A 57139-nucleotide genomic window follows, 5' to 3' on the forward strand; every position below is an offset into this window, starting at 1 on the left:
TCAAGATCCTCGGAATGATCGAGGGTAAGGGCGTCGACGCGGAATCGCTGTATCTGCGTATGGACGACTTCCCGGCGCGTCTTGTCATCGTTCCGAACGACACGGACCGTCTGCTCGTCTCGGGTTGGGAAACCGCGAATGCCGCTGAGCTGCAGGATATCCGTGACAGGTTGTCGGCAGCCGGTGTTCCGTTCAAGGAAGGCACGGCGGAGCAGCTCAAGGACCGTCGTGTCGTCGAGATGATCGCGTTCGAGGACACCTCGGGCAACTCCCTCGAGGTGTTCCACGGAGCTGCTCTCGAACACCGCCGGATCGTGAGCCCGTACGGGCACAGGTTCGTGACGGGCGAGCAGGGCCTCGGCCACGTCGTGCTCACCACCGATGACGACGATGCTTCGCTGCGGTTCTACCGCGACGTACTCGGATTCAAGCTTCGCGACTCGATGCGTCTGCCTCCGCAGATGGTCGGTCGGCCCGCGGACGGCGACCCGGCGTGGCTGAGGTTCCTCGGCTGCAACCCGCGTCACCACAGCTTGGCGTTCCTGCCGTTGCCCAACCCGACGGGCATCGTGCACCTGATGCTCGAGGTGGAGAACTCCGACGACGTCGGACTGTGCCTCGACCGGGCACTGCGCAAGAAGGTCAAGATGTCGGCGACTCTCGGTCGCCACGTCAACGACGAGATGCTCTCGTTCTACATGAAGACTCCAGGCGGGTTCGACATCGAATTCGGTTGTGAGGGGCTAGAGGTCGAGGACGAAAACTGGATCGCGAGGGAAAGCACGGCCGTGAGCCTGTGGGGTCACGACTTCACGGTGGGAATGAAGCCGTGAGTTCGCCCGACGCGTCGGTGAGTGCGGAGCAGGCGATCGATCCACGCCAGTTCCGCACGGTTCTCGGGCAATTCTGCACGGGTATCACCATCATCACGACAGTCGACGACGGTGAGCCGGTCGGGTTCGCGTGTCAGTCTTTCGCTGCCCTGTCACTCGACCCGCCTTTGGTGTTGTTCTGCCCCACCAAGGGTTCTCGGTCGTGGGCGGCAATCGAGCGGACCGGGAAGTTCGCCGTCAACGTGTTGGCGGAGGAACAGCAGGCGGTGTGTGCTCGTTTCGGGTCGCGTGAGCCGGACAAGTTCGCGGGTATCGATTGGACGCCATCACCGTTGGGGTCACCGATCATCGACAAGTCGCTTGCCCACATCGACTGTACGGTGGAAACCGTCCACGACGGCGGTGATCACTACGTCGTCTTCGGCCGTGTGTCGTCGATGAGTGAGATCAAGACCGAACGCCCGCTGCTCTTCTACCGCGGGCAGTACACGGGCATCGAGCCGGACAAGACTGTTCCGGCTACCTGGCGTGACGATCTGGAAGCGTTCCTGACGACCACGACAGAAGATACCTGGCTGTAGGGGCACCCCCGTGAGTGGTTAAGGAGTCCAGGGGCTCCTTAACCACTCACGGGGCCGGAGGCCCTACAGAGAAAAACAGGTATGACAGAAGTCGTCACCGAACGGCGTCAGCAGGATGCTACGACGCACTATCTTGTTGGATCGTCCGGCGCGCTTGACCGCCTCGATCACCGACGGCTGTACCTCGACCACCTGGTACCGGTCGGCCTCGACGGGCTCGCGTGAGAACGCCACCAAACCGAGCCGATGCAGGTTGTTCAGGTACGCGCTGATGCGGTCCAGATGACGACATCCCGCCAGTTCTCCGATCATCGACAGCCCCTCGTCGATCATCTCCGAGCCGACGCCGAACGGCCGCGCCGTACGTACGTCCACGCTCGGTTGCGCACCTGAAGTGGCCAGCAACCGAAGAATTCGAGCTTCGTCCGGCGCGATCTCGTCAAGGATCCGGTCGTAGGCCGGGTGCAGATCGTCGCGATCGGTCACGTCCGCGGAACGGTCCAGCAACCTGTCGCCGCGTGCCCGCAGCGCCGCGAGAGTGGCTTCGACACTCTGTTTGCGATTGGTTCGAGTTGCCATTGCTGCCCGTAGGTTTTCGGTCCGCGAGCCGTCTCCGTTGGAGTTCTCGGCCCGACGTTCGGATTGAACATTGGCCGATTCAGCGGCCTCTGCCGCGGCTTCGGCGGCAGCCTGAACGATCTGCCGCGTCGCCTCCTTCGCCGTCCCGAAAGCCCAACCCGTCAGCTTGATCGACGTGAGCGTCGTCGTGGCAGTCAGCCCGACAAGGCTGCGGATCAGACGCTTTTCGACGGATTCGACCGGCGCGATGTCCGCAGCCCAGTCGTACGATTCCGCTTCGACGATCAGGCGATGGTCGTGCTCACTCATACTCATACTCCGACTCATACTCCGAATATTGCGAGGTGCAGGAAACCGGCAAACGAGCCCAGCACGGCCCCGTGTACGAACAACAGCCACTCGTCCTGTTTGACGGCTGAGCGTAGTAGTTCACTGAAATCTTCCGGTGAAAGGATGCTCATGCGTTCGGTGACGAAGACACGAATCTTCTCCGACTGGCTCTCGGCGAACTCCGCGTCCTCGAAGACCCTTGGGTACAGATCGAGCACTTCGGTGGTGGCCAGGCCGGGCAGACGCTTGTAGCTCTGCGAACCGACGGTCATCTTGACCACCGACTTTGCCCAGCCGGCGGCGTCGTCGACGGATTCGCGCAGTACCTGATCGAGCATCCGCCGCGTTCGGTCCGAGCGGGGACCTTCGAGGAGTTCGGTGCCGATGTTCTCGAGCGTCACGACGTGATCGGCCAGGGTTTTTGCGTACCCGGCGATGATCTCGGTGCGGCGTTTGAGGAAAAGTCCCTGCCGCCACGGCACCCAACGGCTGGGGGTGATCGGTTCGAAGATCATCGTGATTCCGAGGTAGTTCACGATGTACCCGATGATCACGCCCCCGATGGGAAGCACCCACCACTGCGGAACCAGATGGAGGATTCCGACGAGCACGAAGCCCATCGGGAACCCGAAGTAGAAGCCGAAGTTCTGCATGAACCTGAGCTCTTTGTTGCCCATCGTGCGGAAGATGTCGTTGAGCAGTTTGGGGTGCGAGGAGAGGTAGCGGATCACCATCAGCTTCGCGTCGATGAACTCGTCGATGTCCTCTTCGATGCGGTCGGTGATCATGCGCACGCTGGCAGGCAGATCGTCCTCCACCTTGCGGAAGACGGCCTCCTTCACCGACGTCGGAAGGTTGTGCCAGAGCTGAGGATTCTCGGCCGTCATGATTCTGGTGACCACGCCGCGCACTTCACTGCGGGAGATGTTCACCAAGTGCTCGGCGATGCTGTCCGGGTCCAGGACGCGATAGAAATCGGCGATGCTGCCGACTTTCGCGAGGGATTTGTCGACGGCGATCGACGCCATCTTCTCCGCCCGCGAGGGGACGATGCCTTGCCAACCGAATCTGCCGTCGCTGGTGATCGCGGGGATCACCTGGACGCGTCGGGGGAGGAACGGGAAGAGCAGTTTGAGGCCGGGCACTTTGATCCCGTGGAAGTTGATCGGCGCAAACAGCATCAGGACGCCCGACCAATTGGTGATGTACCCGATGATTCCGGTGAACAAAGGAATGGTGATCAACTGTTCGAGCAAGTGGTCCGGCACCGTCGCACATCCTCCTCATATCCGAGAACCTCACGTTCGGACATGATTGCCGAAACTTCGCTCTTCGTGGGTGTTTCGTTGGCTACTGCTGCGCCTTCCCAGTTGCGTCAGCATAGAGGCCCGACAATTCGGACTGTAGGTGGGTAGGAAGTTGATGTAACCTCACGTACATGGTCAGTATTGCGCACAACACGACGACGCCGGTTCTCTTCCGGCGCATCGTTTAGCAACTGCTGACCGAACCCTTTCAGCCCCGGGAGTTATCGCCCCGGGGCTTTCCTGTTTCGTCGCTCCGTGTGCGTCTCCCCTTGAACGATTTGGAGAGCTCTCATGAGCGTTGACCACCGCGAACTCGGGCGCGACCTGGAGTTTTTCGCCACCACCCCCATAGTCGGAGCCGGCCTTCCGCTCTGGTTACCGGACGGCGCCGTCATCAGGAACGAACTCGAAAAGTTCGCCGCCGAACAAGCAGCGCGCTCCGGTTGTCAGGGTGTCTATACCCCGGTTATGGCGAAGAAAGAGTTGTACGAGAGATCTGGTCATTGGTCCAAGTTCTCGGAAGACATGTTCCCCGAAATGAAGATAGGCGGAGAGTCATTTCTCCTTCGTCCGGCTAACTGTCCTCATCACGCTCAGGTATTCGCCGCTCGCGGTCGTAGTTATCGCGAGCTACCTTTCCGCGTTCGTGAACTCGGCTCGATGTTCCGTAGCGAACTCTCCGGAGTTCTCAGCGGATTGAGTCGAGTCCGACAGATCAATCTCGACGACGCACATGTCTTCTGTAGTCGTGAACAAGTGCAAGCGGAAGTGATCGTCGCGCTCGTCGCGATCGAGCGCTGCTACTCGACTCTGGGGATTGCCGAACGGGAGTACCGCCTCTCGATCAGAGGGGGAGAGGGGCAGTACCTCGGCACCGACGAGCAGTGGGCGGACGCCGAGGATCACCTTCGCGAGGCGCTGAATGCACGCTCGATCGAGTACGTGGAAGCGAAGGGGGAGGCAGCGTTCTACGGTCCCAAGATCGACGTCCAGGTGCGAGACGCGCACGGCCGCGAGGAAACACTCTCGACCGTGCAACTCGACTTCAATCAACCGGAGCGGTTCGACCTCGAGTACACCGCTGAGGACGGATCCAAGGCTCGCCCCGTCATGATCCATCGGGGCTTGCTCGGGTCGATGGAACGCATGACTGCGCTTTTGATCGAAAGGTTCGAAGGGCGGATGCCGCCGTGGCTGGCACCCAACCAAGTCTCGATTCTGCCCGTCGGCGACCGGCACCAGGTTGAGGCCGAGCGTTTGCGGGCCGATCTCGAGGCTCGCGATGTTCGAGTGGCGATCGCGCCTGACGGATCGTTGGGACGTCGCATCCGCGAGGCACGCACTCACCGTGACCCGTACATCGCGGTGATCGGGGACAACGAGGTGCACGGCGGCACCGTCGACGTTCTGGTCCCTGCGCGTGGTGGGCGGGCGGTCGTCGATGCGAGTGTGTTTGTCGCTCAGGTGGTCTCGGGAATCGAGGAGCGTGCCCTGCTTCCGGCAGACTTCTAGCCGACGGGTAGTTCGTGGAGCGCGCGCACCAGTGGCGCGAGTTCGGGCGTTTTGCACGCCTCGTCGAGTGCGGCCTCGAGGGTGGCGTCGTGCGTCGGCCGTGCGCTTTCGAGAAGCTCGCGGCCGGCCGGCGTCAGTTCGGTGTAGATGCCTCGACGGTCGTCGGCGCACAGGATGCGCGTCAGTAGTCCTCGATCTTCGAGTCGATTGACCAAGCGCGTCGTGGCGCTGCTGCTCAGTGCGGCAGCGCGAGCCAGCTGGGCCATCCGCATGTGCCAGCCGTCCTGGCGGCTCAGTGCGTCGAGCACGGTGTATTCGACGACGGACAGTTTGTGCTCACGCTGGAGCGCGCGTTCCAGTTCGGTGTCGAGGGCGCCGTGCAGTGCTGCGAGCGTGCGCCACCCTTGCGAACGGATTTCGACGGCGTCGTCGGCGATCCCCATGTGATTCTCCTTGTCCGTTTCCTGCGACTCCAGGTTACCAGCTTGCGCATGTAGCGCGCGCGTGCAACTATTTATAGCGCGCCTGCAACTACTGCACACGCCCGCTAACGGCTTACGCGTAAATCTGTGAAAGGAACATCGAGATGCCATTGGGTCTCATTGCCCTCGCTATGGGCGGGTTCGGGATCGGCCTCACCGAATTTGTCATCATGGGCCTCCTGCCCGAGGTCTCGGCTGATTTCGAGGTCACCGAGTCCGTCGCGGGCTACCTGATCTCGGGCTACGCACTGTCGGTGGCGATCGGCGCGATCCTCCTGACCGCTGCCGTCACCCGCTTCGAGCGCAAGAAGGTCCTTCTCTCGCTCATGGTGCTGTTCATCATCGGCAACCTGATGTCCGCGCTCGCGCCCTCCTACGAGGTCATGATGGGCGGACGCATCGTTGCGGCACTGTGCCACGGTGCGTTCTTCGGGATCGGTTCGGTGGTTGCCGCCGACATGGTGGCGCCCAACAAGCGCGCCGGCGCCATCGCGATGATGTTCGCGGGCCTGACCATCGCCAACGTTCTCGGCGTTCCGTTCGGCACTCTGCTGGGCCAGCAACTCGGATGGCGCTCGACCTTCTGGGCCATCACCGTCATCGGCGTCATCGCCCTGATCGGAATTGCAGCACTCGTCCCGACGACGCCCGCCAGCACGACCGGTGGCGGATTGCGCGGAGAGTTGGGGGCATTCCGCAACAAGCAGGTATGGCTCTCGATCGCCATCACCATCCTCGGCTACGGCGGAATGTTCGGAGCCTTCACCTACATCGCCTTCACCCTCACCGAGGTCACCGGCTTCGCGACGTCCAGCGTTCCGTGGCTGCTCATCCTCTTCGGCTCGGGCCTGTTCGTCGGTAACTTCCTGGGCGCCAAGGCGGCCGACCGCTCGCTGACGAAGGCGCTGGTCTGGATTCTCGCGATCCTGACCGTCGTTCTGATCGTGTTCGCCGCCACCGCCGAGAGCAAGGTCATGACCGTGATCTCGCTGTTCTTCATGGGCGCCTTCGGTTTTGCGACGGTTCCAGGTCTGCAGATGCGGATCATGAACTACGCGTCGGCCGCACCGACCATGGCGTCGGGGGCAAATATTGCCGCCTTCAACGTCGGCAACGCGCTCGGTGCATGGCTGGGCGGAATCACCATCGCCGCGGGACTCGGCTTCACCTCCCCGATCTGGATGGGGGCGGCGGTCACCGTCGCCGGTCTGCTGGTCCTGATCGTCGCGGCGAAGATCGACCGCCCGGCAGCGTCAGAGCAGTCGACGTCGAGCACCTCGCTGCACCCGACCGCCGCCTGAACCTGGCAACTGCGCTCTGATCCCATCGCGTGAACGTATCGCTCCCCTTGTCCAACAAGGGGAGCGATACGTTCACGCGGGTCAGGTGAGGCGGAATTCGGCGGTCACCCCGGAGAAAGGCGTGATCGCGCCGCTACCCCGAGCCTTCGACGCACCGAAGTGTTGGACTCGATACGTACCCGCCGGAGTATCGGCCGGAACATCCCACGTGATGCGTACGACGGAACCGTTGCTCCCGACCCGGCGCCAGTGCAGTTTGGTGGACCAGTCGTTGTCGTCGGCGACCCGTGTCCAGGATCCGCCGGTATTGCGCTGGATCTCGTAGAAGGTCCCGTTTCGGTGAGTGTCGTTCTTGGGGTGGCCGGTGACGAACTCGACGGCAACCTGCCCACCCGGTGAGGTGTCGCCGGGTTGGACGGTTGCGTCGCCGAATTGTGTTCCCGGCAAGGGCTCGTCGAAGTCGACGCCAGGTCCGAAGCTGGGTTGGAACCCGGACAGGTCGGCCGGAGCGGGGCCGCGAGGAGGTTCGGTGCCGTCGCGCATCGCGGCTGCAAGGGCGGCATACCCCTGCTGATAGGCCGGCAGTGTGTAACGGCCGAACATCGTCGAGCCGCCCTCGTACTGCTGCGAATCGTATTCCTGTGGCGTGGTGCAGTAGCTCGAGTACGAGTTCGCGTAGCCCTGGAAGATGACGTTCTCGAGGGGAACTCCAAGCTCCTCGGCGACGGTTCGACGCACTCGTAATCCGGAGACGATGGTGAATTCCGCAGGGCCACCGACGATGTAGAACTGGCCGATCCGCAGGATCTGGATCTTCAGTACGTTCGGCACCCATCCGCCCGGTGGCAACAGGCCGACCGGAACGACTACGAGCTTGGGGGCCTGTGCATCCTGAAGCCATTGAGGCACAGGAGCATCCATGCCGCCCAAGGCGTCGATCATGGGGTTTCGGGTGCCCTCGGGGAAGATCGGAATTGCAGGCCCGTCCTCGACGCTTCCGGCGCTCATTGCCGCACCGATCGCTGCCGGTGCAGTGCGGTGCTCGCGCCCGTCCGGGGTGAATCTTCCGCTCACCACCTGATTTGCCATGTCCAGGTACATGATCCGACTGTCGACACCACCAGTGACGGTTTCGGAGGCCGAGCCGAAGGCAGTTTGAGCCGCCGCAACCTGGCGCAGCCCGATGATGCGTGCATTCTCGAATTCGTCCTCGGTCGGTCCGCGTCCGGGCTCGAGGAAGAGGTTCGGTGACATGTCGCCGCTGTTGGTCTGCGGAAAAGCGGCAATGAAGCTGGTGTCGCCGTCGAGGTAACGCACACCCCGGTCGTCGTGCTCCCAGAAGTACGCCGCGGCGCCCTTGTTGTCCCCGGAGATGAGATGGTTCTCGTTCGTGAGCGAGGCGCAGTGGGTAGCGAACCAGTTGATCGCCCCGATGTCCTTGCTGCCCCGACTGATCCGCATGACACGCATGTGGTGATCGTTGCCACCGGGGTAATAGGCCTTGTCCTCTTCGGGATTGAGGTCGAACGCCACTCGCGATCGGTTGACGCTGGCATCGGTGAGATCGGACCGCCCGAAACGGACGGAGCCCGGCGCCAGGTTCTCGTGGGCAGCGCTGATCGCCTCGACCATGCCGTTGACCTCGGCTTCGAACACCTGCAGTTCGAAGCCGAGAACTGCGAGGTTGTACGCGTAGTTGTGCGAGGCCCCACCACATGCCGCGTGTGAATGGATGGCCGTCAACATGACGTTGCGTTCGGTGTAGATGTCGCCGAATTTCCCAGCCAGCCGGCGTAGGACCTCGTCGTGAACGGACTGGAAGATCATGCAGTTGTCGACGCACACGTAGGCGACCCGTGACCCGCCGGACTCGAAGATGAAGGCGCGTGCGCGCATTCGCTGGTGCAGTCCTTCGGCGCGTTGGTCGAAGCTCGAGTAGCCCATCATGCCGACCTCGGCGACCGGTCCGGTCACATCGGAGATCCCGACGCCCACCTGCAACGACGACGACTTGTCGGTACGTGCGGGTGAAACGGTGCGTGCCGGCGAAGCTGCGACGGCCTGGTTCGTCGACAGAGCGGCGAGCGCAGGTGCGGCGGCAGCGCCTGCCAGTACGGTGCGTCGGGTGATCTGCACGAGTGTCCTTTCGGGCGGTCTGACGCGAGTTGGTCAACCGTCCAGGAGTGTAGCCCGAGTCACACGTGACCGAAAGGGGTGCCGTCGGCTGACACTCAGATCGTTGTCGCCTCCCCGAATGTCATCGCCAGGTTTTTGATGGTCGTGGTCATCAGGGCCCTGCGGGGGAGTCCCAGTTTCCGAAGCTCCGCCGCCATCGGGTGACTACCCAGCTGAACCTCTGCTCCACCAGGGCGCGATTTGACGCCGGTCGGCGCCATGTCCCACGACGTGCACCTGGTTGCGCCGTCGAGATGCGAGTACGCGGCCAACGACATGTTGGCTCCGCCGCCAGGCACGCTGACGCCGGACTTCACACTCAACTGTGTGATGAGTTTGCCGTCGCGCGAGACGGATCCGCGCTTGACCGAGCCGACGTGCTCGGTGTCGAACTCGGCGAGCACCTTCGGGAATCCCCAGATTTCCCGGCCGGCGGCCTTGGTGAACTCTCCGTCCACCGGCAACTCGTGAATGAGTGCCCCTGCAGTTCCGGCAGCGAGCGAACGTAGATCTCCCAGCACCGAGGTTTCGGGAGGCGCAGTGTGGCTACGCACCATGTACGTCACCCCGAATTCGTTGTACGGCCCCAGATCCCCATCGATGTAGTCGACAAAAACCAGGCCGCACAGCGCCCGGCCGGGACGGTACTGGAGCACGGTCAAGCCGGTGTAATCGATGATCGACTGCGCCGTTGCGCTGGGTACCGAGTACAACGCCATGAAGGCCGACGCGGTGCGAACTTCGACGGGCATCTCGACCTTCTTGCCCAGAATCGTGTAGCTCATGGCGCGACCACCCCGCGGAGTCCGTCGGATCCGTAGACGGGTTCGAGCATCGAGCGGAAATCCGGTCCGCGGCGCAGCATTTGGCCTCCGTCGACGTTGATGATCTGCCCGGTGATCCAGGTGGATTGCGGTCCGAGTAGGAAGGAAGCGAGTCCGGCGACGTCCTCGACCTCGCCGACGCGTTCGAGCGGCGTGTTGGCCAGGTAGTCGTCCAGGATCGGGCCACCGTCGGTGATGAGCGCGACCAGATCCGTTCGGGTCAGCCCTGGGCGGATCGCGTTGACACGAATGTTGCTGGCGCCCAGTTCGTCTGCCGCCAATTGCACCAGGTGGTCGACGCCGGATTTCGAGACGCCGTACGCGCCGAACCAGCGATGTGTGTTGCTGCTGGCGATCGACGAGATCGCGACGATGGATCCACCGCCTCCTGCCACCAGTGCCCGCGCGCCGTGCTTGATCGTCAGCATGGTCCCCGTGACGTTGAGGTCGACAGTGCGGCGCCACGCGTCGACGTCGAGTTGCGTGACCGGTGCGATGGTTTCGTTCCCGCCGGCGCAGGCCACGACTCCGTCGAGCTTTCCGGTGACGGAGACCGCCGCGGCAACAGCGGCGACGACGTCTGCCTCGATCGTGACGTCGGTAGGGGAGACGCTGACCGATCCTTCCGGACTCGACTGCCGGATCGATTCGGCGGCAGCTTCGAGTTTCTCCTTGTTGCGTCCGCAGATCGTGACGTGAGCGCCAGACGCAACCAGCGAACGAGCGATGCCCAGACCGATGCCACTACCGCCGCCGGTCACCAGTATCGATGTGCCGGTGAAAGTGGGTATGCCCGCTGAGGCGGTGTCGTCGTCCATGTGTGTCTCCTGGTCGTTGCTCCGGCGGGCTCGCGTGCTGATTCTGGAGGTTTTCCGGTTCGGCTTCGGTGAAAACGCCCCACGCTATATAGGAACAGGTTCTACTTATTGTGGCAAGGGTTGTGCGAGAGGTGGAGTGATGGCTACCAGACCGACCTTCGATTTGATCGACGGACGCTTCTACAGCGGAGACCTCGGGAATGTGCGCGACGCATACGCCTGGATGCGTGATCACGAGCCCGTGTACCGAGACGACGCCAACGGAATCACCGCGGCCGCGAGCTACGACGCCGTCGTCGCAGCCGAGCGGGATCCCGAACTGTTCTCCAACGCCGGCGGCATCCGCCCCGAAACGGGTCCGTTGCCGCAGATGATCGACATGGACGACCCGCAGCACCTCACGCGTCGACGCTTGGTCAACGCGGGTTTCACACGTAAGAAGGTCGAAGCCAAGGCCGGCCGTATCCGGGAGATCTGCGATCAACTGATCGACGCCGTCTGTGAGAAAGGAGAAGCCGACTTCGTCGCAGACCTGGCCGCACCACTTCCCATGGCCGTCATCGGCGACATGTTGGGTGTCCGTCCCGAGGAACGCGCGTTGTTTCTGCGGTGGTCGGATGATCTGGTGAAGGCATTGGGAAGCAACGCTTCCCAGGAGCAACTGCAGGCCATGATGGCTGCGTATGTCGACTTCACCGCGTACATGATGCGAACCATTGCCGAGCGGAGGAGCGAGCCGGCCGACGATTTGGTGAGCACATTGATTCACAGTGCGGTCGACGGCGAGGCCCTCTCCGATCAGGAAATCGTCAACGAGTCCCTACTGATACTCATCGGCGGTGACGAGACCACACGGCACGTCCTGAGCGGCGGCATGGAGCAGCTGCTGCGCCATCCGGACCAGCATCGAGCGCTGGCCGACGATCCCGATGCCATTCCCTTGGCAATGGAGGAGATGTTGCGGTGGTCCTCGCCGATCAAGAACATGGCTCGAACCCTGACCCGTGATACCGATTTCTTCGGTGCGCAGTTGAAGGCAGGTGAGAAGATGCTGCTGCTCTTCGAATCGGCGAATTTCGACGAGTCCGTGTTCCTGAACGCCGAACGGTTCGATATCGGCCGCACACCGAATCCACACGTGGCCTTCGGCTTCGGAACGCATTTCTGTCTGGGTAATCAGCTGGCCAGGCTCGAGGGACGGATCATGTTCGAGCAACTCTTCGCCAGGCTGCCGGGAATGGCACTTGCCACCGACGCGCCGTTGCAGCGGCGTGCCGCCAACTTCGTGTCCGGTCTCGAATCGATGCCGGTGCGGTTTACCGCTTCGGCGCCGTCAGCCGGGTAGTTGGCAGTTGGGAGGCGCAGCATCTTCGGAGAGGGGGCTGCCCGCCGGATTGACGTAGACGACCTCGAGTACCAATGGTGCTGTCTGCGAGTTGTTTCCGATGTGCACATGATCTGAACCGCTCGGTTCGATCAAAGTATTTCCGGCGCTGTAGATCCCGTCGACGGAGCAATCGGATCGGTAGTGGCTCAACGTGCCCTGCGCGATCAGTGCGTAGAGCGTCCCGTCGTGGAAGTGCCAACCGGTGGAACCGCCGGGGTCGATGGTGATCTGACGCAGGATGTAGTCCTTGCCGTCGAAAGTCACCTGCCCGAGAATTTCACCGTGTACTCCCGTGCTCGGTGTTGCCGACGCATTGATCGGCGTCAGAGACAGCCCGATCGCTGCGGACACTGCAAGCAGAACCTGATGGCGTTTACGCATGAGCGGCCCTCCCAGACGGATGTGCTCCTGAGTGTCCTCCGTCGATGCCCGGTTTATCCCAGTTTTCGTGGATCCAGCACTGCGAAGGCAGAGGTATGCCCTTGAGAGGCGGTTACGCTCGTGCCATGCAGCAAGTCGCGACGAGGCGCCGGAGCCAGCCGCCGCCTGCGCGCTTCATGTTCGAGGCATTGATCGATCCGTACCGCCAGCCCGCCCGGCACTGGCTGGAACTTCTCGAGAGCGAGATCGCACCGGAGATCGTCAGGGCTGAAGAACCGGGGCTGGTGATCTGGTCGTCGATCTGGCCGGACCGCCCCGACGCCGTCATCCGATTCGACATCGAGGCGGTCGGAAACAGCACGATGCTGCGTTGGACGCTTTTCCTCGAAGATCCGATACCGTCGGAGGCGGAGGTCGTGCGGATGCGAAAGCGGCTCAACACCTTGATAAATGCGAATCTCAGGTTCAACTTCGGCCAATAAGTTGGATCACTGCCGAATTACTTGGTGTCGACTCGGCCGATCGGGTCGGCGTTGTCGCTGAACGCGGCCCGGGCCGCTGGCCAGCTGGTCTCATCGATGCGCAACGCGGTCCGAAGGTAGGCAGTACTCATCCGTTGGATGGCGGCGACCCGCTCTGGGTTCTCGTCAGTGGTCTCGGCGACTTCGTATCCGACGATTCCGCCGAGTGCGTGCTCGGCACCGTAGAAGGTCAGGAGGTCGGTGGCTCCGGGGCTGTGCGTGTAGGCGTCGGTGAACCAGTCAGGTCCGCGGCTGGACATCTTGGACTGGTCGTGGTCGCCCGCGACGACGAGTGTCGGCGTCGTCAGTTCCTGGAACGAGGGGCGCATGAACGGGAAGTTCGCCTGCGCGAACGGATGCAGGTTCTCGCCGCCGAGACCGGTTGCTGCGAACAGGATTCCCGCGGTGACGCGGCTGTCGGACATGTCCTGGCCGACCTGGCCGGCCTCGTCGAAGACCCTTGCTCCGAGGAGCGACTGAGCGGTTTGCCCGCCCCAGGAGTGACCAGTGGCGGCAACTCGACTGCGGTCGATGCGGCCGGCAAGCCCGGGTACGGCAATTTCGATGGTGTCGAGCTGATCAAGGATGCGTGTGAGATCCGCGATCCTCTCGGTCCAGATCGTCGGGAAAACCGGGTGGTCGAACCCGAAACCGTTCCGGCGCGAGTCCAGATGTGTCGGCTGGATCACCACGAATCCGTGGGATGCCCAGAATGCCGTGAGTGGCGAGTATCCATCGAGGTTCCAGCCGTTGCCGTGGGAGAACACCACAACGGGGAGGTTCGTGCCTGCTGCCGGAGCAGACACACGTACTTCCAGCGGGACAGGTCGATCGGGGGCGAACAACTCGACGGGGGCAACGGAGACGACCGGGGTGCCGGCGCCGATGATGCCGTTCAGAGTGTCGATCATTGATGAGGTCATGGCAAGTTCCTTGCTGAGGCTGCACCCTGCGATACTGTTTATCGGAGCGTCGTTCCGCAACATTACGGAGCGGTGTTCCGTAATGCAAACATATGTTGTGAGTCAGCGAGGAGTGCACATGGCTGATGCCCAGGACGAGCAGTCGCGCGTCGCCTCTCCCAAGCAAGTCGGTCGCCCACGTCGAAGCGAGCAGGCGCTGCTCGACGCGGCGGCAGCAGTGTTCGTAGAGTCCGGAGTCGACGCTCCGGTGCGGGAGATTGCGGCGAAGGCCGGCGTCGGCATGGGGACGATCTACCGCCACTTCCCGACGCGCCCCGAGTTGGTGGTCGCCGTATACCGACACCAAGTCGAGGCGTGTGCGGACGCGGGCCCACAGATGCTCGCGGAGAGTGCAACGCCGGAGGCGGCTTTGCGGGCATGGGTGGCTTTGTTCGTGGAGTTCCTGGTCACCAAGCACGGGCTCGCCGGCGCACTGCAAGGAGACAGCGCCGGGTCCGACGCTCTGCACGCCTACTTCGTCGACCGCCTCGTCCCGGTATGTGGCTCCCTCCTGGAGGCAGCGCTCGAGTCTGTTGGCACTGCTTCGCGGGTCGATGCGTACAACGTGCTCAAAGGCATCGGGAACCTTTGTATCGGTGCTGGGTCCGATGCCCGGTACAAGGCCGAGGTCCTTGTACAACTATTCATCTCGGGCGTACTCGCGCGAGAGGTTCGTTGACGCTCGGCTCAGTCAGATCAACTCCGGATTCTCGGCGTACACCTCTTCGAGGATCGACATGTCGAACAGTTGGTCCGCCGTAATCTCCAGCCCCGCTTTCGACAGTGCCGCGATGTTCTGTTCGATCAGTTGGGGTGTCATCGTGAACAACCCGTTTGCTTTGGTATCTGCCGACACCACAAGATCGTTCTGTGCGGTGGCTTCCTTGATCTGCTCTTCGAGTTCCAGGTTCTGGTCCTTGCCGTAGACCTCGACGGCAAGCCGTGCCGACTCTGCCGGATCAGCGACCGCATCCTTCCATCCCTGGATCTCGGCCTTCAGGAATGCCTTGAGCTTGTCCCTCTCGTTGTCGATGGTGGACTGGAGAACCGTGAACGATTCGGCGACCAACGGCAAGTTGTAGTCCGCGAAGAGGAAGTGGGCGTTGGGGAAACCTTTGGCGGCCAGTGTGATCGGCTCGTTGGTCACGTAGGAGACCCAGCCGTCCACCTCGCCGTTTGCCAGGGGGCTCGGATCGAACTGCGCGGGCACGATCGTCATCTGGCTTTCGGTCAGGCCGTTGGCTGCCAGGAGAGCTCCGAAGACGAGCTGATTGGAATCCTGGACGCCGATCTTCTTGCCGATCATGTCCTGCGGTGAGTTGATCGGTGCCGCAGCGGAACTGACAATCGCAAACGGATTCTTCTGGAACGTGGCCCCGACGATTTTTGCCTCCAGTCCGTCGAGTACGGCGGGGGCTGTGAGCTGCGGTGCGGACATTCCGATCCACACCTTGCCGGTGTCCAAGCCGGCTTCGACGCCGGTGCCGGCTGCGCCACCTGCCACCAGGTCGACATTCCCGAACCCTGCATCCTTGTAGTACCCCTTGTCGAGAGCGAAGTACTCGCCGGCGAACTCGATGTTCTTGATCCAGGACAGCTGCACTGCAACTGTTCCGAATTCGGAACCGTCGTCCGTGGTTCCGCCACTCGAACTGCTGGAGTCACTGCTACACGCGAGCAATGACGCACTACCGGCGACTGCGATGCCGGTCAGCGCGGAGTAGCGGAAGAAGGCCCTGCGGTCCAGCTGGCGGACGGGCTTGAATGGCGTCATGAATCGGAACACTAGGGCCAGTCGGTTTCGTTCAGTTTGCTTGGGAGAGAGAGTTTGTTGAGGTCGTGTTAACAGATGTCACGACTTGCCCGCCGAAGGACCGAAACGAGACAGAGCGATGCTTTCGAAGATCCCGACCACGGCGTAGAGGACGATCGACACCACGGTGATCACCACGATAGATGCCCACAATTCGTTGTACTGGTAGCGCGGAATGGCTTTGATCATGCTCGAACCCAAGCCTTGACCGCTACCGAGCCATTCGCCGATCAGTGCTCCGATCAACGCGCCGGGCACTGACACCCTAGCGGCGGCGAACACCGCCGGAAGTGCGGACGGTACGGACACCATTCGCAATGCGGTCCAACGACTCCCGCCGTACGCAGCGATGAGGTCTTGTGCCTGAGCTGGAGCGGCGCGCAGACCGACCATGATCATGACCAGGGCAGGAAAGAACACCACTATCGCAACCATGACCGTCACACCCACGATTCCGCGGCCGAATATCAGGACGATGATCGGGGTCATCGCAACGAGAGGAACAGATCGTAGAAGCATTGCAACGGGCATGAAAGTCTGTTCGACAGTGCGGGAAACGACGAAGATCGATGCCACCACGAGCGCGGCAGTCATTCCGACGGCAAAGCCGACACCGGCGTCGCGCAGAGTGATGAACAGGTTGTCGATGATGCCCGAACGAGCGTCGGCGGACTTAGGACCGGAGAACAGGTACTCCCAGACGTCGGCCGGCGTCTTTCCCACACGCGGGCCGACCTGGGGGAAGGCGTTGAGGAAGACCACCCAGATGACAAGCAGCAGTGCCGAGGCGATGGCAATCGGAGCGAGGAATCTCAATGTTCCTCGTACCGCGGTCATTTCTGTGCTCCCGGAGCGCTCGTCCACGGGGTGACGAGCCGGGCGATCGCTGCGACGACGGCGTATCCCAGGCCGGCGAGCAAGGCGGCGGCGATGGCCATTCCCCACGTTCGCGGGACGTTGTACGACGTCTGAGCGGCCGTGAGTGCGACGCCGATCCCGCTGTCCACCCCGCCGAGATACTCTCCGAGGATGGCACCGAGTACAGCCGAGGGTGCAGCAATCTTGAGGGCGGCAAAGGTACTCGGAAGTGCGCTCACCAGTTGAACTTTGGTGAACTTCTGCCAACGCCCACCGCCGTAGGCGGCAACGAGATCGAGACTCGTCTTGTCGGCCGATCTCAGGCCAGCGAGTGTGCCGACCATCGTGGTGAAGAAGCAGTACATCGCGGCGAGAAAGATCGTGGGGGTCCGGCCGCCGAAGACGACCAGGATGATTGGGCCAAGCGCCAACAGCGGTGTGCAGTAGCTCAGGATCGCCAATTGTGTGGCCAATCCCTCGATGGGCGGAATGAGGACGACAAGCACGGCAAGCGTGATCGCCAGCAGATTTCCCCAGAGAAAGCCCTGCAGCGCACCGGAAGCCGTGACGGTGAAATTGGGTCCGTAGAGCGACCAACCGTCGTCGAACATCGTCGAAACAACCACCAACGGCGTCGGAATCGTACCTCCCGCAACACCGGCCGCCGCCAGAATCCACCAGAGAGCGATCAGTCCGCAGATGCCGACTGCACCGCCGAACCACGTTGGTCGCTTCAATCGGATCCGGCGCGGTACAGATGGCTGCGCCGCCGCGGTCGCGACGTTCTCGATATCGGTAATTGTCATGCGACGCCTGCTTTTCCGAAGAGCAGTCCGGAGAGGTAGTCGTGGATCTCGTGGAACTCGGGTGTACGCATCATCTCGGGTGTACGCGGGCGCGGCAGGTCGATCGGCACGACTTCGAGGACGCGTCCGGGCCGCGGCGTCATGACGGCGACGACGTCGGAGAGGAACACGGCTTCGGCGATTCCGTGAGTCACCATCAACGTGGTCGCCGGTTTCTCGGTCCAGATCCTGAGCAATTCGATGTTGAGCCGTTGGCGGGTCATGTCGTCCAGTGCGCCGAAGGGTTCGTCGAGTAGCAGGACACTCGGCTTGACCACGAGCGATCGTGCGATCGACACACGCTGACGCATACCGCCGGACAATTGAGCGGGCTTGGCCTTCTCGAATCCTTCAAGGCCGACGAGAGCGATCAAGTCGGCGATCTGGTCGGGGTCGGGATCGATGCCGGCAACCTGCAGCGGCAGTTTGATGTTGGAGGCCACTGTTCGCCACGGCAGCAAAGCTGAATCCTGGAAGGCGATTCCGAGTTCGCGGCGCTTGCGTAACTCGGCGGGCGACTGTCCGTTGACAAGTGCTGTTCCCGACGTCGGAGTGTCGAGGCCCGCAAGGATGCGGAGAACGGTGGACTTCCCGCATCCGGACGGCCCGAGCAGAGACAGAAAGGAGCCTTCGCTGGTTTGAAGGGACACGTCGGTCAACGCGGTCACCGACCGACGACCCATCTCGAAGGTCTTGCCGAGGCCGGAGATGTCGAGACCGGTTCCAGCGGGGCGAGGTGTGGTGACGGGACTGGTCATTCCCGCACAGTACGAACGTCCGGTTGCGGTCATGTTGCCTGCGCGTCACCGCTGCGTGAGGCTGGTTCGGCGTCTCCTGTCACAGCGCCGTGGTGAGATGGACGTCTGGACGGAGTGAGGGGAGCGAAGATTGCTGAAGTTGTACCGGGCCGAGCGTTCGGACACCTTGGTCTCGGCGTTGGCCACGCTCCTCCGTACACCGCTGTCGGATCCATTCGCCCGGGAAACTGTTGCGGTGCCGGCCAAGGGCGTCGAGCGTTGGCTCAATCAGCGGCTGTCCTCCCAGCTAGGCACGTCCGGACCGTCAGCAGTGGACGGAATTTCTGCGAACATCGCGTTTCCTTCACCCGCGCGCCTGGTCGCGGAGTCCGTGGCCGCGGTCAGTGGAATCACGGCTGACGACGACCCATGGTCGCCGACTCGATTGGTGTGGACGGTTCTCGACGTGATCGACGAGTCCCTCGGCGAGCCCTGGTGCGGAGTCCTGGCGAAACATCTCGAAGGCCATCGTGAAGGTCGACGGTTTGCCTCCGCCACACATGTCACCGAACTCTTCCGCAGTTATGCCGCGCAACGCCCACAGATGCTGATCGACTGGGCCGCCGGGCGGTTGACCGACGGACACGGATTGGCGCTGTCGGAGGATTTCGAATGGCAGGCACGTCTGTGGTGCATCGTCGCGGACAAGATCGACGTTCCGGGGCCCGCAGAGCGGCTGGGGCAAGTGAGCCGCGCGCTGGTCGAGGACCCGGCCTTGGTCGACCTACCGGAACGTCTGTCGGTCTTCGGGCCGACCCGGCTGCCGGTCGATCAGCGAATGATCTTGAGCGCACTCAGTGCGAATCGGGACGTGCACATCTGGCTCCCGCATCCCAGCCCCGCGCTGTGGACCAAGATGAGCTCGCGCATACCGCCTCGAAGTGAGAGCACGATCCGACGTTCGGAAGACGGGTCAGCGCTGATATCTGCCAATCCGTTGCTGTCGAGTCTTGCTCGCGACGTTCGTGAACTTCAGATCAGCCTCGGTGCCGCCGAGTTCGAGTCGGTGCATCTTCCCGAACCAGCCGGCCCGAAATCCCTCCTGGCGACGGTCAAGGCCGATGTCATCGCAGATCGTGCTCCCAGCGTTGCAGCGGAACCGGATGGGACAGTTCAGGTCCACGCTTGCCACGGGCCGGCACGGCAGGTCGAGGTGCTCCGCGAATGCTTGCTCCGATTGTTCGAGGACGACCCGACATTGCAGCCACGCGACGTACTCGTGATGTGCCCGGACGTCGAAACGTACGCACCCTTGGTTCGTGCTGCATTCGGGCAAGGTGTCCATGGCCACCCTGGGCATCTTCTTCGAGTAAGGCTGGCAGACCGCGGATTACGTCAGACCAATCCTGTCCTGGCCGTTCTCGGCTCTCTCCTCGAATTGGCCGACGGCCGGGCCACAGCCAGTGAGGTTCTCGACCTGGCCGCGGCTGATCCTGTCCGCACACGTTTTTCGTGGGGCGACGACGAATTGGAAAGACTGCGGGAATGGACGACGGAAGCGGGTGCTCGCTGGGGAATTGGTAGTCGGCAGCGTGCCACGTTCGGTCTCGACGCATTTCCGCAGAACACCTTCAACACCGCCATGGACCGAGTCTTGTTGGGGGTCAGCGCGGACGAATCGGAAAATGCCTGGCTGGATCTCGCGCTGCCACTCGATGACGTGGACGGCACAGACATCGACCTGACTGGACGTTTCGCAGAGTTCGTCGATCGCCTGGCAGTCTCGCTTCGCGATCTTGCCGGTCCACATTCGCCGGCCGAATGGCTTCGTGTGCTGATGCGGGCCCTGGATCTGCTGACCGACACTGCGCCCGCAGATTCCTGGCAGAGCGCGGGGGCCCACCGCGAACTGGTAGCTGCTGTCGAATTCGGCGGAGAGACGGTGTTACGTCTGGCCGATGTTCGCGCGATGCTCTCGCGCAGCCTCGCGGGCAGACCTACGCGTGCCAACTTCCGAACCGGCGAACTGACGGTGTGCACGATGGTTCCGATGCGTTCGGTACCGCATCGCGTGGTCGTTCTGATCGGGCTCGACGACGAGGTGTTCCCTCGAACCGGTGGAGTCGACGGCGACGACATCTTGTCCCGTGATCCCGTTGTGGGGGAGCGTGATCTGCGCAGTGAAGACCGGCAACTGCTTCTCGATGCCGTGATGTCTGCGGGCGAGCATCTGATTCTGTTGTATACCGGTGCCGATCCGGTCACCGGTGTCGTCAGACCACCGGCGATCCCCCTCAGTGGCCTTCTCGACGTACTCAGTGCGACGGTGGGCCCGGAAGCGATCAACGGGGTGCTGACTCGACACCCGTTGCAGTCGTTCGACAATCGAAACTTCTCGCCGGATCAGCCGTTCAGCTTCGACACGGCAGCGCTGGCCGGTGCCAGGGCTGCTGCCGGAACACCGATCGAATTGCCGACAGTCTTGTCGGCCAAGCTACTCGAGGTGCATCCGAAGGAAGTGAACCTTGCCGACCTGGTGAACTTCCTCGTACACCCCGCCCGTGGTTTTCTGCGCCAACGCCTCGGCGTCCGGGTACCGGAACTCGACGACGACATCGCGGATTCGCTGGCAACCGAGCTCGATCCACTGTCCACCTGGGCTCTGGGTGACCGGATGCTTCTCTCGCGCTTGGCTGGACGCAGCTCGGCGGATTTCCGTGCAGCCGAGTGGCGCCGCGGTACTTTGCCGCCCTACAACCTGGGCGCCTCGGTTCTGGGCAACGTCGAGTGGGTGGTAGACCAACTTGCCGGTCTTGCATTGCCACACCTCGAGGGCGAATCCGAGGCTGTCGACGTCGACATCGACCTCGGTGACGGGCGTCGTCTCACCGGAACGGTAACCGGTGTGCACGGCAATTCAGTGGTGCGGGCGTCGTATTCCTCACTGGCGCCTAAACATCGAATGACGGCCTGGATAAACCTGCTCGCCTTGAAAGCGCACGGACGACCCGGTGCGCTCGATGCAGTCTCCATCGGACGGGGTCGGGGAAAGATAGCAGCGGCACGGTCGGTGCTCGATGCGCCAGGCAATGCGGTCGAGATCCTGCAGCAACTGGTGGACCTACGCGAGCGGGGGCTGCAGCGTCCGTTGCCGATGTGGGCCGCTACTTCAGCCGAATATGCGCGCCGACGCTTTGGTGGCGAGTCGGTCGACGATGCGACAAACGGTGCGGACACCCAGTGGACCGGGCAGTACGGCGAGATGATCGATCCGAGCAACGCTTACGTTTTTGGAGAAGCTCGAACACTGGCGGAGTTGGCTGCGGATCCGCCGTCGGACGACGAATTCGTCTGGGCCGAGGAACCGACTCGATTCGGAGTTCTCGCCCGACGACTGTGGGATCCGTTGCTGACCAACGAAAGAGCGGAGTAACCCGTGGACTTCGACCTTTTGGGGCCGCTACCGACCGGCACCACGGTGTTGGAAGCGAGCGCCGGAACTGGCAAGACCTACGCGATCGTCGGACTCGCAACCCGTTGTGTTGCCGAAGGTCTCGCTGACATTTCGCAAGTTCTGCTGGTGACATTCAGCCGGGCCGCCACTCAGGAACTTCGTGAGCGTGCCAGGGAGAGGTTCGCCGGAGTGTCCGCCGCTCTGGTCGACCCGGAGGCGGCGAGGCGGTCGGATGATGATCTGGTGTCGTACCTCGCCACAGCTGACGACGAGGAGATCGGCGTGCGGCGTCGTCGACTCCTGCGCGCTCTCGCGGAGTTCGACGCCGGCACCATCACGACCACCCACAGTTTCTGTCAGAGGATGCTCGACGGACTCGGCATCGCCGGGGAACGCGAACCCGACACAACTTTTGTGGAGTCGGTCGACGACCTGATCAGTGAGGTCGTCTCGGATTTGTACCTCAGCCGCTACAGCCGGACGGACTCGTCTCCACCGTTTTCCACGAAGGACGCGCTGGCCATTGCCCGAAGCGCAGTCGGCGATGGCCAGGCAATTCTCGAACCCGACGGCGAGGAGGAGACCGCTCCCGGTCAGCGAGTCCTGTTCGCGGCGGCTGCTCGTCTCGAGGTTGAACGACGTAAGCGGACCAAAGGAATTCGCGACTTCAACGATCTCCTGACGCTGCTGCACGGCGTGTTGACGGATCCGGAATACGGCCCCGTGGCGTGCCGTCGGGTGCGCGAAAAGTTCAAGGTCGTGCTGATCGACGAGTTCCAGGACACCGATCCGTTGCAGTGGGACATTCTGCGGTTGGCCTTCCACGGACACACCACCCTGGTCCTGGTCGGTGATCCCAAGCAAGCTATCTACGCGTTCCGCGGGGCAGAAGTCCTGAGCTATCTCGATGCGGTCGATCAGGCGGATGCACACCAGGAGTTGACCACCAATTGGCGCAGCGATCCAGGGTTGTTGGCGGCACTCGAACACCTCTACGGCGGCGCCGCACTGGGTAACGAGGGTATCGTCGCGCATCCAGTGGAGGCTTCGCACAAGAAGTCTCGGTTGTCCGGCCCGGTGCCGATGCGTGTACGCCATCTGCCGCGTACCGGAGCCGGACCGCTCAATCGTTCGGGATTTCCGGCCGTAGGCAGACTTCGCAGTCGCGTCGCGGACGACGTCGCAGCAGACGTGGTCGGACTGCTGGGCAGCGATGCCCGCTTGGCGGTCGACGGTGATCCGCGCCCGGTCGAGCCGGGAGACGTCGCGGTATTGGTGCGCACCCACAAGCAGGTGGCGATGATTCGCGATGCCCTCGATGCCGTCGGTGTACCTTCCGTATTGACCGGCGGTTCCAGTGTTTTCGCGACACCCAGCGCAACACAGTGGCTGTGGCTGCTGCAGGCGATCGAGCAGCCGCACCGGTCCGATCGCGTCCGGTTGACCGCCCTCTCTCCGATTTTCGGGCGCACCGCCGAAGAATTGGACCTCGACGGCGACAACGTCGTCGCGGAACTCGCGGGTCAACTGCGCTCATACTCCGGGTTGTTCGCACGCGTCGGGTTCGCGGCCGTGTTCGAAAGGATCTCCGCCGAAACGAATCTGGAGAAGCGTGTACTCGCGGCCCCGTCCGGCGAACGAGATTTCACCGATCTGCGGCACGTCGCACAACTTCTCGGCCGCGTCGCCACCGAGGAAGCGTTCGGGTTGAGCGCATTGGTTCGCTGGCTCTCCGATCGGATCAAGGACCCGACGTCCGGGAGTGCCACCGACAGAAGCCGTCGCCTCGACAGCGATGCTGCCGCTGTACAAATCGCAACCGTGCACGCCACCAAAGGGCTCGAATTCCCGATCGTCTACGTCCCGTTCAGTTGGGAGAGCGTGGGCGGCTTCAACTCTCCGACGCAGTTGTTGCACGATCCGGATGGGCGCCGCATCCTCGACGTCGGTGGGCAGGAAGGCCCGGGGCACAACGCCAGAAAGACTGTTGCGGAGGCTGAAGAAGCGGGCGAAGAACTGCGGCTGCTGTACGTGGCGCTGACCCGGGCGCAGTGCCAACTCGTGCTCTGGTGGGCGCCCAGCTACGGGACCTCCCGCTCGCCGCTGCACCGGTTGATGCTCGGACGTACACCCGGCATCGCCGAACCTGCTCGGGTAGTGAAGGTGCTCGACGACGGTACAACCGCAGCACGACTCGCGACGTGGCCGGCAGCAGCTTCCGATGTGATCTCGGTGGAACCTGTTGGTCCACATCCACCCTCGCCCGTCCAGTGGTCCGGTGCAGCCGCGAACGTGACCGAACTGGCCGCGGCGCGTTTCGATCGAGACCTGGACACTCTCTGGCGTCGTACGTCGTACTCGGCACTGACCGCCGGAGCGCACCACGCGGTCACGAGCACCGACAGTGAGGTAGAGGATCCCGAAAAGGACGACGAGCCGGAGGATTCCGTAGACGTCGGGACCGTCACCCCCTCGCCGCTGGAGGCGTTGCCTTCACCGATGAACGGTCTTCCGGCGGGCGCCGCATTCGGCACGCTGGTGCATGAAGTGCTCGAGGTGGTGGACACGGCTGCTTCAGACCTGAGAGCGGAACTCCGTATACGCTGCGCCGAGGCGGTCTCGGTTCGGGCGGCCGAGGTCGACTCCGAAGCACTCGCGGATGCGTTGTTGCTGGTGATGCAGACTCCACTGGGATTCGGAACCTTGGCCACGATCGCGCCGAAAGATCGTCTTCCCGAACTCGATTTCGAACTCCCACTGGCCGGTGGCGACGATCCGGTGTCGATGAGTGTCACACTTCGCGGAGTGTCGGAACTGTTGAGGCGCCACCTTCCCCCGGACGACATTCTGGCGTCGTACGCCGACCATCTTGACCGTGTCGAGACGTCACCGATGCGCGGGTTCCTGACGGGCAGTATCGACGCCGTCTTGCGGATCCCGGGCCCGTCGTTCGTGATCGTCGACTACAAGACAAATCGGCTGGGCCGCGGCGATCTGACGGCTGCCAACTACACGCGCGAACTCATGGCGACGGAGATGATGCGCTCGCACTATCCCTTGCAGGCACTGCTGTATTCGGTTGCGCTGCATCGATATCTGCGGTGGCGACTGCCCGACTACGATCCGCATCGCCATCTCGGGGGTGCGCAGTATCAATTCGTGCGGGGGATGCTCGGCCCGGACAGTCCGCCGGAATGTGGTGTATTCGAATGGAAACCGCCTGCTCAGCTGACGGTTGAACTATCGGATCTGCTGGCCGGTCTTGATGCGTCCCACACAGTAGGGGAGAAGATTCGATGACCGAGGCGCAATTGGCGCAGCGCGCCAAAGGGATCGTGCGAATCTTCAATGAAGCCGGGGTTCTGGTTGCCGCCGATGTTCATGTCGCGACGAGAGTGTGCAGCCTGGGCGGTGAAACTTCCGAAGAAGTAATGCTGGCCGCGGCGTTGGCAGTTCGGGCCGTGCGATCAGGTTCGGTGTGCCTCGATCTACGACGGATGCGCGACGTGAGCGTCGACAATGCGACGGAAGACGAACTCACGTCGTTGCCGTGGCCCGAACCGTCGGAGATCGTTGCCGCCCTTCGCCTGAGCCCTCTGGTGATCGGCGGCAACGCCGGACCGCTCAGGCCCCTCCGGTTGGTCGACACGGACGACGGTGAGCTTCTCTACCTCGATCGGTACTTTCTGCAGGAGCAGACGATTCGGCGAGTGCTCGACGAGCGTGCGTCCACGTGGCCGCCCGCCGACCTGAAAGCGGTCCGAACGCGCCTGGATTCGCTGTTCGTCGACGAGAACGGGCCGACCACCAGCCCTGATCGTCAACGGATAGCCGCTGCTCTCGCCGCGACACAGTGGACGACGGTCATCGCCGGTGGGCCCGGAACCGGCAAAACCCATACGGTCGCACGTATTCTCGCTCTCGTGTCGGAGGAACTGGGTTCGAATGCTCGTATCGGGCTGGCCGCACCGACGGGCAAAGCCGCAGCACGTCTGCAAGAGTCCGTACGTGAGCAGACCGCGAGCCTTGGCCTTCCCGAAGAACTCGCGGCCATGACCCTGCACCGGCTACTCGGTTGGCAGCGGGGGAGTTCGAGCCGTTTCAAATACAATGCGACCAACAGACTTCCCTACGATGTGGTCGTCGTCGACGAGACGTCGATGGTCTCCCTCACCTTGATGGCGCGCCTGCTCGAGGCCGTTCGCCCCGATGCCCGGCTACTGCTCGTCGGCGATCCCGATCAGTTGACCTCCGTCGACGCCGGCGCTGTTCTTGCTGACCTTGTCGCCCGCCCGGTAGAAGTCAGTGGAAATCCGGCGCTGACACAGTTGGTGGGTGACGATCTCACGGCCACCGGTTCCGAAGAGGCCCTGAGTGTGGACGAGCAGGATCGTCTGCGGGGCGGGATCATTCAACTCTCACGTGGGCGCCGCTTCGACGGAACCATCGCGTCGTTGGCCAGAGCAGTACGCGCTGGAGATTCCGCTGAGGTTCTGCGCATCCTGCGTAGTGGCGATCCCGCCGTCTCCTTCCATTCTCCCGAGGACGTTGACGCATTACGCGCCGATATCGTTGCGAGTTCAGAGGTGGTGACGGCGTCGGCCGAGGAGGGTGATGCGATCGGCGCCCTGAAAGGCCTGGAATCGCACCGCCTTCTGTGCGCGCACCGTGACGGACCGTACGGTGTCGGGCGGTGGGCGCAACAGGCGATGGAGTGGGTCGGCACGGCATCAGGGCAATTCCTGGACCCGACGAGGTGGTATCCGGGCCAACCCCTGTTGGTGACGGCCAACGACTACGAGGCCAAGATCTACAACGGGGATGCCGGGGTGATCGTGCAGCGTGAGGATGGCGTTCCTATTGCTGCATTCCAGCGGGGGAGTGATGCGTTTCTGATTCACCCGAGCCAACTCTCGTCGGTGCAGACCGTTTACGCGATGACGATTCACCGGAGCCAGGGCAGCCAGTACGACACGGTATCGGTGATGCTGCCGGCCGAGGCGTCGTCACTGCTGACCCGGGAGTTGTTGTACACGGCGATCACTCGCGCCAGAAACCATGTGAGGGTAATCGGCACGGAGGATTCCGTGAGGGCGGGAGTTCAGCGACAGGTGCTCAGGGCAAGTGGGTTGCGTCGGGAGATCCGTCCGTACGACGGGCCGTAAAAGTCGGATGTTGCGGATTCTCTTGGTCATACGTTGTATACGACGAACACCTTGCGTACGGTCTCGGTGACCGTCCACGTACCCTTCCATCCGATTGGGAAGATTGCACTCGTACCGGCAACGAGATGTACGGGATCGCCGTCGTCCTCCTCGACGGTCATGGCGCCGGAGACGATGGTGATGATCTCGCCGCGAGTGGGGAACTCCCACCGCGACTTTCCCGGTTCGCTCTCCCAGACTCCGGATTGAATGCGGCCGTCGTCGCTGGTGAACTCGACGTCTGCGCGAGTGATGATGTCTCCGGCGAGTGGCTCTGCACTGGGTTGGTCGAGCAGTGCTTGCTGGAAGATCCCACTTGCGCTGTTCAACTCTGCGGCACGGAAGGTAATGGTCACAATTCAATCCTGACTTTCGAAACTCATGTGAATCATCGGACTTGTCGATGATGTCGTGTGTCTGCTGGGTCGGGATAGGTTCACTTGTCGCATCTTTCGGCACTTCGCTCGTACAGATGTCGAAAGTGCGATCACCCACCACTTGGCCGGGGTTGAGGGACCCAGCTGACGCCGAAACAGGCCCGAGCCCATGACAAAACCGCCCCCGTCTGTGATTTCGAACGAGGGTGATCGGTTGTGAGGCCTTACGTGGTGGACGCTGTCAACGAGGTGATGAAGCGCTCGGCTGCGGCGTCGACCTCGGCGTCGGGGGTGAGCAACCTCTGCAGCAACAGTCCTCGCAGACATGCGGTTGCGATGATGCTCTGCTGCTTTGCATCCACCACTGTGAATCCTTCGCGAAGGGCTGCCGCTTCGAGGAGGTGCGCCAAGTCGTCGAGGTCGGCGGCGAAATCTTGAAATGCTTTGTGCTCGTAAACCGCAAGTCCGGCCAGGTGAAAAAAGGTGCGGCTTCGATCTTCATGCTCGGCGTTCGAGTAGAAACTCCAGATCGCCCTGCTCAGGGCCGCGAACCCGAGATCCTTGCCCATCGCGGCGATGACGAGGTTGTCACGGCGGCGCGCTTCCGACAGTACGGCGCTGAGGAGACCTGGTCGTGATCCGAAGTGATAGGTCAGAAGCGTGTGGTGCACTCCGAGACGCTCCGCTACTTGGCGCATCGACAGCTTCGGACTTGGGCCGGTTTCACCGAACTCGTCGAACAGTGCCTGTAACAGTCGCTCTCGACCCTCCCCAACCGGCGATCTCACGCTACCTCCATTGACGGGTTCACCACTGTTGAGTACGGTACCGCATATCGAATTCACCAGTGTTTAGGAAAGAGGTTTTCTAATGCTCGGGAGGTCCCTTTGACTGACGTATGGTTTGCCGGCGGCATGGTCGCGGATGGATCGGGTACCGACCCGGTCGAAGTCGACGTGTGCGTGAGCGGCGGCATTGTCACCGCGATCGGACAGGCGCCGTCGGGTTCGACGACAGTTGACTTGGACGGCATGCTTCTGACTCCGGGGCTGATCGATGCTCATGTCCACCTGGGTATTTCGAGTCCGATCCGAAGGCAATTCGGGTTTGAGCTCTCGGCAGCGGAACTGGCTGCGGGCATCTTCGCCACCGCGGGCGATGCCCTCGACGCAGGCTTCACCACGGTGCGAGACGTCGGTGGCATCGACGGCGGAGTCGTCGACGTTATTGCGAGCGGCAAGGTGCGTGGTCCGCGTGTCCTCTCGTGTGGTCCTGTGCAGTGCCAGACCGGTGGACACGGCTACTACGGGGCCGCATGGGAGCCGACCGAGCTGTGGAACATGCACCACATTCCAGGGCTCTGCGCCTTGTCCTTGATGTCGGGTAATGCCGACGAGCTACGACGCAACGTGCGCGAATCGTTCCGCCGAGGCGCAACATTTCTGAAACTGTGCGTCACCGGCGGTGTCGTCGGAGGCCATGACCGCCTCACCGACACACAGTTCACCGTCGAGGAAATCTCCGTGGCAGTGGAAGAAGCAGCGTCGCGCGGCACCTACGTCACGGTCCACGCGCACAACAATGCGGGCATTCGCAACGCAGTGCGGGCGGGAGTGCGGTGCGTGGAACACGGCACCGACATCGACGCGGAGACTGCCCAGTTGATGCGCGAGCACGACGTGGCTCTGGTCCCCACCTTCGCCGTGGTGGAGCAGTTGACGGACACCGAAAGCATGGACCTGGACCCTGCAATACGAGAGCGTGCAGCCGGAGTGCGTCAACGCATGGCCAGAGCGCTCGAGGCCTCTCGCGCAGCAGGCCTGAGGATCGGCCTGGGCTCGGACCTCATCGGGCCGCACCAAAAGCGCCGAGGTGAGGAGTTGCGCTTGCGCGCGGAATTGGAGTCGCCGATGCATGCACTCGTTTCGGCCACCAGCGTCAATGCCGACATTCTCGGTATCGGGGAAACCGTCGGGACTATCCGCGTCGGTATGCAGGCGGACATGGTTGCCTGGCAGCAAGACCCACTCCGAGACGCAAAGGTGTTCGCCGATCCGGACATGGCTGCTCTCGTCGTGAAGTCCGGCAATATCGTCAAGGGAGACGTTCGATGAGCGCAATGCTGCACGGATGTTTTGCAGACACGGAGTACTTCGAAATAACGGCGAAGTCGGGGCACAGCTACGGCGTCTGGGTGACCACACCCCCCGGCTACGCGGACTCCACGGATCCCTTACCGCTGATCTACGTGATGGACGGCAACTGGGCTGTAGGTCTTACCGCCCCGCTCATCGTCACGCAGGCAGACCCGTACCTGACGGTCGCCCCGTACATTCAGGTCAGTGTCGGATATGCCGGTGAGGAGGCCGCCAACTGGGCACGGCTCCGCAACCGCGATCTCGTGCCGCCTGGGGAACCGGTAGGCGAAGAAATGATGGCTACTCTTGCCGCTGCTCGCGACTCGGGTGCAATGACCCAGGAGTACGTGGACGCCTACCTCGAGGAGCTGGCAGACACCCACGGGGACGTCTTCCTCGACTTCCTGACCGACGAACTCCACCCTCGCCTGTACTCGTCGGAGCTACGTGTCAGCGAGTCCGGGCACGGACTCTTCGGGTACTCGTACGGAGGCCTTTTCGCCCTCTACGCATGGCTGCGCGACGCGCCCCCATTCGCGACCTTCGGTGCGGGTAGTCCCGGAGTTGTGAACGCCGACAGCCAGATCCACACACTGGTCGAGGCACTGCCCGAGCGTGGCGTGGGCTCAGTTGTTCCGCAGCTGCACGTCACGCTGAACGAAGCCGAACTGACTGGACCCATTCCGATCTATCGCGGACTGTCACGCAATGTTCTCGCCGTCGTGGAGCAGTTGCATGGCAAGGGACGGTCGCAGGATGTTTCGACCGCGTTGTTGCACGAGACGCACGTCACCGGGCTGCAGGCATCGTTCCTGAGCTACTTGAAGACCTGCCATGCACGATAGCTCTCCGTCCCGGAGACGATGTGCACGCTGACACGTTCTAGGGCGATTTTCCGTAGACGCCGTTGAAGGAGAAGTCGGCTGTGGGTGTCCACCACGTGGTGGACACCCACAGCCGTGTCTATTCAGTTGTCGCGGCTGTCGATTCTCCAAGCCGGACAAGACTTCTAACCCATGACCGTCCCGGTCGACTCGGCATTGGGTGCCCGAAGGCGGGAGAATGCGCCGAGGTCGATTTCGAGCCCGGTGTGCATCCCGACATAGGTCAGGGGATCAGCGTCGTGATCGTGTCCAGCTTCCACTTCGTCGATGATCCTGGACATGAGGCGCCCAGCGATTGGCGCATTTTTGAATTGGTTCCCGCTGGTGCCCATGGCGACGTAGAAACCTTGTCTGTCTGTCTTGTCGTAGATCGGGGTCCAGTCAGACGCTGCGTCGTACACGCCGGCAATACCTTTCGGTTGTGAAGGGACCTCCAGGGTGGGGAAACGCCTGGCGGCGCGGAAAACCTGCGCTTCGAATCGGGCAACAGTGCGATTCGGGTTTGCGGTATCAGGATCGTCGATCCACTCGAGCGGATCGCAATCCGGTTCGGTTCCGCCGACGAGGAAACCGTTTCCAGGTTCGGCTCGCATGTAGGTTCCGAGATCCAAATCGGCGATCATCGGGCCGAGGATCTCGTTTTCGTTGTACTCAGTGGGTGCGGTGATGTGATGGACTTCCTGACGCAAGGGCCGAACCGAAACCTTGAAGTCGGACCCGACATTCGACAGCTTGTTGAACGCTCCTGACCAGGGGCCGGCGGCGTTGACGACAATCTTGGATTTCACACTTTCCCCGTCGTCGAGCCCTAGCTGCCAGGTGCCGTCAGGCAACTGCTCGACTGCCACCACACGCGTGTTGTATGCGAAAACCGCACCGTGCGAACGTGCTGCCGCAGCAAGATTCGCGGCTGCCAGTTGCGGGTCGTCGACGAACCCCGCCTGCGGTGTGTACAGCGCGCCGAGCGTGGTTTCCGCATCTGCGAAGAAGGACTCCGAGTCGACTGGCTTCGGTGGATAGTATTTACCTGCGTCGATACCGGGAATCTTTTCGACGAGTGTCGTTGCGTCCCAAAGTTGGTAGTCGATTCCGATCTTCTCGAACAGTCCAATCGTGCGCGCGTGGGGTGCGACGTCGACATCGAGCAGTGCCATCCCGCATTGCCGAAACTTCGCAAGCGCGCCGTCGACTGTCGCGTTGAGATGCTCGTTCCAGTTTTGCCAGCAATGCAGCGACTCCCAAGCCGCAGCCATACCGTCGAATGTGGAGTAGTTGAACCGGATGACCGCACTGGATGCACTGGTCGAGCCGTAGCCCGGACCACCAGACTTGTCGATGACCAGGACTTCGTAGCCTCGAGCGGCCAGTTCGTAGGCGATGGAGCTGCCGATCACTCCAGCTCCGACCACAACTGCATCGGTCTTGTCGGTAGGCACTTTCGGCCCCTCTTTCTACTGATGGCTTCGCCGGATCGAAGCGCAGCTATTCGATCCGGCGAGCTTGGGTTCTGGTAATTCCGACGCCGTCGACTTCCTCTGGAGACCCGCATCCCGACTTCTCGGATTCGGCTCTGCCTTAATGGATTTGGTACCTGAAAGTCCAGAGGTGTCCGTCGTCCTCAACTCTCTCGTGGCGGCCATCGGAACGCTATCGACAGCTGCTCAAAAAATCACAGCCGTGGCGCGTCCGTTGTCAGAAATGTTTCGTCGAGCTGCCCCGCGTGGCAGGCCAGTCTTTCGATTCCGGAATCCCTCGCCACAGAATGGGAAGTGCGATCAAAGCGATGGCGGTCGCGTAGAAGGCAGGCGACAGATCGCTTCCAGTGACGTTGACCAGTGCTGCGCACACCAGCGGCGCAGTTCCTGCAAAGAGTGCATATGCGATGTTGTAGGGGATCGCCGTGCCGGTGAATCGAGCATGCGTCGGCATCATTTCGAGAATTACGAGCAAAGCGGACGCGAGTAGGGAAAGCGCGATGACCAGAGCAGCCAGTGCAATGGCAATCGCGAAAATGTTTCCGGTGCCGATGAGCATGTAGCTGGGCACCGAAACGAAAACTGACATCACCATGCCGATTCTGACGAGAGGTCTCCGGCCGATTCGGTCGACCGTAGCGCCGAAGAAGATGAACAGCGGGACTGCGAGAACCAAAGCGCCGGTTGTCATCAGCAGTGCCACCGTGCTCGAAACGTCGGCTGAAAGAATCAGAAATGTCGGCATGTAGCCGAGCAGCATATGAGTAACGACACCGAGCGAGGCGAAATACACGAATGACGTGAGCAGAGTCCGCCAGTGATTGCGGAACAGATCTGTGAGAGGGCGGGTTGGAAGGGAATCGTTTTCTTTCATTTCCTTGAAAGCCGGAGTTTCCTCGACCGCAAGCCTCATGAACAGTCCCACCATGGCGACAACGCCTCCGATGATGAACGGCCAACGCCATCCCCCGTCGGCAAAGGACTCAGTGCCGACCAAGCTGAATGACAAGACTGTGACCGTGGCCAAGATGCTGCCGACGAACGACGAAGAGCTGATAATCCCTGCGTACAAGCCGCGCCGGTGAGACGGCGCATGTTCGACGACGAAGGTTGCCGCTCCGGTGTATTCGCCGCCGGCCGAGAATCCTTGAACCAAGCGACAGAGCAGCAGCAACAGCGGTGCTGCAACACCGATCGAAGCGTAGGTCGGTAGGAGGCCGATAGCCGCTGTCGAGCAGCCCATGAGCGTAATAGCCAGGGACAGTGACCTCCGTCGGCCGAGGCGGTCACCCAGTCTTCCGAAGAATATGCCGCCGGCAGGTCTGGCCAAGAATGCGACTCCGTAAAGAGCGAAGGTGGCAAGCAGTGCGCCACTGCCGAACTCCGGAGGGAAGAACACTGTCGCGAGAACTGCGGCAGTGAAACCGTAGATCGTGAAATCGAACCATTCGACGATGTTGCCTGTCGCGCCGGCAATCAGGGCCCTACGGCGCGCCGATCGACGTCCGGGTGACGTCTCGGTTTGATGCTCTACAGAAGCATTTGCTGTGCCGGTCATGATGATTCCTCTCGGGATCTGCTGAATAGCAACGGTTTTGCGACGTCACGGTGGCCGATGTCGTTCGGAGGCATGCGAAATTGAAAGAGGCCGACCGGACCCACGTTGATCTGGCGAACGGAGGTTGCGATCGATTCCGGATCAGGGACAACGCTTTCTCACGCGAGAGCGTGTCGGCTGGCTTCGACCCACAATGCAAATCTCACGGCTGCAACGAATCTCGTCGCTGTCGTGCAACCTGTCGTTGCTGGGTATGCCTGGTCGCGGGCCGAGCGAACACGTTCCGGGTCTCATGTGCTTCGGCATGTAGCGAGCTTATGGCGCGAAAGTTAGTTGCATCACTGTCATTCGTTAAAACTGTCGCGGACGAATTTAGTCATATGTTGCAAAACGGCGAGCGTGGCTCGTACAGTTCGACCATGGCCGGAGAACTACAGCATTTGGTGGATACTACCGGGCGACGACTGGACCGTTCCGTTGCGATCGACGATGCACAGATCCGTCTACTCGCGTACAACTCGCATGACAGTGCCGTCGATTCAGTCAGAATGAATTCCGTTCTACAGCGGAATGTTTCACGCGAGATTGTGGACTTCATCTACGCGAGTGGAGGCCGTGAAGCCCTCGATCTCTTCACTGTTCCCGTCAACGAAGAACTAGGGCTGACCCTTGGCCGGGTCGGGATGCCGATCCGGTACCGCAATGCGCTGCTGGGCTTCGTCTGGCTGTTGACTTCAGAGGGCGAAGTTGACGAGGATCAAGCCGAGGTCTTGAGGCGCACGGCTGATGCGGCGGCGATGATCCTTCATCGCGGACAGTTGCTGGACGAGTTGTCCCGAAGTCGGGAGCGGGAACTTACTCGAGACGTACTGTCTGGCGAGCGGTCGCTGCGCGAGGACGCGGCAAGCAGATTGGCTGATGAGGGCTTGATGGCTGCGGGTCCAGCAGTCGCGGTCACTATGTTGCTTCGTCCCGTGCACCGGTCGACATTGACCGAAAGAGATCGTCTGAGTGTTGCCGTCGGCGTCGATCAGCTTCGGCGGAGGCTCCCGCGGAACAGTGCAATCCAACTCGACCGCCCCGACCACAGTCTGCTGATCGTATCGGTGGCCGAACACTCGACTCAAACCCATCTGGACTCGTTGATCGTGGCAGCCCGGGAGCGAGTCTTGTCTGAAAGTGGGCGCCAGAACATCGAATGTTGGGTTGGTATCGGTGAACTGCGAACCTCGGTTGCAGACGTGCGCGAATCCTACGAAGAGTCCAGACGCTCCGCAGATGTAGCCCAGGTCGTCAAGGTGCTCGGAAATGTTGTGCATTATCGGGATCTCGGCGTCTACGGACTTCTGGCCGAACTGTCGGAGGATCGACTCGAGAACAGTATTCACTCAGGTTTGCAGTCCTTGCTCAGCCATGAGGACTCAAAAAGTGAGGCTCTTCTCGCGACGCTGGAGAGCTTTTTGGACAATGCCGGTGACGTAAAGCGGACGTCCGAGGCGCTCTGTGTGCATCGAGGGAGCTTGTACTATCGTTTGCGGCGAATTCAGGAGATAACACGCGCAGACTTGGCAAACGGCGACGACCGGTTGGCATTGCATTTAAGTCTGAAAGTCGCGCGGTTGTTAGATCTCCGATGATCCCAACCGAGAAGAGGGGACTGCGGAAGAATCCAGCGGCTCAACGTAGTTCGGGGCTTTCGATCGTCAAGCATGATGGTTCTGGGGTGGGAAAGGAAGCGCGTCGTACATCGGCCGGGGTGGGTTGGCTTGACCTGCTGAGACGTTCATACGTTTGATCGGGCACCTTCTATCCTCCTGTCGGCAGATGCGGCGGAGTGCAACTTTTTCGGGCATTGAAAGTGCAGAATCGTCCAGATGAGTGTCGAGCTGCGTGAAGAACGCGCGTTTTTGCAAACCGAAATGACGACGAATTTGGTCTGAGTTCGGTCCCCCGGTACGCAGATGTTTGCGCGCAAACTGGACTATTTGTTGCCGACTGCACACAGGGGATTTCGCGTCCATCCGTTGGCTCCCTTTACGGTTGGATTGGATCAGATACCTGAGCCGGTGCGATTTTTGCGCACCCCTTCACTGCAGGTCTGGTCTGATCTTTCCGAAATTGGAGTCGCGGAGATATATGCAGTTGTTCGAGATCGTTCCCCCGAAATTGAACAAACGCGCCAGACTGGATTGTGGCCATTGATGCTGCACGTCTAGCCATTTGCTTGCTGCTGAGCTGGCTGGTCAGCGCGACACAGTATCGGTGATGTTGCCGGCCTATCGCCAAACGGTGAAATGGTTCTGCCAGGAGAACGACACGTTTTTGCCGGCATTCGAGACGACGACTCCGCGCGGATCGACTTCTGGGGGAAGGGGAACCGACCACATCATCTTTCCGTCGCGAGCCCGGATCGCGTGCATGCCGGTGTAGTCACTGAAGACGAAGTGGTCGCCATCGGTTACCCCGCTGCGAACCCAGTACGCGTCTTGCCAGGGCGTTTGCCACAACTGTCGGCCACTCTCGATGTCGAGACCCGAGATTGTGCGAGTCTCGGGAGACGTGACCAGGATTGTTTTTCCTACCACCGCGGCGATGGCGCTTCCCGTCCCGGCCATCGCGGTGTTGACGATTTGTGAACTGCGCCAAAGTTCGTCACCGGAATTCGGGTCGTAGGCGCCGTCGCCGAGAAACATCGGCAGGGCCGTCGAGGACGTACTTGGGTAGGACGACGATGAGGAAGAGGGAATCGGTATCGCACGAATCGTGGATCCATCTGAAGCCAAGAGGTTTTGGGTTCCCACATAGCCTGATCTGCCTCCGACACTGGTGAGGAACAATCCGTTCCCGGCCGGGGCAAGCGAATCGCCCTCGAATCTGAATCGTTCTGCGCCGGAATCCAGATCGTAGATTCGATAGCGGTACTGTGGGTCCCCGCCATCGCCCTGTTCCATCGCAATGACAGTGTCGGTGTGAGGGACCGTGTAGACGGCCCCGAACTTCTCACTTGGTTCGAAGGTGCGAACGAAGTTGGCCGTTAAGTTGGTTGTGTTGCCGCTGGCGAGAATTCGTGTTCGAATCGTTCCGTCCATCCTTTCGCCGGACGTGTACACGGTGTCTCCGGTGATGACGGCGCCATTGAGATCGAAGTCGGTTCCGAGGTCGGACAACAGAGTTCCGGTCGCGGTATCGACAAAGATCATCCGTCGATCGCCCCAGCACGCGATGATCGTGGATTCGTTCTGTTGGCTGCACTGGCCGATGACTCCGCCGATTCGCGTTTTCCACAGCGGACTTCCGTCGTCGGGATTCACACCGACCAGTGTGACGGCACCGACTCCCTGACTCGACGAAGACTCGTCGGTCTTGGGAAGGGGATAAGCAGTCGCAGCCACCAGCACGTCACCGACTTGGTACGTGTTGCCGTAGCCGTAGTAGCGATCGAGGCCGGAAGGCATCGACAGCAGTACGGCGCCGGAGTTGTCCGTGAGCGTTCGAACATCGAGTTCCCAAGCTTGTTGCGGAGGATCGGAGAGGTCCACGTCGACAACCCCCTGCTCGACGATCGGACCGCCTATCTTCTGCTTCGGCGAGGCTGCCTCACTGGAGTCGGAGAGTGCCGATACGACGATGAACGCGATCGCCACGATCAACGCCAGTCCGAGGGCGACCAGTTTCCAGTGTTCCTTCAACCGAAGCTGCATCGAAAGACCGTAACCGATCGAGCAAACTGATCGGTTCGTTTCGCGGACGGCCGGCTCGATGTCGATCGCGAGATCGAGCCCACGTGCTCGGTGTGACGAAGTGTGGTGGCCTCGTACACACGAGACCACCACACCGACGGCGTCAGACGTAAGGCGAGTACGCCGGGAGATCCAACTGACCGTTGCCCGACAGTCCGATCACAATCACCTCGGGTTCGGTGACGGCGCGAGCGTGAGCGATGGCGCCGGCAACCGCGTGGGTTGATTCCGGAGCCGGGATGATCCCTTCGGCGCGTGCGAAAATCAGACCGGCCTGGAGCGCGTCGTCCTGATCGACGGCAATCGCATCCATGAGTCCGAGGTTGACCGCATGCGAGACCATCGGCGACATACCGTGGTAGCGAAGGCCACCGGCATGGATCGCCGGGGGAACGAAGTCCTTACCCAGAGTGTGCATCTTGAGCAGCGGAGTCAGCCCGGCGACGTCACCGAAGTCGTACCGGTACTCGCCCTGGGTGAGGGACGGGCATGCCGAAGGCTCGCAGGCGACCAGACGAGTCTTGGTGCCTTCGCGAAGGTTTCGTCCCAGGAACGGGAAGGTGAGTCCGGCGAGGTTGGAACCGCCACCGGCGCAACCGAACACGGTGTCGGGGACGGCGTCGCCGGCTTCTTTGAGCTGGACCATTGCTTCCTGACCGATCACGGTCTGGTGAAGCATGACGTGGTTCAGCACGCTACCGAGTGAGTAGTGCGTGTTCGGATCCTGCGCAGCGACCTCGACGGCCTCACTGATCGCCATACCAAGCGAGCCGGTGGTGTCGGGATGCGACTTCAACAGTGCGCGTCCGGCTTCCGTCAGGTCGGAAGGCGACGGGTGACAGATTCCGCCGTACGCCTCCATCTGGATGCGTCGGTACGGCTTCGAATCGAAGGAGGAGCGAACCTGCCACACCTCGACGTCGAGTCCGAGCAGTGCGCCCGCGAACGACAGCGACGCACCCCACTGGCCTGCGCCGGTTTCGGTGGTGAGCTTGGTGGTTCCTTCGATCGCGTTGTAGTACGCCTGCGCGACAGCAGTATTCGGCTTGTGTGAACCGACCGGGCTCACGCCTTCGTACTTGTAGTAGATGCGGGCAGGCGTGCCCAGAGCGCGCTCGAGTCGATGCGCACGGAACAGGGGAGATGGCCTCCACATGCCGTAGATCTCGCGAACCGTCTCCGGGATCTCGATGTAGCGCTCGGTTGCGACTTCCTGCGCGATGAGGTTCATCGGGAACAGCGGCGCCAAGTCCTCAGGGCCGAGCGGCTCACGAGTGCCCGGATGCAGGTGCGGGGGAACAGGCTCGGGGAGGTCAGCCGCCAGGTTGTACCAGTGCGTCGGCACTTTCGACGGGATGGAGACGCCCAAAGGCTCGAGCGAACGGTTGAGTGGGGTGGTGGTCAACTAACTCTCCTTCGTGGATTCGGTACCTGATCTTGGCGGTCGTAGCGACGACGCGTACGGCATTTGCCGGATCGGGGATCCTGGAGAGGAGCCTGCTGGACCACCCGATGTCGGTCCGGGCAGCACGCAGTTGCGGCTGACCGTCAGCGGTCGGGCCACCAGAGGTGCGCAGTGAGCAGGGTCACGAGCCGATCGTACATCGGTACTCGCGCCCTGCTCACGTCGGGCTTAGCGGAAAATCATGCACGTCGTGGTTCCATGCGCCACCAACTTGCCGTTCTTGTCCAAGACCTTGCCCTCTGCCGTCGCGGTACGCCCGCCCACGTGAATGACGCTGCCGTGGGCTGTCAGTTCGTCACCGTCGAGAGGCACCGTGCGGATGTAGTTGAGCTTGAGTTCGAGGGTCGTGTAGCCGACGCCGGCCGGAAGCATCGTGTGTACCGCGCAGCCCATGACCGAGTCGAGCAGCGTTGCGCAGATGCCGCCGTGCACAGTGCCGAGCGGGTTGCTGAAATCGGCGCGCGGGGTCAGGGCGAAGCTCACGGATCCTTCGTTGACCTCGCGCATCTCCATGCCGAGGAGGCGTCCGATGCTGGGTCGGTCGTTGACCTGCGTTCCCATCCAGCGGAGAAGTTCGAGGCCTGTCATCTGCGCCGGATCGACGGTCGCGGTTGTCTCGTCACTCATTGTTTCATCCCATCACTATGTAGGTCGTCATACATAACGTAGCGTATGAGTCGACAGGTGTACCGACGGCCGAAGGATCTGTGACATGGCAGAGCTGAGCTCACGTGATCGCATGATTCGCAGTGCGGTTGAACTGATCAGCCGCAACGGTGTCGACGCGACGTCCTTCAGCGACGTCATCAAGCACAGCGGCGCACCCCGTGGGTCGATCTACCACCACTTTCCTGGCGGTAAGACCGAGTTGATGGTCGAAGCCGTGCGCGCGGCCGGTGCGATCATCACCAGACGGATCAGCTCGGCTGCGGCTACCGGTTCCACGGCCGACGTGATCGAAGCGGTCGGAGACATCTGGCGACTCAATCTCACACGCTCGGACTTCGCGATCGGCTGCCCGGTGATTGCCGGCGGGTTGGCGCGTGCCAGTGAGCCAGAAGTCGCGGAAGTGTCGGCTGAGGTCATGCTGGGATGGCAGAAGTTGATCGAATCGCAACTCGAAACTGCGGGTTATCCTGCAGTGCAGGCAAAATCGATGGCAAACCTGACGATCACGTCGGTCGAAGGTGCAGTGGCGGTGTGCCAGACGACTCGAAGTATCGAGCCGCTCGAACAGGTCATCGCTTCACTGCAGGGGCTCTCTCGTTCTGAGGCTTGGTCCCGCTGAGCCTTCGGGGGTTGACTTCGGTCGTCAAGTATCCGTAACTTCATGTAACGGCTAATTGGGCAGGAGTAGGCGATGACACATTGGTTCGACCTCGAACCGGTCGGTGTCGATTTCTTCGACACGGCACCGCATATCTTCACGTACTCGATCGATCTCGCCGCCGAACCTGACGCCGTCTGGGCCGGTCTGACCGCCGACGAGCCTTTGTCGTGGTGCCGACTGCTCACAAAAGTGCACTACACCTCGCCGCGCCCCTACGGCGTCGGCACGCGCCGAATCGCGGAGGTGGGCGGCGGTGCGATGCAGATGCGCGAAAAGTTCATCACCTGGGACGACGAAACGCGTCGGCACTCGTTTTACGTCGAACAGTCCAATGTTCCGCTGTTCCAATCCTTCGCGGAGGACTACCGCGTCGACGAGCTCGCAGTGGGTTCGAGACTGCAGTGGAATTTTGCATTCTCGCCGCGTCCGAAGCTGTCGCTCGCGGTGCGCGGCGGGCTACCGGTCAACTCGCTGATCTTCTCGAGCTTCGTGCGCGATACCAAGCGGCACTTCGGTTCTGCGCCACGCCATTGACTTTCTTCCCTTCATACGAGAGGCATCCATGACCACGCTCGGAGAATCATTGACTTTGCCCTGCGGGCAGATCCTGCGGAATCGCACGATGAAAGCTGCGCTCAGCGAGGCTCTGGGGGACCGGACTCATGGACCGTCCACTCGCTTGGAAACGCTGTACGGTCGTTGGGGCAGTGGCGGGTTCGGTTTGCTGATCACCGGCAATGTCATGGTCGATCGATCGCAGATCGCCGAACCGGGCAATGTCGTCGTCGACGACGATCGTGATGCCGAAGCACTGACTGCCTGGGCCAAGACCGCCAAGAACGGCGGCGCCGAGATCTGGATGCAGCTGAACCACCCAGGGCGGCAATCCAACCCGATTGCCAGCAGAGGTAGACCGGTCGCCCCGAGCGCGATCGCGCTGAAGATTCCGGGAATGGCGACGCCGCGAGAACTCTCGACCGCTGAGATCGACGAGATCATCGACAAGTTCGCGGAAACCGCTCGCGTCGCCGAGTCCTCCGGCTTCGGGGGCGTGCAGATACACGCAGCGCACGGTTATCTTGTTGCGCAGTTCCTTTCGCCCTTGTCCAATCAGCGGACGGACGAGTGGGGTGGAGATCCTGAGCGTCGACGACGCTTTCTGATCGAGATCGTTCGGCGCATACGCTCTGCCGTTGCTCCGGGATTCGCGGTCTCGGTCAAGCTCAACTCGGCTGATTTCCAACGAGGTGGATTCTCGGAAGACGAGTCGCGAGAAGTAGTGCGCGCGTTGACCGAAGAGTCGGTGGATCTCATCGAGATCAGCGGTGGCAGTTATGAATCGCCGGCCATGATGGGTAAAGCGCAGAAGCAGAGCACTCGCGATCGAGAGGCATATTTCCTCGAGTACGCCGAGACAGTCCGAGCGATTGCCGGCGACATTCCCTTGGCGGTCACCGGCGGCTTCCGCTCGCGATCGGCGATGGTCGAGGCACTGGCTTCCGGCGCGTGCGACGTGATCGGCCTCGGCCGGCCGACGATCACGATCCCCGACGCGGCAACCGTTCTCCTGGAATCGGATCGGGAACGATTGACCGTGCCGACTGTTGAGTTCGGAGCGCGGAAGTTGTTGGGGAAGGTTGCCGACATCTCGATGCTCGACGGTGCACTCGACCTGCAGTGGCATACCGATCAGCTGCACCGGATGGGCGACGGAAGCGAGCCGGATCCGGCTCGGCCGTGGTGGAAGACCCTCGGAACGATAGTGAGGCGAAACGGATTCGATGCGCTTCGCCCCACCAAACGAGCGGCTTGATCAGTTCGGTGCACCGATGTTGAGTTCATCGGGATGCGCGCCGACGCGGGTACCGTCGTCGAGCGTATCGATTTCGCTCAGGTCGAGATCGGTGAGTTCGAAGTCGAATACGTCGATGTTCTGAGCGATTCGAGCATCGTGTACGGATTTCGGGATGACGATCAGGCCGTTCTGAAGGTGCCAACGGATCAGGACCTGCGCGGCAGTCTTGCTGTGGCGGTCACCGATTCGAGTGATGATCGGGTCGGTGAGCAGGGTGTTGGGCTTGGACGCCTTACCCCAACCTGCGTTACTGGTACCGCCGAGTGGGCTCCACGATTCGACCTTGATCCCGTGCTCGGCGGCCTTGTCGCGAATGGCGTGCTGCGTGAGGTGCGGGTGCAGTTCCACCTGATCGACTGCGGGCAACAATCCACCGCGTTCGACGAGAAGCTGCAGATGATGCGGCTCGAAGTTGCACACCCCGATTGCCTTGGCGCGGCCCGATTCCGCGATCTTTTCGAGTGCGTCCCACGTGCGGAGGAGTCGGTCGTTGTCCTGCAGAGGCCAGTGGATGAGGTAGAGATCGACGTAGTCGACGCCCAGCTTGTCGATGCTGGTGTCGAAAGCCTTCAACGCCGGCTCGTAGCCCTGATCCGCATTCCACAGCTTCGTGGTGAGGAATATGTCCTCTCGCGCGACGGACGAGTTGGCGATACCTCGTCCGACGCCCTCTTCGTTCCCATATGCGGCAGCGGTGTCGATGTGCCGGTAGCCGGCGTCGTCGAGAGCGAACCGCACTGCATGCTCGGTTTCGTCGTTGGTGGCCTGCCAGACTCCGAGGCCGAGTTGCGGGATCGTGGTTCCGGAATTCAGCGTGATGTCAGGATTGCTCATGGATCAAGGCTAGCGATCTCGAGCTTTCCTTGCCTGGGTCAGAGCCGCCTGGGTCAGAGAGTCGTAGCCGAGTACCCGTGTGCCGCTGCAACACTGTCGGACAGGAGCAGGCCGTCGTGTGTGCTCAGTCCTGACCCCAGGCCGGGAACTGTCGCGACCGCGTCCTTCCACCCCTTGTCTGCCAATGCGACGACGTACGGAAGCGTCGCGTTGGTGAGCGCGTACGTCGACGTACGGGGGACGGCTCCGGGCATGTTCGCAACGCAGTAGAAGACGGAACCGTGAACCTGGTACGTCGGATCGGCGTGCGTGGTCGCGTGTGAATCCTCGAAGCAGCCGCCCTGGTCGATGGCGATGTCGACCAGTACAGATCCCGGCTTCATGCGCGCCACCAGGCTGTTGGAGACGAGGGTCGGCGCCTTCGCCCCGGGGACCAGCACTGCGCCGATGACGAGGTCGGCGTCGAGTACTGCCTGTTCCAGTTCGAGGCTGTTGGACGTGATGGTCTTGACCTGGCCGTGGTACAGCTCGTCGATTTCCCGCAGGCGCGCGATCGACAGATCGAGAACGGTGACGTCGGCCTGCATGCCGTAGGCCACGGCGATGGCGTTCTTGCCGGAGACGCCAGCACCGATCACCACGACCTTGGCGGGGCGCACTCCGGGGACGCCGCCCATCAGCACTCCGCGTCCGCCGCCGTGACGCATCAAGTGGTAGGCGCCGGCCTGCGGCGCAAGGCGTCCGGCTACTTCGCTCATCGGTGCGAGAAGGGGCAGTGAGCCGTCGGAACCGACAACGGTTTCGTAGGCGATGGAGGTGGTCTTCGAAGCCAGGAGTGCGTCGGTGCATTCCTTCGACGCCGCCAGGTGCAGGTAGGTGAAGAGCACCTGATCCCTACGGAGTCGCGAATACTCTTCTGCAATAGGTTCTTTGACCTTCAGGAGCAGATCTGCGTCTGTCCAGACCTGATCGGCGGACCCGAGGATCTGCGCGCCCGCGGCCTTGAAATCCTCGTCACTGAACGAGGAGCCGACGCCTGCGCCCGTTTCGATGACGACCTCGTGCCCTCGGCCGACCAGTTCGTGGACGCCTGCTGGGCTGATAGCCACGCGGTACTCGTGGTTTTTGATTTCGCGGGGGATTCCGACCTTCATGACGCGGCTCCGAACTGAGTCTGTTGTTTCTTCGAATGGCAGGTGCCAAGCATGAAGTTTCGTCGCCAGATAGTGAAGAGAAGTGAAGATAATTCTCTAGGCTGTATTCATGGTGCGCGAAAGTTCAAAAATCGGTATTCAGACGGCCGCCTCGCCGAAGCATGTTCGGGCTGCCGTGAAGTTGGACGAGGTCGACCGGGTTCTGCTCGAAGAGCTGGCGAAAGACGCGAGGATTCCGAACAATGCGCTGGCCGCGATCGCGGGAATTGCGCCGTCGACATGCCTCGGCCGTGTGCGCGCCTTGGTGGACAACGGCGTGATCAGGGGATTTCACGCGGACATCGACCCCGCCGCTCTCGGAATGGATCTGCAGGCGATGATCGCAGTTCGACTGCAGGCCAACGCACGGTCGCACCTCAACCGGCTCGGCGACGATTTCGCCAAGCTGGACTCGGTGCTCAACGTGTACTTCGTTGCCGGTGTCGACGACTACATGCTGCACGTCGCAACGACGGATTCGGCGCAGTTGCGTGACTTCGTCGTCAACAATCTCTCGGCACATCCAGCGGTTGCTGCGACCGAGACGATTCTGATCTTCGAACACGTCAGGCCTCGAGGCGGTACTGCCTGATTAGTTCTCACCTGATGGCGGGTCGACGCCCGGACCAGGCGTTCTCGAGGAGTTCGCTCAGGCCCGGCGGGGTGATCTCACGCGGGTTCGGATACGCGGCGGAGGTGGCGAGTTCGACTGCATTTTCGATTTGATCGTGACTCATTCCCAGTTCTCGCAGAGTGGTCGGTCCGCCGCACGCGGTGACGAGGTCGAAAACGCCGGTAGCGGCATCGGATGCGCCCAGAGCAGTCGCTATTCGCGACATCACATCCGGGACAGCAGGCGCGTTGAATGCCATCGCGTGGGGGAGGACAACGGTGTGGGTGGGAGCATGCGGCAAACCGAAGCTGCCACCGAGGGTGTGGCACAACTTGTGATGAAGCCCCATACCGACCGTGCCCAAGCAGGTTCCGGCCAACCAGGCTGCTTGCAGTAGTTCGGCCCTACCTTCCAGATTTTTCGGATCATCGACAATGATCGGCAGCGCACGGGCGATCCCGGAGATCGCCTCGATCGCCATCAAGTCCGTGATCGGGTTGGACTCGGTGGAGTACAACGCTTCAACCGCATGCGCCATCGCGTTGACGGCGCTGGTGACGGTGGTATCCAGCGGCAGATCGAGAGTGAGGTCGACGTCGTAGATGACGGTTTCCGGTCTGATGTGGGGAGAGGAGCGAGTTGTCTTGCGTCCGTTCTCTGTTTCACCCAACACCGGAGTGACTTCTGATCCCGCGTACGTTGTCGGAACGACGATCTGATCGAACCCCGCTCGTAGTGCCAGTGCCTTGGACAACCCGGTTGCCGAACCGCCGCCGATCGCGACGACCGTGTCGACGTGATGGTTCTCGGCAAGTCTCAGCGCGGCTGTCGTGACTTCGATCGGAGTATGCATCACAGCGCCGTCGAAGCGGACCACCGCCATGTCGCCGAGAGATTCGGTGACGGCGGCGGCAACCGCGTCGAGTCGACGACTTGCCAGCACCATCACTCGGCTACGGCCGAGCCGCCGCACTTCTTCGGCGATCGTATCGATCATCCCTTGGCCGAAGGCAATTCGAGACGGTGAAGCGTCGTACGAGAAGGGCTTCATGTCATCCCTGAGAAACGGTGGCGTGCATTTCCCAGACGATGACCTCTGCCCCGGTATCGGAGCTGAGCTGCTGACCTCCACCGCCGGATACTCGCACCGCGTCACCTTGTTCGAGCACTCCGACGCCTTCCATGGCGGCCTGACCGTCGGCGACAAAAACATGCAGGAACGGTGCGTCCGGCAGGGTCACAGGTTGTCCGGGTTGCAGACGCGCAACGTGCATCGCGGCGTACTTGTTCTTGATCCGGATTGCCGAGTGATCGGCGTACGCGTCCATGCCCGACGCGACGGGAACCAGTCCACCGGCAAGCAATTCGGCGTCGATCTCCAACTGCTCGTATCCGGGCGTGATTCCGGCCTCGTCGGGGACGACCCACATCTGGATGAAGTGAACCGGGTCGCTGTGCTTGTCGGAATGCGCACCCGCCACGTCACCGAGTCGCCACGAATCGTTCTTCTCCGAATGCAGGATTCCCGTTCCAGCGCTCATCCGCTGGGCGAGACCGGGGTAGATGACGCCCGAATGCCCCATCGAATCCTGATGTACGAGAGAACCTCTCAGTACCCAGGTGACGATCTCCATGTCCTGGTGCGGGTGGGTGTCGAATCCCATTCCGGGCGTGACGATGTCGTCGTTGTTGACCAGGAGAAGACCGTGGTGAGTGTTCTTCGGGTCGTAGTGATTGCTGAACGAGAACGAGTGCTTCGAGTCCAGCCAGCCGGCATTGGACTTGAAGCGATCCCCGGATCGACGGATATCGAGGTTCGGCTGCGACAGAGTGGAGGTCATGGTGTGCCTTCCGAATGGTGTGGGGGAGAGCAAGTTTTCAGAGGACGTGATTGCCGTACATCTCGCCGAGCGGGTCGGCGATCAGCTCGAGTCGAGCGCCGTCGGGATCGCGGAAGTACAACGAAACCTCGCTGTGCTCGATCAGTTCGACGCCGGCCTCGGTCAGTTGGGTGCGCAGCTTCGCCCACTTGGCAGGTTCGACGCTGATCGCGATGTGGTGGAGGCCGCCGAGTACTTCTTGGTACGGGCCCACGTCGAGACCCGGGAAGTCGAAGAAGGCCAGAAGGTTGCCATTGCCGATGTCGAAGAAGAAGTGCGACGACCCGGGATAGTCACGGTTCTCGATCAACTCGGTGAGTGGGAATCCGAGGAGATCCTGGTAGAACTTCACGGTTCGTTCGACGTCACTGCTGATCAGGGCCGTATGGTGCAGGCCGCGTGCGGTCGATGCGGGTCGTTTGTCGGCGGGGAGCAGATGTCGATCCCTGATCTCGGCCCGGCGTTCCTCGAACTGCACTGCGTTGTCGAACTGCACTGCGTTGTTGTCGCTCATGGCGCCCGCCTCTCGGTTGAACCTTCTCTTCGAACAGGTAGTTGACTGATCAACTACATTGAGAATAGATCATTTAATTTCGTTGTCAACTACTTCGGATATACTGGTGTCATGGAATCGACGCGGTGGTTGAGCGACTCGGAGCAAACGGCCTGGCGGGCTTACCTGGACTCGACCCGACTGCTCCAGCGTGTTCTCGATCAGCAGTTGGTGCGAGACTCCGACATTTCCTTCACCGATTTCGAACTGCTGGTCGCTCTCGCCGAAGCGCCCGGGCGGCAACTGCGCATGAGTGAGCTCGCCGATGCTGTGATGGCTACACGAAGTGGTGTGACCAGGGCCGTCAATCGGTTGGTCGGTGCGGGGTGGGTGCGCCGGGTTGAGTGTGTCGACGACAAGAGGGGCGCCAATGCGGAGCTGACCGACTTGGGTGCCGACAAACTGGCGTCGGCAAGCCCGGCGCACGTAGCCGCAGTGCGGGAGAGCATGTTCGATCTGCTGAGCCCGCGAGATGTCGAGCGGCTCGGTGTGGTCTTCGGTGAGATGCGTCGGCACCTTCTCGAGACCCAGTCAGGTAATTGACAGAGCAACGGTCCACGTCACGTAGTTGGTGAGGGCTGCGAACGGACTGCCATCATTGTCTGGTGACCCGCATTCGTATGTTCGCAACCGACCTCGACGGCACCCTGCTGCGCTCCGACCGAACGATTTCGGCGCGCACCGCGCAGGCCATGGAGAACGCGCGGCTCGCCGGAATCGAAGTTGTGTGGGCGACGGCCCGCGCCCGGCATTCGGTACACACTTTGGCGAACTCGTGCGGATTTCGCGGTAAAGCTGTGTGTGCCAACGGAGCTGTGATTCTCGACCTCGCCGACGGGACTCCGGAGATCGTCGACACCGTCTCGATCGAAATGTCCTTGGCTGCAACGGCGATGGAGCAAGTTCGCGCACTGGTTCCGGGCGTCGTGTTCGCGAACGTCGGACCCACTCAGTTCTTTGCCGAGCCGGAGTATGCCGCTCTGTGCGAATTCGCGGACCATCACCGGCACCTGCACGAGATGGTGCTCGCCGATACCCTGCCGCTGGACGTGGAGCCGATGGTCAAGATCGTGGCCCGGCATGCGGAAGTTCCCAGCGCCGACCTGTACCGAACAGCGGTCGCTGCGGGCATCGAGGGCGTGGAGTTGACCCACTCCGGCGCCCCGTACATGGAAATGGCCGCGGCGGGCGTCTCGAAGGCCAGCGCTCTCGCGCAGTTGTGCGCGATCGACGGCATCGACGCGTCGGAAGTGGCGGCAGCCGGTGACGCCTTCAATGACGTTGCCATGCTGACCTGGGCCGGAACGGCTCTGGCGCCGGCCAACGCGAGAACCGAGGTCATCGAGCTCGCCGACCGAATTCTGCCCACGAACGACGAGGACGGCGTGGCGAGCTATCTCGAAGAATTGGTTGCGGGGCGCTAGTTCAGCTGCTGACGGCCTTGGGTCCGGTGCCGATACCGACTCCGCAGTCCGTCATGAATTCGGAGAAGACGCGGTCGAAGCGATCCGGGTAGTCAAGGTGCGGGAAATGTCCGGCGCGCTTGAAGATCTCCACCCGCCCCAGCGGTAGTTCGGCGCGGGCGTTCTCGGTGTGGGCGTTGGGGATGATGGTGTCTTCCTCACCCCACACCAGTAGTGCCTGCAGATTCTTGAAGTTGGCGAAATGCGGAGTGGCATTGACGGTTTGACCGTTGTAATTGATGACCGATCGTGCCGTCGCCAGAAATGCCTGACGTGTCGACGCGTCCGATACCGAAGCGAAGCTCTTACGAGCCTCGCTCGCGCTGGCACCGAGCTTGAACAGGCCGATCTTGTTGAAAAGTCCGAGCGCTTTGTCGGTCACGTCGGTCAGCGTCCTCGACGCGAGGACGGGAAGTACCAGTTCGCTGCCGGGCAGTGTCGCCGCGCGCAGGAGTGGGCTCACCTCGGGGCCGAGTCCACCGCTGGCTACCAGGCACAGCCGCTCCACCCGGTCGGGGAACAGATACAGCGTCTGCATCGCGATCCCACCACCGAGGGAGTGGCCGACCAGGGTGGCCGACGGAATGTCGAGGGCTTCGAGGAGGTCACGCACAGTGGCGGCGTGAGCACTGAGTGAATAGTCGCCGGCAGGCTTGTCCGACGCACCGTGTCCGAAGAGATCAGGGGCGATCACGCGGTAATGACGCGAGAGCGTCTCGATCTGCGGTTCCCAGTTGGAGTGCGCGCCCAGCAGGCCGTGAATGAGCACCACGACGGGGCCACTGCCTTGGTCGACGTATTTGAGCTGGTCGCCGTGCAATACAACCGTCTGTAATTGGTCGGTTGCCATGATTGAACCTTTCGGAGCCGCCAGTGTCTGTGGCTGCTCGCGTGTTGTCGGACCGCACCCGCCCCGACGCGGATCCACGGGTATTTGTGACCGGGAGTAACCCCAGTTCCCTCAGTATGCCCATCGAGGGGGTCGATGTCGTGGCCATCGGGCGTGTTGTGACGAACCGTGAGCCGTCGGCTGAGGGGAGACGTACAACTCACCGCCGCGTGTCGGTGCCGTTGATCAGGTGAAATCGACCAGTTTGCCGAAGGTGAGGTTGATGTCCCACGGTGTGACGCCCCACGTCTCGATCGCTGAAACCGCGAAGATTCCGGCAGCCTCGATGGTGTCCTGTGAGGCTGGTGCCGACACCGAAACGCCGGTTTGGTCGCTCGGAACCTCCGGCCAGACGCCTGTGCCCACGGGTGCGGGGTTTGCCTCCATGACTGCGTTGGCCAGGCCCGATTCGTCGACGGTCGTGAAGAGGCAGTTCGGCTCGTGCGGAGAATCCCACCCGCCGAGTTCCGCGAGCCAGAATTCGCCGCGTCCAGCAGCGGAGATCGCGATGGACGCGAGTACCGATTCGAGATCTTCCCAAGCGTCGCCGGTCGGGGCCGACGCGTCGGTGAGCTTGAACGGTGCGGCGAGGGCAGTGCTGTCCGGGGACGCGAAGCGCGGCTGCACAGTGAGGGTCTGTGTCTGGGTATCCAAAAACGCAACTTCTCGGAACTTGTTGTCCGGCAGAGCAGTACGAGCTACGAGGCCGCGTCCAAGCAGTGCGCCGAGCGCCTCGGGATCGTCGACGCTCCACAAGCGGGTCTCGTCCTCGGACCAGGTGCGAATAATTCCGCCGACGACAGGACTGATCAGCACAGGCTCGAGGTTCGTACTGCCTGTTGATTCGCTCACCGCTGGCTCCCCACCGCACTTCGTACCGTCGGACGGGTTCCGGGCGGCTAGATAAGTATGCCGCCTCACTGCTGTGCGCCTTTATTAACCGCCGGGGGTTAATAAAGGCGCACAGCAGGGGATCACATATGCGTGCCGCCGTCGATGCGGATTTCCGTTCCGGTGACAAACGATCCGTCCTCGGAAGCGAGCATCGCGATCACGCCGGCGACCGCGGACGGGGGCGCGAAACCCTCACCGATTGCTGGGGCCAGCTTGCCGAGCAGCGTGAAGTCGATGTCGGCCGGGAAGCCGGGATCGGACGTCATGCCCGAAGCGATGCTGCCGGGTGCGACGGCCACGGCGCGAAGACCCTGCTTGCTGTACTCGAGTGCAAGTGCGTGCGTGAAGGATTGGATTCCACCCTTCGACGCCGCATATGCCGTCATGTACGGGTGGGCGAAGGTCGCCGAGGTGGAACTGAAGTTGACCACGACGCCTGCTCCACTTTCGAGCAGTGCCGGCAGGGACTCCCTCGTCATGAGAAACGTTCCGGTGAGGTTGACCCCGATGACGGTGTTCCAGAAATCGAGTGTCATCTCGTGGGTGTGCGCGGAGCGCAGAATGCCCGCCGCATTGACCAGCACGTCGAGCCCGCCCAGAGCCTTGATCGCAGCGCCGACCTGTTCGCGAACAGACTCTTCGCTGGAGATGTCGACCTTCACCGTGGTGAGGCGATCGGAGTGGCCGGCGTCCTTCGCGGCGTTCAGCGTCTGTTCGAGGCCGGTCTCGGAAATGTCGGCGGCGACGACGGTGCCTCCTTCTGCCAGGATGCGGGCAACGGTGGCCTGGCCGATTCCGGACCCTGCGCCGCTGATGAGGACGCGCTTGTCGTCGAATCGATTCACGAGAAAACTCCGGTCTGTGAGATGGACAGCTGTCTGGTGACCGATTCTGCGCTACCGGAGGGTATGAGACAGCGGAATGTTCCGCTCAGTGGGTGACTGCTACTTGCAACTGGCTTACTCAGGCGCAGTTGGTCGAATACATTCAGACCGGTCGCAATAGGTTGGCCCATTGAACGCGAGAATCGGGGAAACAAGTGTCGCTTCCGCAGTTGACTTTGGACGAGGCTCTTCTGCTCGAATTGCTTTCTTCAAACGGAGATACCCTTGGTAACGGCAAACTTAGGCAGAAGGCAAGTTTCGGCAAAGAGCGGTATCGAACTGCTGCAAATTCTTTGGTGGACAAGAACCTGGTCCGTAAAGCAGGCGGCCGGGGTGGGAGCGTGGTTCGGGAATCCTCTACGAAAGACCAGGACGCCGACGCGTCAGTTACGACGCTGACCGTGCCGTTCAGGATCCGAGAATTGAACCTCTACGCACCGATGGTCGATGTGCTGCGGGAGCTTCCACTCCGCAAATCCGGAGTGGCGCCACTGACGGTCGACGACGTCGCTAATCAAGGTAAGCGAAGCACCGGCGGTACGTGGTCACGCTCAGATCTTGTGACAATCTCGGTACGTAGATTCGACTACGTACCTGGAATCTTTCTGGAGGCCACAACCGTTGAGGTGAAGCCTTTCGATCAAGTCAATGTCACAGCGGTGTACGAAGCGCTTGCGCATCGTCGGGCCTCGACGCACGCCGTTGTCGCGTTCCATATCCCCACGTATCTCACGGATGCACTCAAGAGACCGCTTCGAGAGGTTCGCACAGTTGCCAGTTCTCACGGAATTGGGGTAGTTACCTTCGCAGATCCTGGAGATAAAGCGACTTGGCGAGTGCGTGAAGAAGCTGAACGGTTCGAACCGGATCCGGTGAGACTGAACAAGCTGATAGAAAAGCAGCTTTCGACCAGCTCACGGGAACGGATTGCAATCGAACTGAGGCGGAACATGCAGTTTCAGGAAGTCTCACCATCGAGTCTGTCAATACCCGAGAACGGGTTGGTCGCTCCTGCCGAGAGCTGAAGTCTGTTCGACACCGAACGAGACGGTGCTTGTTCGCCCGGGATTGCGAGCGAACAAGCACCGACGTCTCCTAGAGGCCCGCTGCCTGCGCGAGGCTCGGCAGGTAGGTGCTCGGCTGTCCGAAGAGCTGAGCGCTGCCGTGTGCACGCTTGAAGTACAGCTGAGCGTCGTGCTCCCAGGTGATTGCGATTCCGCCGTGCAACTGAACTGCTTCGGAGGTGATCTGCTGCAAGGCTTCCGAGCAGTACACCTTCGCTACCGCCGCGTCGTCCGCCGACTGCGTCGCCACGGCGGCGTACGTCATCGACCGCGCCGTCTCGACCAACGTGTACATGTCGGCCATCCGATGCTTGAGGGCCTGGAAAGAACCGATCGCGCGACCGAACTGCTTGCGCGACTTGGTGTATTCCACGGTCTGTTCGACGATCGCTGCGGCCGCTCCGACCTGTTCAGCGGACAACGCGATCAGAACGACGGTTCGGATGCGATCGACCAGATCTTCGGACCACTCCAGTGGCCGACCACGAACACCGGAGAACGTGACCTCCGCCAGCGTTCGCGTCGGATCCATGGTGGGGACGCGTCGGCGGGAGACGCCCTCGGCCGCGGGATCCACTTCGTAGAAGCCGTCGGCCGTGAGAACGAGCAGGGTGTCCGCAATGTGTCCGTCGAGGACGTACGACGCCGTACCGATCAACGCATCCTCGGTTGCCTCGACGCCGAAGGTGCTCCAACCCGCAGCCCCTGCCCAGCACAGGGCGAGCGTGCTCTCTCCGGACGCGACACCGGGCAGCAGTCGCGAGCATGCGTCGTCGTCACCGGAAAGCAGCAGTGCCTGTGCGGCAAGAATCGCCGAACCCAGCATCGGTGAGGGGGTCAGCGTGCGGCCCAGTTCCTCCTGGACCACATGTACCTCGCCCAAACCTGCTCCGACGCCGTCGAACTCCTCCGGAATCGCCAGCGCGGCGACGCCGATCTGCTCGCACAGCTTGCTCCACAACGCGGCGTCGTAGCCGATCTCGGTGGTGATGGCAGCGCGGACGGCAGCGGAGTCGGAATGCTTGCTCAGGAGATCGCGTACCGACGCACGTAGTGCTGCCTGGTCTTCGGTGTCGATGCTCATGATGCAACCAGCGCTTCGACGACGCGCGCACGATGCTCGGACGGTGTGCCCCAGGCGGTGAGCAATGCTCGTACCTTGGTGAGCCACAGTGAGAGATCGTGTTCCATCGTGTAGCCGATGGCGCCGTGAACCTGGAGTCCGACGCGGGCGGCCTTGTAAGCAGCATCCCCGCACGCGACCTTGGCGGCGGAAATGTCACGCGAGGCGTCGGCCGACTGATCGCGAACCGACAGAGCGGCACCGTGGAGCAGGGGGCGAGCCATTTCGAGCGAAACGGCAACTTCTGCCAGGTGGTGCTTCATTGCCTGGAACTGTCCGATGACCTTGCCGAACTGCTTGCGCTGCTTCGCGTATTCGGTGGTGACCTCGAGCAGTGTCTGGCCGAGACCTTGCAACTGCGCGGCAGTGGCAAGAGCGCCCATGTCGAAGGCTGCGGAGAAGTCGGCGGAGCCCAGCGATTCGCCGGCGGAAACCTCGTAGAGCTTGCGGGAGAGATCCACCGATGCCTTGGCTTCGCCAGGGACGCCGAGTGAGACGGTGCCGTCCTGCGCGAGTAGAACCAGATCGACCGCATTGGCGTCGAGCGCGAACGGTGTGCGCGGGGGAGCGGCGACGGTTGCCAGCGAACCCTCGGCGAGAGCAGAGAGACGTTCCGGTGCAACGGAAGCCAGGAGCGTCGGTGCTACTGCGATGGTCTCGACGACCGGTCCGGGTACTGCGTGCCGACCGAGCTGTTCGAGTGCAACGACCAGGTCCACGGCGTCGGCGCCGAGTCCGTCGTGTTCTTCGGATATGACGAGGCCGTTGACGCCGGTCTCGGCAAGGCGCTGCCAGAGCTTCTTGCCCGGCTCGGTGTCACCGTCGTTCCACGAACGGATGACGGAGGGCATGTCGGACTTGGTCAGCAGTGCATCGATGCTTGCAGCGAAGTCCTGGTGGGAGGAGTCGAGCGCGAATCTCATCGGTCCGCCTTCGGTAGGCCGAGCAGACGCTCAGCGATGACGTTTTTCTGAATCTCGTTGGTGCCTGCGTAGATCGGGCCGGACAGGGAGAACAGGTATCCGTCCATCCAGTTGTCGGCCAGCTCGGCTTCAGGGCCCTGCAGTTCGAGAGCAGTCTCGTGGGTGGCGATATCCCACTCGGACCAGAAGACCTTGTTGATCGAGGACTCGGCGCCGAGTCGTCCACCGTCGGCGAGACGGGTGACGGTACCGAATGTGTTGAGCTGGTAGGCGCGAGCGCCGATCCAGGCGTCGGCAACCTGGTTACGCAGAGCGCTGTCGTCGGTTCGTCCGCTGGACTTGTACAGCTCGAGCAGTCGGTCGACGGTGGCGAGGAAGCGGCCGGGGCTGCGCAGCGAGAGACCACGCTCGTTGCTCGCGGTGCTCATCGCGACGCGCCAACCTTCGTTGACGTTGCCGATCACACCCGACTCACCAGGGTTGGCCGGGTCGTCCGGCACGAAGACGTCTTCGAGGAAGATCTCGGCGAAGCCGGGCTCGCCGTCGAGTTGATCGATCGGGCGAACGGTGACGCCCTTCGAGCGCAGGTCGAACATGAAATACGTGATGCCCTTGTGGCGCTGCGCATCCGGATCGGAGCGGAACAAGCCGAAGCCCCAGTCGGCGTAGCTTGCGCGTGAGCTCCACGTCTTCTGACCGTTGAGCAGCCAGCCCCCGTCGACCTTCTTCGCACTCGAACGCAGGCTCGCGAGGTCGGAACCGGATTCGGGCTCGGACCAGGCCTGGGCCCAGATGTCGTCGGCACGAGCCATGCGCGGCATGATGCGAGCCAACTGCTCGGCATTTGCATGCTCGAACAGTGTGGGAGCCAACAAGAAGATGCCGTTCTGGCTTACGCGCCCGGGCGCGCCAGAGCGGTAATACTCCTCCTCGAAGATGACCCATTCGAGCAGGGACGCATCGCGTCCGCCGAGTTCCTTGGGCCAGGACACGACGGCGTAGCCGGCGTCGGCGAGAGTGTGCTCCCACTGACGGTGCTCTTCGAAGCCTTCGGCGGTATCCATCGACTTCAGGGGAGTGGCGGGCACATTCGCCTCCAGGAACGAGCGGACCTCGTCACGGAATGCGGTTGTGGCGTCGTCGAATACGAGATCCACTAGTTTGTTCCTTCCTGCGGTGCGCGAGCACTGGCAGCCATGGCTTTGGCGTCGAGACCACCAAGCGAGTCTTTGCCGACCTCGGCGTTGTGAGCGTGAGCGAAGTGATGCAGACCGAAGACGGAGTCGATGCCGTTACGCATCCCCATCTGATCCTCGCACTGGTTGACGGCCTTCTTGGTCAAAGCCAGTCCGAAGCGCGGCATCTCGGCGATACGCCCGGCGAGCTCGAACGTCTCCTTCTCGAGATCCTTGCGGGCGACGACGCGATTGACCATGCCGATTTCGTAGGCGCGTTGCGCGGTGAATCGATCGCCGGTGAAGAGCATTTCCTTCGCGAAACGTGAACCGACCATCCACGGGTGCGCGAAGTATTCGACGCCGGGGATGCCCATGCGGACAACGGGATCGGAGAAGAAGGCGTCGTCGGCCGCGACGATCATGTCGCAGACCCAGGCGAGCATGAGCCCACCGGCTATGCAGGCGCCTTGGACCATCGCGATGGTGGGCTTGGGGATCTCCCGCCAACGGCGGCACATGCCCAGGTAGACCTCCATCTCGCGGGCGAAACGCTGGTCACCGCCTGGCTTGTCGACGTGATCCCACCACATGGTGGCCTTGTTCTCGTACTCGACGTGATGGTCGCGTCCCGGAGTTCCCAGGTCGTGTCCGGCGCTGAAGTGAGGTCCGTTGCCTGCCAGGACGATCACCTTCACGTCGTCGTCCTCGACGGCGCGCTGGAATGCCGCGTCGAGGGCGTACGTGACCACCGAGTTCTGGGCGTTGCGGTAGTCGGGTCGATTCAAGGTCACGACGGCGACCGAGTCACGAACCTCGTAGGTCACGACGTCGGCTTCGAAGGGAACGGTCATGATTGTTCCTCGCGCAGAACCGTTTTGAGGACCTTGCCCGAGGGGTTACGGGGCAGGTGATCTACGAAGCGCACCTCGCGGGGCACCTTGAAGCCTGCGATCTTCTCCTTGAGGAAAGCGATCACCGACTCTTCGGTGAGGCCGGCACCGTCGAGTTGGGCGATGTAGACGCGGCCCACCTCTCCCATCCGGTGATCGGGGATGCCGATGGCAGCAGACTCGTGGACGCCGGGCAGGCGAGCCAACATGCCCTCGATCTCGGCGGGGTAGACGTTGAATCCGCCGCTGACGTACATGTCTTTCAGGCGGTCGGTGATGTCGAGATAGCCACGCTCGTCGAGGGTTCCGACGTCTCCGGTGTGCAACCAGCCGTCGGCGTCGATTGCCTTGGCGGTGGATTCGGGGTCGTCGAGGTATCCGAGCATGACGTTCGGTCCACGAAGCAGGATCTCACCCTGGTCGCCGATCTTGACCTCGAAATCGGCTGTCGCGCGGCCGGAACTGGTGGAGACGGTGACCGGGTCGTCGTCGGTGCGGCACATGGTCGCGACCACTGCCTCGGTCAGACCGTATGCCGTGAGGACGGCGTCGAAAAGCTCTGCCTGCATGCGCTCGACGAGAGCAACCGGCACGGGTGCTGCGCCGGTGATCGCGATGCGGAGCGAGGACAGGTCGTATTCGCTGCGGCGGGGGTGATCGAGAATGGTCTGGTAGATCGTCGGGGCACCGGGCAGGATGCTGATCTTTTCGCTGTTGACCAGCGCGAGGGTGTCGTCGATGTTGAAGACGGACACCGGCACGATCGTCGCGCCGTTCAGCAGGCAGACCAGGATTCCGGCCTTGTACCCGAAGGTGTGGAAGAACGGGCTGATGATGAGGAAGTTGTCGTCGGTGGTGACCTCGGCGCATTCACCCCACGACTTGGCGACAGCGATGGACTGACGATGCGCGGTGATCGCGCCCTTGCTGCGTCCCGTGGTGCCGGAGGTGAAGAGGATGTCGCTGACGTCGTCTGGCTGCACCTTCGCAGCACGCGCGTCGGCTTCGGTGCGGGCGGCGTCGGTGGCGAGT

General features: G+C 62.0%; 52 protein-coding genes (2 of these 52 only partly in view). 20 read left to right on the plus strand and 32 right to left on the minus strand.

Annotation, left to right across the window (positions count from 1 at the left end; genetic code table 11):
• Positions 1–833: the 3' portion of an iron-dependent extradiol dioxygenase HsaC gene (gene hsaC, locus ABX74_RS29275; RefSeq protein ID WP_003945585.1), read on the plus strand. Its footprint begins 70 nt before the window's first position; only the last 833 of its 903 coding nucleotides appear in the window; its start codon lies beyond the left edge, outside the window; its stop codon occupies positions 831–833.
• Positions 830–1414 (plus strand): 3-hydroxy-9,10-secoandrosta-1,3,5(10)-triene-9,17-dione monooxygenase reductase subunit, encoded by a 585-nt coding sequence (gene hsaB / locus ABX74_RS29280; RefSeq protein ID WP_003945677.1) that lies wholly within the window; start codon positions 830–832, stop codon positions 1412–1414. Before hsaC ends, hsaB begins: the two co-directional genes overlap by 4 nt.
• Positions 1415–1477: 63 nt before the next feature.
• Here hsaB and ABX74_RS30695 read toward each other — a convergent pair whose 3' ends face one another.
• Positions 1478–2302: an Abi-alpha family protein gene (locus ABX74_RS30695; protein ID WP_019746907.1), complete on the minus strand. Its 825-nt coding sequence runs from the start codon at positions 2300–2302 to the stop codon at positions 1478–1480.
• A 14-nt stretch (positions 2303–2316) separates the two neighbouring features.
• Complete coding sequence (locus tag ABX74_RS29290) at positions 2317–3591, minus strand: DUF445 domain-containing protein (RefSeq protein WP_019746908.1); 1275 nt, start codon at positions 3589–3591, stop codon at positions 2317–2319.
• A 330-nt stretch (positions 3592–3921) separates the two neighbouring features.
• Here ABX74_RS29290 and thrS point away from each other — a divergent pair, with 330 nt between their 5' ends.
• Positions 3922–5142, plus strand: a complete 1221-nt coding sequence (gene thrS, locus ABX74_RS29295) for a threonine--tRNA ligase (protein WP_047890333.1) — start codon at positions 3922–3924, stop codon at positions 5140–5142.
• Here the strand turns inward: thrS and ABX74_RS29300 are convergent.
• Entirely contained in the window at positions 5139–5585 is a 447-nt protein-coding gene (locus tag ABX74_RS29300; protein ID WP_003945852.1) for a MarR family winged helix-turn-helix transcriptional regulator, read from the minus strand. The two genes, thrS and ABX74_RS29300, sit on opposite strands and share 4 nt — an antisense overlap.
• Positions 5586–5728: 143 nt before the next feature.
• Between ABX74_RS29300 and ABX74_RS29305 the strand changes: the two genes are divergently transcribed.
• Positions 5729–6925, plus strand: a complete 1197-nt coding sequence (locus ABX74_RS29305) for an MFS transporter (protein WP_020968434.1) — start codon at positions 5729–5731, stop codon at positions 6923–6925.
• Positions 6926–7006: 81 nt separating this feature from the next.
• Here ABX74_RS29305 and ABX74_RS29310 read toward each other — a convergent pair whose 3' ends face one another.
• The 3 genes from ABX74_RS29310 to ABX74_RS29320 all read right to left on the minus strand — a co-directional run bounded on the left by ABX74_RS29310 (position 7007) and on the right by ABX74_RS29320 (position 10742).
• Positions 7007–9061, minus strand: a complete 2055-nt coding sequence (locus tag ABX74_RS29310) for a neutral/alkaline ceramidase (protein ID WP_047890334.1) — start codon at positions 9059–9061, stop codon at positions 7007–7009.
• Positions 9062–9156: 95 nt separating this feature from the next.
• Positions 9157–9885 (minus strand): acetoacetate decarboxylase family protein, encoded by a 729-nt coding sequence (locus tag ABX74_RS29315; protein ID WP_007734116.1) that lies wholly within the window; start codon positions 9883–9885, stop codon positions 9157–9159.
• Positions 9882–10742 carry an SDR family oxidoreductase gene (locus ABX74_RS29320; RefSeq protein WP_019746912.1) on the minus strand — a complete coding sequence of 287 codons (861 nt, stop codon included), beginning with the start codon at positions 10740–10742 and terminating at the stop codon, positions 9882–9884. Before ABX74_RS29320 ends, ABX74_RS29315 begins: the two co-directional genes overlap by 4 nt.
• Positions 10743–10881: 139 nt before the next feature.
• Between ABX74_RS29320 and ABX74_RS29325 the strand changes: the two genes are divergently transcribed.
• Positions 10882–12087: a cytochrome P450 gene (locus tag ABX74_RS29325; RefSeq protein WP_047890335.1), complete on the plus strand. Its 1206-nt coding sequence runs from the start codon at positions 10882–10884 to the stop codon at positions 12085–12087.
• Here the strand turns inward: ABX74_RS29325 and ABX74_RS29330 are convergent.
• Positions 12076–12510: a cupin gene (locus tag ABX74_RS29330; protein WP_047890336.1), complete on the minus strand. Its 435-nt coding sequence runs from the start codon at positions 12508–12510 to the stop codon at positions 12076–12078. The genes ABX74_RS29325 and ABX74_RS29330 overlap by 12 nt on opposite strands.
• Positions 12511–12635: 125 nt before the next feature.
• On the opposite strand from ABX74_RS29330, the gene ABX74_RS29335 reads away from it, so the two are divergent.
• Complete coding sequence (locus tag ABX74_RS29335) at positions 12636–12992, plus strand: hypothetical protein (protein ID WP_030534753.1); 357 nt, start codon at positions 12636–12638, stop codon at positions 12990–12992.
• Between the two features lie 17 nt (positions 12993–13009).
• Here ABX74_RS29335 and ABX74_RS29340 read toward each other — a convergent pair whose 3' ends face one another.
• Positions 13010–13954, minus strand: coding sequence for an alpha/beta hydrolase family protein (locus ABX74_RS29340; protein ID WP_047890337.1), 945 nt, complete (start codon positions 13952–13954; stop codon positions 13010–13012).
• 118 nt (positions 13955–14072) lie between these two features.
• Between ABX74_RS29340 and ABX74_RS29345 the strand changes: the two genes are divergently transcribed.
• Positions 14073–14672 (plus strand): TetR/AcrR family transcriptional regulator, encoded by a 600-nt coding sequence (locus ABX74_RS29345; RefSeq protein WP_029254470.1) that lies wholly within the window; start codon positions 14073–14075, stop codon positions 14670–14672.
• A gap of 12 nt (positions 14673–14684) precedes the next feature.
• On the opposite strand, the gene ABX74_RS29350 is transcribed toward ABX74_RS29345, so the two are convergent.
• The 4 genes from ABX74_RS29350 to ABX74_RS29365 form a co-directional block, all read right to left on the minus strand.
• Positions 14685–15767 carry an ABC transporter substrate-binding protein gene (locus ABX74_RS29350; RefSeq protein WP_020968444.1) on the minus strand — a complete coding sequence of 361 codons (1083 nt, stop codon included), beginning with the start codon at positions 15765–15767 and terminating at the stop codon, positions 14685–14687.
• Positions 15768–15845: 78 nt separating this feature from the next.
• Complete coding sequence (locus ABX74_RS29355) at positions 15846–16643, minus strand: ABC transporter permease (RefSeq protein ID WP_003945590.1); 798 nt, start codon at positions 16641–16643, stop codon at positions 15846–15848.
• Positions 16640–17470 (minus strand): ABC transporter permease, encoded by an 831-nt coding sequence (locus tag ABX74_RS29360; protein ID WP_020968445.1) that lies wholly within the window; start codon positions 17468–17470, stop codon positions 16640–16642. Before ABX74_RS29360 ends, ABX74_RS29355 begins: the two co-directional genes overlap by 4 nt.
• Positions 17467–18300, minus strand: a complete 834-nt coding sequence (locus ABX74_RS29365; protein WP_047890338.1) for an ABC transporter ATP-binding protein — start codon at positions 18298–18300, stop codon at positions 17467–17469. The genes ABX74_RS29360 and ABX74_RS29365 overlap by 4 nt, the downstream gene beginning before the upstream one ends.
• Positions 18301–18397: 97 nt before the next feature.
• On the opposite strand from ABX74_RS29365, the gene recC reads away from it, so the two are divergent.
• From recC to recD, 3 genes are read left to right on the plus strand one after another with little or no spacing between them, the layout of a single operon-like run.
• A complete protein-coding gene (gene recC, locus ABX74_RS29370) occupies positions 18398–21679 on the plus strand; it encodes an exodeoxyribonuclease V subunit gamma (protein ID WP_020968447.1) in 3282 nt (1093 codons plus the stop codon).
• A gap of 3 nt (positions 21680–21682) precedes the next feature.
• Positions 21683–25000, plus strand: coding sequence for a UvrD-helicase domain-containing protein (locus ABX74_RS29375; protein WP_047890339.1), 3318 nt, complete (start codon positions 21683–21685; stop codon positions 24998–25000).
• Positions 24997–26865, plus strand: a complete 1869-nt coding sequence (gene recD, locus ABX74_RS29380) for an exodeoxyribonuclease V subunit alpha (RefSeq protein WP_047890340.1) — start codon at positions 24997–24999, stop codon at positions 26863–26865. The genes ABX74_RS29375 and recD overlap by 4 nt, the downstream gene beginning before the upstream one ends.
• Before the next feature lie 26 nt (positions 26866–26891).
• Here the strand turns inward: recD and ABX74_RS29385 are convergent, their stop codons facing one another.
• Together ABX74_RS29385 and ABX74_RS29390 are read right to left on the minus strand one after the other, a co-directional pair.
• Positions 26892–27260: a cupin domain-containing protein gene (locus ABX74_RS29385; protein WP_047890341.1), complete on the minus strand. Its 369-nt coding sequence runs from the start codon at positions 27258–27260 to the stop codon at positions 26892–26894.
• Positions 27261–27505: 245 nt separating this feature from the next.
• The gene (locus ABX74_RS29390) at positions 27506–28069 is read right to left on the minus strand and encodes a TetR/AcrR family transcriptional regulator (RefSeq protein ID WP_047890342.1); all 564 of its coding nucleotides are present in this window, start codon (positions 28067–28069) and stop codon (positions 27506–27508) included.
• 99 nt (positions 28070–28168) lie between these two features.
• On the opposite strand from ABX74_RS29390, the gene ABX74_RS29395 reads away from it, so the two are divergent.
• Positions 28169–29395, plus strand: coding sequence for a metal-dependent hydrolase family protein (locus ABX74_RS29395; protein WP_020968452.1), 1227 nt, complete (start codon positions 28169–28171; stop codon positions 29393–29395).
• Positions 29392–30264 (plus strand): alpha/beta hydrolase, encoded by an 873-nt coding sequence (locus ABX74_RS29400; protein WP_047890343.1) that lies wholly within the window; start codon positions 29392–29394, stop codon positions 30262–30264. The genes ABX74_RS29395 and ABX74_RS29400 overlap by 4 nt, the downstream gene beginning before the upstream one ends.
• A 164-nt stretch (positions 30265–30428) precedes the next feature.
• Here ABX74_RS29400 and ABX74_RS29405 read toward each other — a convergent pair whose 3' ends face one another.
• Positions 30429–31739, minus strand: a complete 1311-nt coding sequence (locus tag ABX74_RS29405; protein WP_019746926.1) for an NAD(P)/FAD-dependent oxidoreductase — start codon at positions 31737–31739, stop codon at positions 30429–30431.
• 256 nt (positions 31740–31995) lie between these two features.
• A complete protein-coding gene (locus ABX74_RS29410; RefSeq protein ID WP_047890344.1) occupies positions 31996–33336 on the minus strand; it encodes an MFS transporter in 1341 nt (446 codons plus the stop codon).
• A gap of 50 nt (positions 33337–33386) precedes the next feature.
• On the opposite strand from ABX74_RS29410, the gene ABX74_RS29415 reads away from it, so the two are divergent.
• A complete protein-coding gene (locus ABX74_RS29415) occupies positions 33387–34973 on the plus strand; it encodes a PucR family transcriptional regulator (RefSeq protein WP_223258048.1) in 1587 nt (528 codons plus the stop codon).
• Positions 34974–35612: 639 nt separating this feature from the next.
• On the opposite strand, the gene ABX74_RS29420 is transcribed toward ABX74_RS29415, so the two are convergent.
• The 3 genes from ABX74_RS29420 to ABX74_RS29430 form a co-directional block, all read right to left on the minus strand.
• The gene (locus ABX74_RS29420) at positions 35613–37037 is read right to left on the minus strand and encodes a PQQ-binding-like beta-propeller repeat protein (RefSeq protein WP_047890356.1); all 1425 of its coding nucleotides are present in this window, start codon (positions 37035–37037) and stop codon (positions 35613–35615) included.
• A gap of 142 nt (positions 37038–37179) precedes the next feature.
• A complete protein-coding gene (locus ABX74_RS29425) occupies positions 37180–38481 on the minus strand; it encodes a TrpB-like pyridoxal phosphate-dependent enzyme (protein WP_047890345.1) in 1302 nt (433 codons plus the stop codon).
• 228 nt (positions 38482–38709) lie between these two features.
• Entirely contained in the window at positions 38710–39168 is a 459-nt protein-coding gene (locus ABX74_RS29430; RefSeq protein ID WP_003945940.1) for a PaaI family thioesterase, read from the minus strand.
• A gap of 85 nt (positions 39169–39253) precedes the next feature.
• On the opposite strand from ABX74_RS29430, the gene ABX74_RS29435 reads away from it, so the two are divergent.
• The 3 genes from ABX74_RS29435 (at position 39254) to ABX74_RS29445 (ending at position 41684) form a co-directional block, all read left to right on the plus strand.
• Complete coding sequence (locus tag ABX74_RS29435; protein ID WP_007734151.1) at positions 39254–39829, plus strand: TetR/AcrR family transcriptional regulator; 576 nt, start codon at positions 39254–39256, stop codon at positions 39827–39829.
• A 72-nt stretch (positions 39830–39901) separates the two neighbouring features.
• Positions 39902–40405 (plus strand): SRPBCC family protein, encoded by a 504-nt coding sequence (locus tag ABX74_RS29440; RefSeq protein ID WP_019746932.1) that lies wholly within the window; start codon positions 39902–39904, stop codon positions 40403–40405.
• A gap of 28 nt (positions 40406–40433) precedes the next feature.
• On the plus strand, positions 40434–41684 hold the full coding sequence (locus ABX74_RS29445) for an NADH:flavin oxidoreductase/NADH oxidase family protein (RefSeq protein WP_020906263.1): 1251 nt from the start codon (positions 40434–40436) through the stop codon (positions 41682–41684).
• Here the strand turns inward: ABX74_RS29445 and ABX74_RS29450 are convergent, their stop codons facing one another.
• Together ABX74_RS29450 and ald are read right to left on the minus strand one after the other, a co-directional pair.
• Positions 41685–42560, minus strand: coding sequence for an aldo/keto reductase (locus tag ABX74_RS29450; protein ID WP_020906264.1), 876 nt, complete (start codon positions 42558–42560; stop codon positions 41685–41687). It abuts the gene before it with no gap.
• Positions 42561–42613: 53 nt separating this feature from the next.
• Positions 42614–43714, minus strand: a complete 1101-nt coding sequence (ald, locus tag ABX74_RS29455) for an alanine dehydrogenase (RefSeq protein WP_020906265.1) — start codon at positions 43712–43714, stop codon at positions 42614–42616.
• Between the two features lie 109 nt (positions 43715–43823).
• Here ald and ABX74_RS29460 point away from each other — a divergent pair, with 109 nt between their 5' ends.
• Complete coding sequence (locus ABX74_RS29460) at positions 43824–44345, plus strand: Lrp/AsnC family transcriptional regulator (protein WP_019746936.1); 522 nt, start codon at positions 43824–43826, stop codon at positions 44343–44345.
• A gap of 7 nt (positions 44346–44352) precedes the next feature.
• On the opposite strand, the gene ABX74_RS29465 is transcribed toward ABX74_RS29460, so the two are convergent.
• The 3 genes from ABX74_RS29465 to ABX74_RS29475 are packed head-to-tail and all read right to left on the minus strand — an operon-like array spanning position 44353 to position 46760.
• Entirely contained in the window at positions 44353–45417 is a 1065-nt protein-coding gene (locus ABX74_RS29465; RefSeq protein ID WP_020906266.1) for a maleylacetate reductase, read from the minus strand.
• Between the two features lies 1 nt (position 45418).
• Positions 45419–46207 carry a pirin family protein gene (locus tag ABX74_RS29470; protein ID WP_020906267.1) on the minus strand — a complete coding sequence of 263 codons (789 nt, stop codon included), beginning with the start codon at positions 46205–46207 and terminating at the stop codon, positions 45419–45421.
• A gap of 37 nt (positions 46208–46244) precedes the next feature.
• The gene (locus tag ABX74_RS29475) at positions 46245–46760 is read right to left on the minus strand and encodes a VOC family protein (protein ID WP_020906268.1); all 516 of its coding nucleotides are present in this window, start codon (positions 46758–46760) and stop codon (positions 46245–46247) included.
• 111 nt (positions 46761–46871) lie between these two features.
• Here ABX74_RS29475 and ABX74_RS29480 point away from each other — a divergent pair, with 111 nt between their 5' ends.
• Complete coding sequence (locus tag ABX74_RS29480) at positions 46872–47342, plus strand: MarR family winged helix-turn-helix transcriptional regulator (protein WP_020906269.1); 471 nt, start codon at positions 46872–46874, stop codon at positions 47340–47342.
• Between the two features lie 62 nt (positions 47343–47404).
• Positions 47405–48223, plus strand: a complete 819-nt coding sequence (locus ABX74_RS29485; RefSeq protein WP_020906270.1) for an HAD family hydrolase — start codon at positions 47405–47407, stop codon at positions 48221–48223.
• Between the two features lies 1 nt (position 48224).
• Here ABX74_RS29485 and ABX74_RS29490 read toward each other — a convergent pair whose 3' ends face one another.
• From ABX74_RS29490 to ABX74_RS29500, 3 genes are all read right to left on the minus strand, one after another.
• On the minus strand, positions 48225–49112 hold the full coding sequence (locus ABX74_RS29490) for an alpha/beta fold hydrolase (protein ID WP_003945464.1): 888 nt from the start codon (positions 49110–49112) through the stop codon (positions 48225–48227).
• A gap of 225 nt (positions 49113–49337) precedes the next feature.
• The gene (locus ABX74_RS29495) at positions 49338–50003 is read right to left on the minus strand and encodes a hypothetical protein (protein WP_041814676.1); all 666 of its coding nucleotides are present in this window, start codon (positions 50001–50003) and stop codon (positions 49338–49340) included.
• Between the two features lie 122 nt (positions 50004–50125).
• Positions 50126–50890 carry an SDR family NAD(P)-dependent oxidoreductase gene (locus ABX74_RS29500; RefSeq protein ID WP_003945543.1) on the minus strand — a complete coding sequence of 255 codons (765 nt, stop codon included), beginning with the start codon at positions 50888–50890 and terminating at the stop codon, positions 50126–50128.
• A 194-nt stretch (positions 50891–51084) separates the two neighbouring features.
• Here ABX74_RS29500 and ABX74_RS29505 point away from each other — a divergent pair, with 194 nt between their 5' ends.
• Positions 51085–51954: a hypothetical protein gene (locus tag ABX74_RS29505; protein WP_144419609.1), complete on the plus strand. Its 870-nt coding sequence runs from the start codon at positions 51085–51087 to the stop codon at positions 51952–51954.
• A 70-nt stretch (positions 51955–52024) separates the two neighbouring features.
• Here ABX74_RS29505 and ABX74_RS29510 read toward each other — a convergent pair whose 3' ends face one another.
• The 5 genes in view from ABX74_RS29510 to ABX74_RS29530 are tightly spaced (each overlapping or abutting the next) and all read right to left on the minus strand, a layout consistent with a single transcriptional unit that may run on beyond the window.
• Positions 52025–53077, minus strand: coding sequence for an acyl-CoA dehydrogenase family protein (locus tag ABX74_RS29510; RefSeq protein ID WP_020906273.1), 1053 nt, complete (start codon positions 53075–53077; stop codon positions 52025–52027).
• Positions 53074–54039, minus strand: a complete 966-nt coding sequence (locus tag ABX74_RS29515; RefSeq protein WP_020906274.1) for an acyl-CoA dehydrogenase family protein — start codon at positions 54037–54039, stop codon at positions 53074–53076. The genes ABX74_RS29510 and ABX74_RS29515 overlap by 4 nt, the downstream gene beginning before the upstream one ends.
• Positions 54036–55196: an acyl-CoA dehydrogenase family protein gene (locus ABX74_RS29520; RefSeq protein ID WP_047890347.1), complete on the minus strand. Its 1161-nt coding sequence runs from the start codon at positions 55194–55196 to the stop codon at positions 54036–54038. The genes ABX74_RS29515 and ABX74_RS29520 overlap by 4 nt, the downstream gene beginning before the upstream one ends.
• Positions 55196–56068 (minus strand): enoyl-CoA hydratase, encoded by an 873-nt coding sequence (locus ABX74_RS29525; protein WP_019746945.1) that lies wholly within the window; start codon positions 56066–56068, stop codon positions 55196–55198. Before ABX74_RS29525 ends, ABX74_RS29520 begins: the two co-directional genes overlap by 1 nt.
• A protein-coding gene (locus ABX74_RS29530; protein ID WP_020906275.1) for a FadD3 family acyl-CoA ligase crosses the window boundary here: on the minus strand, positions 56065–57139 show its 3' portion. It continues 467 nt past the right edge of the window; only the last 1075 of its 1542 coding nucleotides appear in the window; its start codon lies beyond the right edge, outside the window — the gene reads right to left on this strand; it ends in the stop codon at positions 56065–56067. Before ABX74_RS29530 ends, ABX74_RS29525 begins: the two co-directional genes overlap by 4 nt.

Source organism: Rhodococcus sp. ARP2 (assembly GCF_001029585.1).
Classification (GTDB): domain Bacteria; phylum Actinomycetota; class Actinomycetes; order Mycobacteriales; family Mycobacteriaceae; genus Rhodococcus_F; species Rhodococcus_F erythropolis.

Bases quoted from the DNA above. Each gene is read 5' to 3' on its own strand.
- ABX74_RS29420 (WP_047890356.1), bottom strand. From the start codon at position 37,037: ATGCAGCTTCGGTTGAAGGAACACTGGAAACTGGTCGCCCTCGGACTG.
- ABX74_RS29480 (WP_020906269.1), top strand. From the start codon at position 46,872: ATGGAATCGACGCGGTGGTTGAGCGACTCGGAGCAAACGGCCTGGCGG.
- ABX74_RS29320 (WP_019746912.1), bottom strand. From the start codon at position 10,742: ATGGACGACGACACCGCCTCAGCGGGCATACCCACTTTCACCGGCACA.
- ABX74_RS29345 (WP_029254470.1), top strand. From the start codon at position 14,073: ATGGCTGATGCCCAGGACGAGCAGTCGCGCGTCGCCTCTCCCAAGCAA.
- ABX74_RS29305 (WP_020968434.1), top strand. From the start codon at position 5,729: ATGCCATTGGGTCTCATTGCCCTCGCTATGGGCGGGTTCGGGATCGGC.
- ABX74_RS29435 (WP_007734151.1), top strand. From the start codon at position 39,254: ATGGCAGAGCTGAGCTCACGTGATCGCATGATTCGCAGTGCGGTTGAA.
- ABX74_RS29340 (WP_047890337.1), bottom strand. From the start codon at position 13,954: ATGACCTCATCAATGATCGACACTCTGAACGGCATCATCGGCGCCGGC.
- ABX74_RS29460 (WP_019746936.1), top strand. From the start codon at position 43,824: ATGGTGCGCGAAAGTTCAAAAATCGGTATTCAGACGGCCGCCTCGCCG.
- ABX74_RS29525 (WP_019746945.1), bottom strand. From the start codon at position 56,068: ATGACCGTTCCCTTCGAAGCCGACGTCGTGACCTACGAGGTTCGTGAC.
- ABX74_RS29490 (WP_003945464.1), bottom strand. From the start codon at position 49,112: ATGGCAACCGACCAATTACAGACGGTTGTATTGCACGGCGACCAGCTC.
- ABX74_RS29510 (WP_020906273.1), bottom strand. From the start codon at position 53,077: ATGAGCATCGACACCGAAGACCAGGCAGCACTACGTGCGTCGGTACGC.
- ABX74_RS29470 (WP_020906267.1), bottom strand. From the start codon at position 46,207: ATGACCTCCACTCTGTCGCAGCCGAACCTCGATATCCGTCGATCCGGG.
- ABX74_RS29430 (WP_003945940.1), bottom strand. From the start codon at position 39,168: ATGAGTGACGAGACAACCGCGACCGTCGATCCGGCGCAGATGACAGGC.
- ABX74_RS29465 (WP_020906266.1), bottom strand. From the start codon at position 45,417: ATGAAGCCCTTCTCGTACGACGCTTCACCGTCTCGAATTGCCTTCGGC.
- ABX74_RS29355 (WP_003945590.1), bottom strand. From the start codon at position 16,643: ATGACCGCGGTACGAGGAACATTGAGATTCCTCGCTCCGATTGCCATC.
- ABX74_RS29410 (WP_047890344.1), bottom strand. From the start codon at position 33,336: ATGACCGGCACAGCAAATGCTTCTGTAGAGCATCAAACCGAGACGTCA.
- ABX74_RS29335 (WP_030534753.1), top strand. From the start codon at position 12,636: ATGCAGCAAGTCGCGACGAGGCGCCGGAGCCAGCCGCCGCCTGCGCGC.
- ABX74_RS29440 (WP_019746932.1), top strand. From the start codon at position 39,902: ATGACACATTGGTTCGACCTCGAACCGGTCGGTGTCGATTTCTTCGAC.
- ABX74_RS29365 (WP_047890338.1), bottom strand. From the start codon at position 18,300: ATGACCGCAACCGGACGTTCGTACTGTGCGGGAATGACCAGTCCCGTC.
- ABX74_RS30695 (WP_019746907.1), bottom strand. From the start codon at position 2,302: ATGAGTGAGCACGACCATCGCCTGATCGTCGAAGCGGAATCGTACGAC.
- thrS (WP_047890333.1), top strand. From the start codon at position 3,922: ATGAGCGTTGACCACCGCGAACTCGGGCGCGACCTGGAGTTTTTCGCC.
- recD (WP_047890340.1), top strand. From the start codon at position 24,997: ATGACCGAGGCGCAATTGGCGCAGCGCGCCAAAGGGATCGTGCGAATC.
- ABX74_RS29360 (WP_020968445.1), bottom strand. From the start codon at position 17,470: ATGACAATTACCGATATCGAGAACGTCGCGACCGCGGCGGCGCAGCCA.
- ABX74_RS29325 (WP_047890335.1), top strand. From the start codon at position 10,882: ATGGCTACCAGACCGACCTTCGATTTGATCGACGGACGCTTCTACAGC.
- ABX74_RS29515 (WP_020906274.1), bottom strand. From the start codon at position 54,039: ATGAGATTCGCGCTCGACTCCTCCCACCAGGACTTCGCTGCAAGCATC.
- ABX74_RS29450 (WP_020906264.1), bottom strand. From the start codon at position 42,560: ATGAGCAATCCTGACATCACGCTGAATTCCGGAACCACGATCCCGCAA.
- ABX74_RS29445 (WP_020906263.1), top strand. From the start codon at position 40,434: ATGACCACGCTCGGAGAATCATTGACTTTGCCCTGCGGGCAGATCCTG.
- ABX74_RS29400 (WP_047890343.1), top strand. From the start codon at position 29,392: ATGAGCGCAATGCTGCACGGATGTTTTGCAGACACGGAGTACTTCGAA.
- ald (WP_020906265.1), bottom strand. From the start codon at position 43,714: ATGAAGGTCGGAATCCCCCGCGAAATCAAAAACCACGAGTACCGCGTG.
- ABX74_RS29315 (WP_007734116.1), bottom strand. From the start codon at position 9,885: ATGAGCTACACGATTCTGGGCAAGAAGGTCGAGATGCCCGTCGAAGTT.
- ABX74_RS29475 (WP_020906268.1), bottom strand. From the start codon at position 46,760: ATGAGCGACAACAACGCAGTGCAGTTCGACAACGCAGTGCAGTTCGAG.
- ABX74_RS29300 (WP_003945852.1), bottom strand. From the start codon at position 5,585: ATGGGGATCGCCGACGACGCCGTCGAAATCCGTTCGCAAGGGTGGCGC.
- ABX74_RS29350 (WP_020968444.1), bottom strand. From the start codon at position 15,767: ATGACGCCATTCAAGCCCGTCCGCCAGCTGGACCGCAGGGCCTTCTTC.
- ABX74_RS29330 (WP_047890336.1), bottom strand. From the start codon at position 12,510: ATGCGTAAACGCCATCAGGTTCTGCTTGCAGTGTCCGCAGCGATCGGG.